The sequence below is a fragment of the Microcoleus sp. K1-B1 genome (assembly GCF_036704705.1).
GTDB lineage: Bacteria > Cyanobacteriota > Cyanobacteriia > Cyanobacteriales > Microcoleaceae > Microcoleus.
In genome coordinates this window covers 1-57,671 of the sequence record NZ_JAUBSH010000013.1, presented here as the reverse complement: position 1 = coordinate 57,671, position 57,671 = coordinate 1, and the positions used below count along the sequence as shown (strand labels likewise).

Annotated in this window: 54 protein-coding genes and 1 pseudogene (1 of these 55 running past the window's edge); 21 read left to right on the top strand and 34 right to left on the bottom strand. The window is 45.5% G+C overall.

Going from position 1 to position 57,671, the window contains the following annotated elements:
• Together QUA83_RS07240 and QUA83_RS07235 are read left to right on the top strand one after the other, a co-directional pair.
• On the top strand, positions 1 to 2,214 hold the 3' portion of the coding sequence (locus tag QUA83_RS07240) for a PAS domain S-box protein (RefSeq protein WP_333292324.1). 1,218 nt of this gene lie to the left of the window's left edge; the window shows 2,214 of its 3,432 coding nt (coding positions 1,219-3,432); its start codon lies off the left edge, out of view; the stop codon is at positions 2,212 to 2,214.
• Positions 2,215 to 2,421: 207 nt separating this feature from the next.
• Positions 2,422 to 3,720, top strand: coding sequence for a cytochrome P450 (locus QUA83_RS07235; protein WP_333292323.1), 1,299 nt, complete (start codon positions 2,422 to 2,424; stop codon positions 3,718 to 3,720).
• Positions 3,721 to 4,028: 308 nt separating this feature from the next.
• Here QUA83_RS07235 and QUA83_RS07230 read toward each other — a convergent pair whose 3' ends face one another.
• Positions 4,029 to 4,634, bottom strand: a complete 606-nt coding sequence (locus QUA83_RS07230) for a chorismate lyase (protein WP_333292322.1) — start codon at positions 4,632 to 4,634, stop codon at positions 4,029 to 4,031.
• A 213-nt stretch (positions 4,635 to 4,847) separates the two neighbouring features.
• Here QUA83_RS07230 and QUA83_RS07225 point away from each other — a divergent pair, with 213 nt between their 5' ends.
• Positions 4,848 to 6,467: an NAD(P)/FAD-dependent oxidoreductase gene (locus QUA83_RS07225; protein ID WP_333292321.1), complete on the top strand. Its 1,620-nt coding sequence runs from the start codon at positions 4,848 to 4,850 to the stop codon at positions 6,465 to 6,467.
• Positions 6,468 to 6,670: 203 nt separating this feature from the next.
• Here the strand turns inward: QUA83_RS07225 and QUA83_RS07220 are convergent, their stop codons facing one another.
• Positions 6,671 to 7,222: an acireductone dioxygenase gene (locus tag QUA83_RS07220; protein WP_333292363.1), complete on the bottom strand. Its 552-nt coding sequence runs from the start codon at positions 7,220 to 7,222 to the stop codon at positions 6,671 to 6,673.
• Between the two features lie 225 nt (positions 7,223 to 7,447).
• Between QUA83_RS07220 and QUA83_RS07215 the strand changes: the two genes are divergently transcribed.
• From QUA83_RS07215 to QUA83_RS07205, 3 genes are all read left to right on the top strand, one after another.
• Entirely contained in the window at positions 7,448 to 8,413 is a 966-nt protein-coding gene (locus QUA83_RS07215; protein WP_333292320.1) for a M48 family metallopeptidase, read from the top strand.
• Between the two features lie 311 nt (positions 8,414 to 8,724).
• Complete coding sequence (locus QUA83_RS07210; protein ID WP_333292319.1) at positions 8,725 to 9,150, top strand: DUF4359 domain-containing protein; 426 nt, start codon at positions 8,725 to 8,727, stop codon at positions 9,148 to 9,150.
• Between the two features lie 233 nt (positions 9,151 to 9,383).
• A complete protein-coding gene (locus QUA83_RS07205; RefSeq protein WP_333292318.1) occupies positions 9,384 to 9,944 on the top strand; it encodes a TerD family protein in 561 nt (186 codons plus the stop codon).
• A gap of 256 nt (positions 9,945 to 10,200) precedes the next feature.
• On the opposite strand, the gene QUA83_RS07200 is transcribed toward QUA83_RS07205, so the two are convergent.
• From QUA83_RS07200 to hisH, 19 genes and pseudogenes are all read right to left on the bottom strand, one after another.
• Complete coding sequence (locus QUA83_RS07200; protein WP_333292317.1) at positions 10,201 to 10,404, bottom strand: hypothetical protein; 204 nt, start codon at positions 10,402 to 10,404, stop codon at positions 10,201 to 10,203.
• A 356-nt stretch (positions 10,405 to 10,760) separates the two neighbouring features.
• Positions 10,761 to 12,038 carry a trypsin-like peptidase domain-containing protein gene (locus QUA83_RS07195; protein WP_333292316.1) on the bottom strand — a complete coding sequence of 426 codons (1,278 nt, stop codon included), beginning with the start codon at positions 12,036 to 12,038 and terminating at the stop codon, positions 10,761 to 10,763.
• A 78-nt stretch (positions 12,039 to 12,116) separates the two neighbouring features.
• A pseudogene (locus QUA83_RS07190) lies at positions 12,117 to 12,443 on the bottom strand (iron uptake porin); the annotation flags it as partial.
• A gap of 181 nt (positions 12,444 to 12,624) precedes the next feature.
• On the bottom strand, positions 12,625 to 13,086 hold the full coding sequence (locus tag QUA83_RS07185; RefSeq protein WP_333292314.1) for an S-layer homology domain-containing protein: 462 nt from the start codon (positions 13,084 to 13,086) through the stop codon (positions 12,625 to 12,627).
• Between the two features lie 47 nt (positions 13,087 to 13,133).
• Complete coding sequence (locus QUA83_RS07180) at positions 13,134 to 14,039, bottom strand: serine protease (protein ID WP_333292313.1); 906 nt, start codon at positions 14,037 to 14,039, stop codon at positions 13,134 to 13,136.
• Between the two features lie 104 nt (positions 14,040 to 14,143).
• Positions 14,144 to 14,731: a COP23 domain-containing protein gene (locus tag QUA83_RS07175; protein ID WP_333292312.1), complete on the bottom strand. Its 588-nt coding sequence runs from the start codon at positions 14,729 to 14,731 to the stop codon at positions 14,144 to 14,146.
• Between the two features lie 92 nt (positions 14,732 to 14,823).
• Positions 14,824 to 15,249: a hypothetical protein gene (locus tag QUA83_RS07170; protein ID WP_333292311.1), complete on the bottom strand. Its 426-nt coding sequence runs from the start codon at positions 15,247 to 15,249 to the stop codon at positions 14,824 to 14,826.
• Positions 15,250 to 15,282: 33 nt separating this feature from the next.
• Positions 15,283 to 15,519 (bottom strand): hypothetical protein, encoded by a 237-nt coding sequence (locus tag QUA83_RS07165; protein ID WP_333292310.1) that lies wholly within the window; start codon positions 15,517 to 15,519, stop codon positions 15,283 to 15,285.
• A 508-nt stretch (positions 15,520 to 16,027) separates the two neighbouring features.
• Entirely contained in the window at positions 16,028 to 16,936 is a 909-nt protein-coding gene (locus QUA83_RS07160) for an AraC family transcriptional regulator (protein WP_333292309.1), read from the bottom strand.
• 411 nt (positions 16,937 to 17,347) lie between these two features.
• Positions 17,348 to 17,590, bottom strand: coding sequence for a transposase (locus tag QUA83_RS07155; protein WP_333292362.1), 243 nt, complete (start codon positions 17,588 to 17,590; stop codon positions 17,348 to 17,350).
• 66 nt (positions 17,591 to 17,656) lie between these two features.
• Positions 17,657 to 18,892: a hormogonium polysaccharide biosynthesis glycosyltransferase HpsP gene (hpsP, locus tag QUA83_RS07150; protein ID WP_333292308.1), complete on the bottom strand. Its 1,236-nt coding sequence runs from the start codon at positions 18,890 to 18,892 to the stop codon at positions 17,657 to 17,659.
• A gap of 47 nt (positions 18,893 to 18,939) precedes the next feature.
• Positions 18,940 to 19,119 carry a hypothetical protein gene (locus QUA83_RS07145; RefSeq protein WP_333292307.1) on the bottom strand — a complete coding sequence of 60 codons (180 nt, stop codon included), beginning with the start codon at positions 19,117 to 19,119 and terminating at the stop codon, positions 18,940 to 18,942.
• Positions 19,116 to 19,463, bottom strand: coding sequence for a hypothetical protein (locus tag QUA83_RS07140; protein ID WP_333292306.1), 348 nt, complete (start codon positions 19,461 to 19,463; stop codon positions 19,116 to 19,118). Before QUA83_RS07140 ends, QUA83_RS07145 begins: the two co-directional genes overlap by 4 nt.
• 43 nt (positions 19,464 to 19,506) lie before the next feature.
• Entirely contained in the window at positions 19,507 to 20,676 is a 1,170-nt protein-coding gene (gene hpsO, locus QUA83_RS07135) for a hormogonium polysaccharide biosynthesis glycosyltransferase HpsO (RefSeq protein WP_333292305.1), read from the bottom strand.
• 31 nt (positions 20,677 to 20,707) lie between these two features.
• Positions 20,708 to 21,682, bottom strand: coding sequence for a hormogonium polysaccharide biosynthesis glycosyltransferase HpsN (hpsN, locus tag QUA83_RS07130; RefSeq protein ID WP_333292304.1), 975 nt, complete (start codon positions 21,680 to 21,682; stop codon positions 20,708 to 20,710).
• Between the two features lie 18 nt (positions 21,683 to 21,700).
• Positions 21,701 to 23,326 carry a glycosyltransferase family 39 protein gene (locus QUA83_RS07125; protein WP_333292303.1) on the bottom strand — a complete coding sequence of 542 codons (1,626 nt, stop codon included), beginning with the start codon at positions 23,324 to 23,326 and terminating at the stop codon, positions 21,701 to 21,703.
• Between the two features lie 205 nt (positions 23,327 to 23,531).
• Positions 23,532 to 24,992, bottom strand: a complete 1,461-nt coding sequence (glmM, locus tag QUA83_RS07120; RefSeq protein ID WP_333292302.1) for a phosphoglucosamine mutase — start codon at positions 24,990 to 24,992, stop codon at positions 23,532 to 23,534.
• A gap of 256 nt (positions 24,993 to 25,248) precedes the next feature.
• Positions 25,249 to 25,791 (bottom strand): 16S rRNA (guanine(966)-N(2))-methyltransferase RsmD, encoded by a 543-nt coding sequence (gene rsmD, locus QUA83_RS07115; protein ID WP_333292301.1) that lies wholly within the window; start codon positions 25,789 to 25,791, stop codon positions 25,249 to 25,251.
• 156 nt (positions 25,792 to 25,947) lie between these two features.
• On the bottom strand, positions 25,948 to 26,583 hold the full coding sequence (gene hisH, locus QUA83_RS07110) for an imidazole glycerol phosphate synthase subunit HisH (protein WP_333292300.1): 636 nt from the start codon (positions 26,581 to 26,583) through the stop codon (positions 25,948 to 25,950).
• Positions 26,584 to 26,737: 154 nt separating this feature from the next.
• Here hisH and QUA83_RS07105 point away from each other — a divergent pair, with 154 nt between their 5' ends.
• Positions 26,738 to 27,259, top strand: coding sequence for a pyroglutamyl-peptidase I family protein (locus QUA83_RS07105; RefSeq protein ID WP_333292299.1), 522 nt, complete (start codon positions 26,738 to 26,740; stop codon positions 27,257 to 27,259).
• A 250-nt stretch (positions 27,260 to 27,509) separates the two neighbouring features.
• Here the strand turns inward: QUA83_RS07105 and QUA83_RS07100 are convergent, their stop codons facing one another.
• The 4 genes from QUA83_RS07100 to lgt form a co-directional block, all read right to left on the bottom strand.
• Positions 27,510 to 27,992: a flavin reductase family protein gene (locus QUA83_RS07100; RefSeq protein ID WP_333056840.1), complete on the bottom strand. Its 483-nt coding sequence runs from the start codon at positions 27,990 to 27,992 to the stop codon at positions 27,510 to 27,512.
• A gap of 152 nt (positions 27,993 to 28,144) precedes the next feature.
• Positions 28,145 to 28,981 (bottom strand): dienelactone hydrolase family protein, encoded by an 837-nt coding sequence (locus tag QUA83_RS07095; protein WP_333292298.1) that lies wholly within the window; start codon positions 28,979 to 28,981, stop codon positions 28,145 to 28,147.
• A gap of 116 nt (positions 28,982 to 29,097) precedes the next feature.
• Positions 29,098 to 29,886, bottom strand: a complete 789-nt coding sequence (cobM, locus tag QUA83_RS07090) for a precorrin-4 C(11)-methyltransferase (RefSeq protein WP_333292297.1) — start codon at positions 29,884 to 29,886, stop codon at positions 29,098 to 29,100.
• A 120-nt stretch (positions 29,887 to 30,006) separates the two neighbouring features.
• Entirely contained in the window at positions 30,007 to 30,900 is an 894-nt protein-coding gene (lgt, locus tag QUA83_RS07085) for a prolipoprotein diacylglyceryl transferase (protein ID WP_333292296.1), read from the bottom strand.
• A 349-nt stretch (positions 30,901 to 31,249) separates the two neighbouring features.
• Here lgt and rlmN point away from each other — a divergent pair, with 349 nt between their 5' ends.
• Positions 31,250 to 32,359 carry a 23S rRNA (adenine(2503)-C(2))-methyltransferase RlmN gene (rlmN, locus tag QUA83_RS07080; protein WP_333156025.1) on the top strand — a complete coding sequence of 370 codons (1,110 nt, stop codon included), beginning with the start codon at positions 31,250 to 31,252 and terminating at the stop codon, positions 32,357 to 32,359.
• Positions 32,360 to 32,699: 340 nt separating this feature from the next.
• Here the strand turns inward: rlmN and QUA83_RS07075 are convergent, their stop codons facing one another.
• From QUA83_RS07075 to QUA83_RS07065, 3 genes are all read right to left on the bottom strand, one after another.
• Positions 32,700 to 33,809 carry a class I SAM-dependent methyltransferase gene (locus tag QUA83_RS07075; protein WP_333292295.1) on the bottom strand — a complete coding sequence of 370 codons (1,110 nt, stop codon included), beginning with the start codon at positions 33,807 to 33,809 and terminating at the stop codon, positions 32,700 to 32,702.
• Positions 33,802 to 34,473 (bottom strand): phosphoribosylglycinamide formyltransferase, encoded by a 672-nt coding sequence (purN, locus tag QUA83_RS07070; RefSeq protein ID WP_333292294.1) that lies wholly within the window; start codon positions 34,471 to 34,473, stop codon positions 33,802 to 33,804. The genes QUA83_RS07075 and purN overlap by 8 nt, the downstream gene beginning before the upstream one ends.
• A gap of 421 nt (positions 34,474 to 34,894) precedes the next feature.
• Positions 34,895 to 35,470, bottom strand: a complete 576-nt coding sequence (locus QUA83_RS07065; RefSeq protein ID WP_333292293.1) for a GNAT family protein — start codon at positions 35,468 to 35,470, stop codon at positions 34,895 to 34,897.
• 59 nt (positions 35,471 to 35,529) lie between these two features.
• Here QUA83_RS07065 and QUA83_RS07060 point away from each other — a divergent pair, with 59 nt between their 5' ends.
• On the top strand, positions 35,530 to 36,420 hold the full coding sequence (locus QUA83_RS07060; RefSeq protein ID WP_333292292.1) for a sugar ABC transporter permease: 891 nt from the start codon (positions 35,530 to 35,532) through the stop codon (positions 36,418 to 36,420).
• A gap of 272 nt (positions 36,421 to 36,692) precedes the next feature.
• Here QUA83_RS07060 and QUA83_RS07055 read toward each other — a convergent pair whose 3' ends face one another.
• Positions 36,693 to 37,286 carry a DJ-1/PfpI family protein gene (locus tag QUA83_RS07055; protein WP_333292291.1) on the bottom strand — a complete coding sequence of 198 codons (594 nt, stop codon included), beginning with the start codon at positions 37,284 to 37,286 and terminating at the stop codon, positions 36,693 to 36,695.
• 78 nt (positions 37,287 to 37,364) lie between these two features.
• Between QUA83_RS07055 and QUA83_RS07050 the strand changes: the two genes are divergently transcribed.
• On the top strand, positions 37,365 to 37,730 hold the full coding sequence (locus tag QUA83_RS07050) for a hypothetical protein (RefSeq protein WP_333292290.1): 366 nt from the start codon (positions 37,365 to 37,367) through the stop codon (positions 37,728 to 37,730).
• A gap of 232 nt (positions 37,731 to 37,962) precedes the next feature.
• Here the strand turns inward: QUA83_RS07050 and psaX are convergent, their stop codons facing one another.
• The gene (gene psaX / locus QUA83_RS07045) at positions 37,963 to 38,067 is read right to left on the bottom strand and encodes a photosystem I protein PsaX (protein WP_333039887.1); all 105 of its coding nucleotides are present in this window, start codon (positions 38,065 to 38,067) and stop codon (positions 37,963 to 37,965) included.
• A 168-nt stretch (positions 38,068 to 38,235) separates the two neighbouring features.
• Entirely contained in the window at positions 38,236 to 39,192 is a 957-nt protein-coding gene (gene lipA, locus QUA83_RS07040) for a lipoyl synthase (protein WP_333292289.1), read from the bottom strand.
• 198 nt (positions 39,193 to 39,390) lie between these two features.
• Between lipA and QUA83_RS07035 the strand changes: the two genes are divergently transcribed.
• Both QUA83_RS07035 and QUA83_RS07030 read left to right on the top strand, forming a co-directional pair.
• Positions 39,391 to 39,942, top strand: coding sequence for a response regulator (locus tag QUA83_RS07035; RefSeq protein ID WP_333292288.1), 552 nt, complete (start codon positions 39,391 to 39,393; stop codon positions 39,940 to 39,942).
• 286 nt (positions 39,943 to 40,228) lie between these two features.
• A complete protein-coding gene (locus QUA83_RS07030) occupies positions 40,229 to 41,320 on the top strand; it encodes a PfkB family carbohydrate kinase (protein ID WP_333292287.1) in 1,092 nt (363 codons plus the stop codon).
• Between the two features lie 166 nt (positions 41,321 to 41,486).
• On the opposite strand, the gene QUA83_RS07025 is transcribed toward QUA83_RS07030, so the two are convergent.
• Positions 41,487 to 43,241 carry a CapA family protein gene (locus QUA83_RS07025; protein ID WP_333292286.1) on the bottom strand — a complete coding sequence of 585 codons (1,755 nt, stop codon included), beginning with the start codon at positions 43,239 to 43,241 and terminating at the stop codon, positions 41,487 to 41,489.
• A gap of 906 nt (positions 43,242 to 44,147) precedes the next feature.
• Here QUA83_RS07025 and QUA83_RS07020 point away from each other — a divergent pair.
• The 4 genes from QUA83_RS07020 to QUA83_RS07005 all read left to right on the top strand — a co-directional run bounded on the left by QUA83_RS07020 (position 44,148) and on the right by QUA83_RS07005 (position 48,593).
• Positions 44,148 to 45,335: a HEAT repeat domain-containing protein gene (locus QUA83_RS07020; protein ID WP_333292285.1), complete on the top strand. Its 1,188-nt coding sequence runs from the start codon at positions 44,148 to 44,150 to the stop codon at positions 45,333 to 45,335.
• Between the two features lie 149 nt (positions 45,336 to 45,484).
• Complete coding sequence (locus QUA83_RS07015) at positions 45,485 to 46,561, top strand: glycosyltransferase family 4 protein (RefSeq protein WP_333292284.1); 1,077 nt, start codon at positions 45,485 to 45,487, stop codon at positions 46,559 to 46,561.
• A 44-nt stretch (positions 46,562 to 46,605) separates the two neighbouring features.
• Positions 46,606 to 47,367 (top strand): type I methionyl aminopeptidase, encoded by a 762-nt coding sequence (map, locus tag QUA83_RS07010; protein ID WP_333292283.1) that lies wholly within the window; start codon positions 46,606 to 46,608, stop codon positions 47,365 to 47,367.
• Positions 47,368 to 47,678: 311 nt separating this feature from the next.
• Positions 47,679 to 48,593, top strand: coding sequence for an LD-carboxypeptidase (locus QUA83_RS07005; protein WP_333292282.1), 915 nt, complete (start codon positions 47,679 to 47,681; stop codon positions 48,591 to 48,593).
• A 147-nt stretch (positions 48,594 to 48,740) separates the two neighbouring features.
• Here QUA83_RS07005 and QUA83_RS07000 read toward each other — a convergent pair whose 3' ends face one another.
• Complete coding sequence (locus tag QUA83_RS07000; RefSeq protein ID WP_333292281.1) at positions 48,741 to 49,268, bottom strand: hypothetical protein; 528 nt, start codon at positions 49,266 to 49,268, stop codon at positions 48,741 to 48,743.
• 417 nt (positions 49,269 to 49,685) lie between these two features.
• Positions 49,686 to 50,231, bottom strand: a complete 546-nt coding sequence (locus QUA83_RS06995) for a hypothetical protein (RefSeq protein ID WP_333292280.1) — start codon at positions 50,229 to 50,231, stop codon at positions 49,686 to 49,688.
• 319 nt (positions 50,232 to 50,550) lie between these two features.
• Here QUA83_RS06995 and QUA83_RS06990 point away from each other — a divergent pair, with 319 nt between their 5' ends.
• The 5 genes from QUA83_RS06990 (at position 50,551) to QUA83_RS06970 (ending at position 57,167) form a co-directional block, all read left to right on the top strand.
• Entirely contained in the window at positions 50,551 to 51,333 is a 783-nt protein-coding gene (locus tag QUA83_RS06990; RefSeq protein ID WP_333292279.1) for a hypothetical protein, read from the top strand.
• A gap of 238 nt (positions 51,334 to 51,571) precedes the next feature.
• Positions 51,572 to 52,636 carry a uroporphyrinogen decarboxylase gene (hemE, locus tag QUA83_RS06985; RefSeq protein WP_333144146.1) on the top strand — a complete coding sequence of 355 codons (1,065 nt, stop codon included), beginning with the start codon at positions 51,572 to 51,574 and terminating at the stop codon, positions 52,634 to 52,636.
• A gap of 296 nt (positions 52,637 to 52,932) precedes the next feature.
• Positions 52,933 to 53,898, top strand: a complete 966-nt coding sequence (locus QUA83_RS06980; protein WP_333292278.1) for an NAD(P)-dependent oxidoreductase — start codon at positions 52,933 to 52,935, stop codon at positions 53,896 to 53,898.
• Between the two features lie 469 nt (positions 53,899 to 54,367).
• Positions 54,368 to 55,960, top strand: a complete 1,593-nt coding sequence (locus tag QUA83_RS06975; RefSeq protein WP_333292277.1) for a B12-binding domain-containing radical SAM protein — start codon at positions 54,368 to 54,370, stop codon at positions 55,958 to 55,960.
• A 304-nt stretch (positions 55,961 to 56,264) separates the two neighbouring features.
• Positions 56,265 to 57,167 carry a M48 family metalloprotease gene (locus QUA83_RS06970; RefSeq protein WP_333292276.1) on the top strand — a complete coding sequence of 301 codons (903 nt, stop codon included), beginning with the start codon at positions 56,265 to 56,267 and terminating at the stop codon, positions 57,165 to 57,167.
• Positions 57,168 to 57,671 lie beyond the last annotated feature (504 nt).

Below are 57,671 nucleotides of genomic sequence, written 5' to 3'. Positions count from 1 at the left end.
CATTTGGATGTTGCCTTTGCTCGGATTTGGACGTTGAATGAAGACGGAAATGTATTGCAACTGCAAGCAAGCGCGGGGATATATACTCATATTGACGGCGCTCACAGCCGCATTGCTGTCGGCGAGTTCAAGATTGGTTTAATCGCCCTGGAGCGACAACCTCACATCACTAATTCTGTGCAAGAAGATCCCCGAATCCAGGACAAAAAATGGGCGGCGCGTGAAGGAATGGTGGCTTTTGCTGGATATCCGCTAATTGTTGACAATCAGTTGCTGGGAGTAATCGCGATGTTTGCTCGCCAGGAGTTGAACGAATCAACGCTGATTGCTTTGGCCTCAAGTGCCGATACGATCGCCCTGGGAATTAAACGCAAACAAACAGAAGAAGCTCTCGCCAGACAAAAGCAAACTTTGAGGGCAATTATTGACAACGCTCCGATCTGGGTATGGCTGACAAATGCTAGCGGGCGGATGTTATTAATTAACAAAACTTTCTGCGAAGATGTGGGTATTTCCGAATCAAGATTTTTAGCAGCCTCTCACTATTCCGAAGTTTTGGGATTAGAAGCATCTGCTAAGTGCATGGAATCTGACGCGCAAGCGTGGAGCCAAGATGTTCCCTGTTATGCTGAAGAAGTGATGCAGCTTGCTGATGGTAAAGAACATTATTTGGAGACAATTAAAACTAAGGTCAAAGATGATTCTGGTAACGCGATCGGCTTAATCGGTTTGGGTTTGGACGTTACAAAACAAAAAGAATCTCAAAGACAGTTGCAAAAGTCAGAAGCGAGATTCCGCAAATTAGCGGAGCAGGAAGCGCTGCTGAACCAGCTAGCTAGCAATATCCGCGAATCTCTAGATTTAGATACTATTTTGGCAACAACTGTGCAGCAGATTCGCGACTTGCTGCAAGTTGATCGCTGTGTGTTTATCTGGTATTTGCCCGACGCTTCGCCACCAGCTTGGAATGTCGTCCACGAAGCTAAGAATGATGACTTATTCTCGCTTTTGGGTTATTTTCCTGCTGACATAACGGGTATGCTGCCGCGAAAAATCGCTAATTTGGAAGTTTATCAAATAGATGATGTTGCAACTGTCAGCGATCCCGTAGAACAAAAATTCTTTTTGGAGGTTGGTTGCAAGTCTGTCTTGGATTTGCCGATTAAAAGTGCGGGGGGTCTAACTGGTGTTGTTGGCTGCATTTCTTGCAGCGAGGTGCGTAAGTGGACAAAAGAGGAAGTGGAGTTAATGGAGGCAATTGGCGATCAATTGGCGATCGCCATCAGTCAATCTGAACTTTACACTAAAAGCGTCGATTCAGCTCGGATAGCGCAAGAACAAGCTGCCAAACTCGAAGTAACTCTGTGCGAACTTAAGCTTGCTCAAACTCAGCTCGTGCAGGCAGAAAAAATGTCGAGTCTCGGTCAGATGGTAGCAGGAATCGCCCACGAAATCAATAACCCCGTCAGCTTTATCTTCGGCAATCTTACCTACACAGAAGAATACGCCAGAAACCTGATGAAACTGGTGCAAATGTATCGAGATGAATACCCGGAACCTTCTCCAGCGATTCAGGAGGAAATAGAAGTTTTAGAGCTGGATTTTGTGCTAGACGACTTGCCGAAAATGCTGTCTTCTATGCAGGTGGGAGCCACTCGCATCCGGGATATCGTGCGGAGTTTACGGAATTTCTCTCGCCTCGATGAATCTGACATGAAAAAAGTTAACATTCACGAAGGCATCGACAGCACATTGATGATTTTAGAACACCGTTTGAAAGTTCAGCCCGTTAAAGTAGCGGCTACGGAGTACCATCGCCCAGCTATTCAAATCATTAAAGAATACGGAAAATTGCCACGGGTGGAGTGCTACGCCGGACTATTGAATCAGGTGTTTATGAATATTATTGCTAACGCTATTGACGTGTTACAAGAACCGCTAGAAAATCCGGGAATTATCCGCATTCGTACAGAGGTAGAAGGTCCTCTCGCTGTGATTAGAATTGCTGATAACGGTGCAGGTATCACCGATCAAGTCAAGCAACGGATATTTGACCCCTTCTATACTACCAAACGGATTGGTTCAGGAACGGGGATGGGTTTAGCGATTTCCCATTCAATTATTGTAGAAAAACATAAAGGTGAAATCAAGTGCTTCTCGGTGGTGGGGAAAGGTACTGAATTTATAATCGAGATTCCAATTAAAAGGACATAAAATTAAATTGGTTTGTCGGGAAAACTACTAAGGTACGTCAGTTGGAAAAACCACAATTTTTTGTACCAACCTGAAGACTGACGCATCCTACAGGCTACAAACAGAGAAAAGTTAATTTACCAGAAATTTGTCTGCTGCGTATTGCCCACCCTTCAACTAAAATTGATATGATATTAAAAATCTAAAATCTAAACTCTAAAATCTAAAATGGCCTTACCTCCCGGCAGTTTCGGTTTACCCCTAATTGGCGATACCCTCAACTTTTTGCAAGATTCCCAATTCGCCAAAAAACGCCACCAGCAGTACGGGCCCCTTTTCAAAACCAGCATTTTCGGAAAGCCTACCGTGTTTATGTGTGGCCAAGAGGCTAATTTGTTTGTTTTAAGCAATGACAACCAATATTTTGTTGTGACTTGGCCTCCCAGCACGAGAGCGCTTTTAGGGCCGCTTTCCTTGGCGTTGCAAACGGGTACTAACCACCAAAATCGGCGCAAGTTGCTGTACCAAGCGTTTCAGCCACGAGCTTTGGTCGGCTACATCGGCGCGATGGAAAATATCACTCAGCGCTATTTGGAAAAATGGGCAAAAATGGAAACGCTGACTTGGTATCCTGAACTGAGAAATTATACTTTTGATGTTGCGGGTAAGTTGTTAGTTGGGATTGATAATGGTTCGGAAACGGCGCTTGGTCATTATTTTGAAACTTTTGCAGAGGGCTTATTTTCTATCCCTTGGGATTTGCCTTTTACTCAGTTTGGCAAAGCTAAAAATGGCAGGAAGTTACTGTTGGCAGAACTTGAAAAGATTATTCGCGATCGCCAACAAGGAACCCCTAGTGGCAATGATGCTTTGAGTTTGCTGATTTCGGCTCGCGATGACGAGGGAAATAGTTTGAGTTTGGAGGATTTGAAAGATCAAGTGCTGTTGCTGCTGTTTGCGGGACACGAAACTTTAACTTCGGCGCTCATCTCTTTTTGCCTTCTCCTAGCTCAAAATCCCGATGTGATAGCAAAAGTGCGGGCAGAACAGCAGCAGTTCCCCGCAACTGAACCCCTAACATTGGAACAACTCAAACAAATGACCTATTTAGAACAGGTGCTGCGAGAAGTGCTGCGTTTAATTCCACCGGTGAGAGGTGTTTTTCGGACAGTAATTAATGCTTGTGAGTTCGGCGGCTATGAAATTCCTAAAGGTTGGAACGTGGTTTCTGGGATTAATCAAACCCATCAGGATAGTCAACTTTATCCTGAACCCGATCGATTCGACCCCGATCGATTTAGCTCGGAGCGATCGGCTAAACCTTTCAGCTACGTGCCATTTGGCGGGGGTTTGCGAGAATGTTTGGGCAAAGAATTTGCCCGGTTAGAAATGAAGTTGTTTGCGGCAAAGATTGTTCGGGAGTTTGAATGGGAACTGTTACCGGATCAAGATTTGAATTTGATCGCACTACCGGCTCCGCATCCCCGCGACGGTTTGCGAGTAAAATTTCGTCGGAACTATTCTTAAGAACAGGCTTTCCGGCCTGTTCCACAGGGAGCATCTCAACTTTTGCAGCTAAGCTAGAAATTGGAGTTTTGAGGCAGGAGGCAGAAGGCAGGAGGCAGGAGGCAAGAGTCAGAAGAAAGCAGCCATAAGAAGTGTTTTTACAAATATGAGATGCTCCCGTTCCACAATAGTAAATGTTCTTGTGGGGTGGGCTTCTAGCCCGCCCAGAAAGCCACAAGATGCCTGTTCCACAATAGGTAAATGTTCTTGTGGGGTGGGCTTCTAGCCCGCCCAGAAAGCCTTATTTATAATGGTGCAAGATCTCAGTCTCAATCAACATCCAATTGCATCGGCCCCAGATACTTAGTTAAATAAGGAGAAAAAACCTCATAAATCAGCGTCAATGGCTTCCCGTGATGCCAAAACAAATAGTGTCGCCCCCAAAAAGGCCCCGACTGTTCAAAAGCTGACTCCAAAGCAGCCGAATTACCGCAATAAATGCCCTGCACATCGCGATACAATTCTGTCCGCAGCCTCGCTAAACTAGCCCAAATTGGCAAAGATTTATTTTGCAAATATTCGTCTACATGACTCGCTTCCCACCAAGAAGTCGCATAGGCCAAGCGCTGTCCCGAAGCAGTCCGCAGCCACACTTGGCGGCGCAGGCGCGGCCCTGGAACGGCGACAATTTGCTGGGGCGCCCCGTCTGCGTCTTCACCCACTAAAGACATATCGATGACATCAACTTCTGTGGGTTCCCCTGTCAGCAGTTGCAGATGACGGGTGGGGGAACCGTCACCCAGAAGCAGTATTTGCCACGCCGGCGCGAGCTTGGTGTGGGGCAAACCCTTCTGTACTGCGTCTTCGGCTCCTTGCCACAGGGGGTTGAGAGCGTGCCAGGTGCGGCTGTTTTTGGGTGTAAATGTTGCAGTCAAGGGTCTTTACAAAACTTAATTTTTTATTTATTATAACGCTTCTGCAATTATCCACTCAAAAATCAAAAATTGCTCGACCGAGGACGATCGCCCATAGGATGTCCAGTGAAATAGTTATAATACTTTTGTTCGGGATTTTTATTCTTCCTTCTTCCTTCTTCCTTCTTCCTTCTTCCTTCTTCCTTCTTCCTTCTTCCTTCTCCCTTCCACTATATGTTACGAATAACTGAAATAAAACTCCCCCTAGATCATCTTCAAGATGCGATCGCCAGTGCGATTCTCAAAAAGCTGCAAATTCCCCCCGAAGAATTGCTCGGCTATTCCATCTTCAAGCGCAGTTACGATGCTCGTAAAAAAGCAGAAATCCTCCTTGTCTATATTGTGGATGTAGAGACGACACAGGAAAAGCAACTTTTGGCGCGCTTCAAAAAAGACCCTCATGTGATGGTGACGCCAGACACGAGTTATCGCTTTGTAGCGCAAGCCCCCAGTAATTTGACGATTCGCCCCATTGTGATTGGTACAGGGCCGTGCGGGATGTTTGCAGGGCTGATGCTGGCACAAATGGGGTTTCGTCCCATCCTTTTAGAACGCGGAAAAGCAGTGCGCGATCGCACAGTTGACACGTTTGGATTTTGGAAGAAAAAAGCAGAATTCAACCCAGAATCTAACGCTCAGTTTGGCGAAGGTGGTGCGGGTACTTTTTCCGATGGCAAACTCTACAGCCAAGTTAAAGATCCTCAACATTATGGGCGGAAGGTGTTGACGGAACTTGTGAATGCAGGAGCTTCACCAGAAATTTTATATATTAATAAACCGCATATTGGCACGTTCAAACTGGTGGGAATTGTCCAAAGTCTTCGCGCCCAAATTGAAGCATTAGGCGGAGAAATTCGGTTTCAAAGTCGTGTAGAAGATATCCACATCGAAAAGGGAAAAGTGCAGGGACTTACCCTCGCCAGTGGAGAATATATTGCTAGTAATTATATAGTTCTGGCGGTGGGACACAGCGCCCGCGATACTTTTGAAATGTTGTTTTCGCGCGGGGTTTACATCGAGGCCAAACCTTTTTCTATTGGTTTTCGGGTGGAACATCCCCAAACTATCATCGATCGCTGTCGTTTTGGCGATCGGGCGGGCCATAAGCTTTTGGGCGCCGCCGATTACAAACTGGTTCACCATTGCCAAAACGGTCGTTCTGTCTATAGTTTCTGTATGTGTCCCGGTGGTTTGGTAGTGGCGGCTGCGTCCGAACCGGGGCGAGTTGTCACTAATGGAATGAGTCAATATTCTCGCAATGAACGCAATGCTAACAGCGGGATTGTGGTGGGTATCACGCCGGAGGATTATCCCGGTCATCCCTTAGCAGGAATTGAGTTTCAACGTCGCCTAGAAGAACGGGCATTTGAGTTAGGAGGTGGCACTTACAACGCCCCTGGGCAGCTTGTGGGGGATTTTTTGGCAAATCGCCCTTCCACGGCGCTAGGCAGTGTGCAGCCGTCTTATACGCCGGGAGTTGTGATGACTGATTTGAGCGAAAGTTTGCCCGATTATGCGATCGCAGCTATCCGCGAAGCACTTCCGGCTTTTGACAAACAGATTAAAGGATTTGCGATGGAGGATGCGGTTTTGACTGGGGTGGAAACGCGCACTTCTTCACCGATTCGGATTAAACGCAAGGAAGATTATCAGAGTTTGAATACAGAAGGTCTTTATCCTGCTGGGGAAGGTGCAGGATATGCGGGTGGAATTTTGTCGGCGGGTATTGATGGGATTAAGGTGGCGGAGGCGGTTGCTTTGAGTATTTTGCAATCTTCAAACCACAAAATTTGAGGCTGGATTTGAGGATTTTTAGATGATATCATTTCCGGTTACACCGGAATGATGTTGACGGTTGACGGTTGACGGTTGACAGTGAACAGTCAACCGTCAACAGTGAACTCGAATTTACTATTCCGATGCTAACGAATTTGATATAATTTGAAGATTGCCGTCAACAGTCAACTGTCAACAGTCAACCGTCAACCGTCAACTGTTCAAACAGCAGCTAAACGCGATCGAATTTCCGTATCGGTATACTCCGGCGTCCAGCCTTCTTGCGTGGTAAAATAGCGCACCGCTTTAATTTTCCGCGCTGCTGTCAAATAAAACCAGTGTTCTGTATTCGCCGGCACGTTGATAAATTCTTCCGGCTGCACTGTGAGTTCGACTTGGCTACCGTCGGGCCGCACGAAGCCAAAAATGCCTTCTCCTGCTACGATGTAGCGCACTTCATCATCGGCGTGGATGTGGCACTTGTTGAATTTGGACAGCAAGGTGTCGAGGTTGGGAATGTCTGGGTGCAGTACGATTAAGTCGCGCGATTGATAGCCTGCGGTTTCCTTGAGTTGTTGAAAGTAGCCGTCGAGGGCTTGCAGCACTTGCTCTTTTTGATTGTCGTCAAGAGCATCTTTAGCTAACAAATTTTGAATTTCAGCGCTGTCACCCACGGGCCAGCGGTTGAGTTGAATGTTTAAGGAAGCGAGTTCTCGGGTAATGTCGCTTTGTTGAGTGTAGGTTGTACCGTTTTCGAGTCGCAGGATAGCCATTTTTGCACGTTCCAATTTTTGGGTGAGGCGATACACAGGCACTGTGAAAGATGTTTGTCGATCGCGCCTGTACCAGAACCACAATTTTAACGCTAATTTGAACAAGCTTTTCGGCCTGTTCCACAACAGTTGAATATTTGTCGCGATAATATTATAAGTCAGGCGCCAGCTAGCACCAGCAGCGATGGCATTACTGATATCTTAAATGTAACTTTTGCAACAACTATGCCTACTTATACTGGAATTTCTAGCGAAGCATTTCAGCATCCCCTCGATCGCCAAGCTGAGGAAGCGTTACGCAGCGTGCCTGGATTTGACTTAATTGCCAGCAAATTTGTAGAATTTGTGTACGAACGACCGCAATTCGTTTACCTAATGGGAAATAGCATTCAAGTCGGGCCCCGCCAATATGCCAGCATTTATCATATATTTCGGGAGTGCGTGCAGGCTTTAGATGTTTTTCCAGAACCGGGTTTGTTTGTTTCTCAGAATCCCTCAGTTAACAGCTATGCCCTGGGGAAAAACCAGCCTTATGTAGTATTAAACACTGGTCTTTTAGACTTGTTGGAAGAGCCAGAAATTAGGGTAGTATTGGCTCACGAGTTGGGACACATTAAATGCGGTCATCCAACTTTAAATCAAATGGCGACGTGGGCGATGAGCGTTGCCTCGACAATTGGCGAGATGACTTTCGGGCTGGGAAATATGGTCGGCAGCGGTTTAATTTACGCTTTTTATGAGTGGCGTCGCAAGGCTGAATTATCGGCAGACCGGGCGGCTTTGTTGGTGACGGATGACTTGAATAGTGTGATGAAGACGATGATGAAACTTGCGGGAGTTAGCAGTAAATATGCTGACCAATGCAGTTTGCAAGAATTTATCCGCCAGTCTGACAACTATCAAGAGCTCGATCGAGACAACCTCAACCAAGTGTATAAGTTTTTACTTTACAACGGCGGCCAGGGCGTGATGCTGAGTCACCCTTTCCCGGTGGAACGCCTGCGGTATTTGCGAGACTGGGCAAGTTCGGAGGAATACCGCCAAATTAAGCTGGGGAACTACAAGCGGGCTGTAGCTGAGGGTGCGGTTGATGTGAAGTCCCAAGCGCCTAACAGTGAGACGGAGGCTTTGCGCCGTCAGATTGAAGAGTTGCAGCGGGAGATCGATCGGCAAAAATCAAAGCGAAACTAAGTTTAAATTCCTCGTCCCCAGGCTCTGCCTGGGGATGCAGATCCAGAGGCTCTGCCTCTTCCAAAGCGAGGATTAGCGAGGCAGAGCCTCTGGATCTCGTTTCCCAGGCACAGCCTAGGAACCAGCTAAATGTTTTGTTGAAGATTTACCGGATTTGAGGGAGGGGGAAACGTAAAATGAAGGTAAACCAGTGAGAGACTTACTCGCAACTGGCCTCCAATCTAAAAACTGTCCCCTCCTTTCGGAAATCTGTTTCTGAGGAGGTGTAGTTTAAATCAAGAGAAGCTTATAAATCAACGGGGCTAAAAAAAATGAATATTGATAACGCAATGAATACTAACAAGCCAACTTCTAATTTTTTCGGCAATGTGGGAAAAGTCGCGATCGTCCTGACTCTTCTGGCCGCCGGCATGGCATTTACAAATCCTGGGAGAGCTCAATACCTAACTTATGCTTCCGGCGTACTCCAAACCGAGTTAGAAAGCACTGTGTGCAAAGATTCTCGCGTTCCGAAAGCTTTGAGCGGCATTACAGATACTTTGATCGGCAGTTGCAAGAATTTGCTGACTTCGCAGCGGGACACGATCGAAAGCTTGCTCGACAATACAACGCAGCGTCAGAATTTAGGTGTGGTCAGTATTTACACAACTCAATTAGGCAAAAAAAGTTATCCAACCGTGGGAGCTTTTGGCAATTTCGTGACCTTGCCACCTAGTTCTGAAAATGCTCAAAAGTAATGTCAAATTAAGTTCCATTTTAGAAACCGGGTTTTGTAGAAAGCTCGGTTTTTTCTTATGCAATTCTCTGTAAGGAAATCTCAATAAATTTGGAGAGCTGCAGCATTGATTTTTAATCAAGCCTGCTATTAACAGCAAAATATTAAGTTTTATTAAAGAGAAAAAGTTATTGTCCCACTTAATATTAACATGAACGCTATAAAGTTTGAGGTTTAACAAATAAGCAGATGGTAATGCAATTAAGTAAGGGTGAGAGATTTAATCTTTCTAAAGAAGCGCCCGGTTTGAAAAAAATCGCGATCGCCCTCGGTTGGCAGGTGACAGAGGCTGGACAAAGCTACGAGATAGATGTCTCTGCTTTTATGCTAGGTGCTGACGGCAAAATACCTAACGATAAATATTTGATCTTTTACAATAATCTGCAATCCTTTGACAGTTCGGTATTGCAATCAATTCCTGAAAAAAACATCGGATATCAAGAAAATAAGACTCTTTACGGCGTTATCTTAGAAAGAGTTAATCCTGAAATTGAGGAAATAACTTTTGTTGTGACTATTCATGAAGCAGATAAAATCAATGCAAATTTTAGCAATATCAAAAATGCTTTTATCAAAATTACCAATTTGGATACGGGAAGCGAACTTGTTCGGTATGAATTAAAAGAGAATTTTTCGCTAGAGACTGCTGTAGAATTTGGTCGTTTGTATAGAAAGAATGGAGAGTGGAGATTTCAGGCGGTAGGAGCAGGATATCAGGCAGGATTGCAGAGTTTTGTTGACAAGTATTGCCGCTAAAATCGTAATAATATTGCTCCCATTACTCACGAGTTGGCAGCGGGAACGACCGATGATTTGCCGTTTCCGGCTGGGGAGTTGGAGGTGGAGTCAGAACCGGAAGCGGAACAGCCTCGTCTGGAGCTTTTGGTAAATTTGTTACCTTGTTACCCAGGGCGTGTTTTCAAACTACAACTCTGGGAGAAGTGAAGTTTTTTTTCGCCATCATAAAGGGGGTAAGTAACCCGAGTTTGGTATTAGCCAACGCTATTTATGCTCAAACCAAGGTAAATGCAGCATCCGTAATAGAACTAGCTGGCATATAAGACAGAATTGTCAGTAATTCTTGATTAGCAGCGATGCGGACGAAGGTATCTCGTGAAGAGATGCCAGTACCTCGAGCAATCGCTAACTGCTCGAACCTCCAACCACCGGATAATTCCATTGCAAAGGAATTAGCCACCCGGACTAAAGAGACCATCGCTATGATAATTTCTGTCTCAATCAAATTTTCCTATCTATATGATAAACAAACCCAAACATCTCATTAATTCTCATTCGCTGTCCTTTCGGTGGATAAAGAGGCTTGGTTAGTGTTTGAGAAGTGGCATAAGCATTAGCCGCTGGGATTAACTCTAGAGCCTGAGATTTAGAAAGTCCCGTATTACTAGCCTGAAAAATATCCGGGATACAACTGCTTTTTCTTCCGTGCTGTCTCACTCGACCCGGATTTTGGTAAAGCTGAATAATATCCTCCAGGCAATTACTATATTCCAAAACATCTAGGAATGTAAATCGAGGTGAAGCAACTGCTACTTGAGAATTCGGAGGAGTTTCTTACCGATCGGAATTTGAAGGGCTAGTGTTTTTAAGGGATTCAATTTCCTGTGCAAGGCCTTGAAGTGTCTTTTGAATAGACTCAAAATCTTTTCTAGAACTCCGACTAGCAGACGATTTTTCCACAAATTTATCCAAGCAGGTGTTTATATCGATCGCAAATTCACCTCTAGTTTGGCTATCAACAGGGCGGAAACTGCCATCCTCATACGCCCGCATACAACCGTATTTATCTACTATAGATAAAATGGCGCTGAAGGATGGGTCATCAGGAGAAACATCAAAAAATCTTAGATATTCCGCTGCGGTAAAAATATCAGCATTCCGATTTCTAACCATGCGGGAAAACTCTGATGGATTAGCAGGAGGACGCTTGAAGGCACTTGTCAATCTATAACGTTCTATCTTTTCTTGTTCTTTGATAAAGTCGTCAATTTTAATCCCTAGGCTACTATCAATACAGCCTTGTCGAGAATTTTTTCCCGCACCGTGAATGCCAATAACTTCTCCTTTGGAATTAAATACAGGTCCACCACTCATCCCCGGAGCCGTCTCAGCAGAATAACATAAACTATAGTTGCCATTGGGATCGGACGGATTAAGAACTTGTTTGAGTTCACCATTTTTTTGCACTCGTTTTCTGTCTTCAGAAGTAGCGTTTTTTGGTAATGGCCAGCCAGATACATAGATGCGTTCGCCTGGTTTACTCGTGCTAGAATCACCGATGACTGCAACTGGATACTCCTTAGAACTATCAAACTGAAGCACAGCTAAGTCGTAGCCATGGTAAACTTTTTTATTGCTATCAAAATTTCCAAACCGATAAATTAAGCCCTCAGTTGTATCGGGTTGCCGTGGATAATTAGGTTTTCTGTTGTTTACTAAATGAACTTCACCCTCGTGAGTGCGAATACCGTACTTGCCACGGGTGGGAACTACGTGAGTATTGGTCAAAACGTAATAAGTGGAATTCCGTCGTGCAATAATTACCCCAGAACCAGGAGCCGCAATAAACACTCTTCCTTCTACAGCTTTGCTATTCTCTATGTTTTGACCGATAAAAACTGTTGCAGCCCTAGCGATAGAGTTAACAGCATCAAACTCTTGCTGATTTGTTGCTTGAGCTACTAAGGTAGAAGTAGGAACTTGTTCTAGGTTAATACTCGCAATAGTTGAGTAGGCATTTGACTTAAAACCCATAGCAGTAATGGCTAAGACCAAGCCAGTAACTATAGCAATAAATTTTAATCCAAAACGCTTCCATTTACTTTGTAACATAGGTTTTCCTTTAAGGATAGTTTTGCAAGTGAAGATATCAACCGACTTCTAATTTTGACAGCAAATATTTAGTTTTTGCTAAATTATTGGTTTACCTGATGCTCTGGAACGCTGAATTAACTCAACTTCTTGTTGAAGTTCATTAATTAAATTTTTAAGGCTTGTCACCTCTGCTTTCGTTACGCCGTTCCTAGATGAAGCACCCAAAATTATATCAGTAACTTTGTCCATGCAGCCATTCATAGTGCTAACTACTTCGTATCGAGTCATATTTCTATTACCGCGAAAAGTCTCATCTGGAAACCCTACCGTACAACCGTATCTCTCTACCAGAGACTGTAACGCTTGGTAATAGTAGTCTGTAGGTTGAACATCTACAAATTGTGTTACAGATGTCATTTGAGCCAAGGTATTAACAGGAGTAATAGCGATAGATCCTAATGCTATTATCAAAGCCGTGAGGCTAGCAACTAAGGCGAGTTTAACTGTTTGCCATTGATTTTTCAGCATAATTTATTTTCCTGTTTGAAAGAGTGCAGTTTTATTTAGAAGAACCTGACCTTGTTAAAGAGATAGCCTACAAATTCTAAATTCTACGTATAGGAGAAGGACTAGACTGTCGAAGTGCTTGGACAGATTTTTGCAGAGATTTCAGCGATTGTTGCAGAGCAGCTAAATCTTCTTGAGTAGCCAAATCACCAGTTTGTCCTCCTCTGTGTGCTTCTAAAGTGTTTGTAAAGCCTTGGAACCATTGAGCGAGTTCACCTCTTGTCATATCTCGATTGCCGCGAAAAGTCTTATCAGGATACGCCATAGGCATTCCATATCTCTCTATGAAACTCTGTAAGGCCTGGAATGCCCAGTCAGTAGGTTGTACGTCTGTCAATTCGCTAGGCGTTCTCACTTTAATTTGCTTGCTGCTGACTTGCTCTGTATTAGTTTCCGCTGCGGTGGCAGGTGTTCTAAAAGTAGTAGCAGTAATTACCAGTATTAAGGTGATTACAGCTATTAATCCTAAGACTAACGCTTTCAATTTATTCTTAAACATTTGTCCTCCTTGAAGTATCTTTTTGGTAAATTTTATTAAACTTTGGGTCACTTAGTTGGTGTAATCCCTGGTCTTTCAACCTCATAAGTAGGCGGTACTCCTAAGTTATTTCTAATTGGTGAGACTGGTAGTTGACCCATTCTTTGCTGGAAGGAGTAAATTGGAATTGCCCAACTCAAACCAGACATTTGCTCGTACAGTTCTGGGGATGGCATTGTACCATCCGCCAATCTGAATGCACTAATGCCTTGTATTGTTTGCTTACCACGGCCGTGAATGCCAATCAATCGCCCCTGTCGATCTAATACAGCACCACCACTCATTCCGCCTTTAGTAGCGTTGGTGTAGCCTAGTTTATACCCCCTATGTAAAGAGCGGTCTAATAACAGCATTGATATGTTTCCAGTTGTTAACTGAAAGGCTTTTATCCCCCAGTCATAGGTAACTTCTAACGCATTGGCATCCCGTTCTTGATAATTAGGAAATCCTGAAATATAAACGGGTTCTCCTATAGAAATATCCTCGAAATTTCCCAAAATCGCAACTCGATAAGGAGTTTGACTTTCAAACCGGACTAAAGCTAAATCAATTCCTTGCAGTGCTGGTATTCGCTGGCGGAAGGCTAAATGAGTTTGACCGTCAGGCGTTAGAACTCTATAGCTTCCATTTCCACTCGCATTAGCCACATGAGCGCAAGTTAAAACCGTGTAAGTTTGTCCCTGACGGTCGAGAATCACCCCTGAGCCGGCTCCGGGGTTGGTGAAAATTCTCACTGTTACCTGTCTGGCAACAGAGGCAACAGAAGGCTCTACTTGGGGATAATTTTGAGATACATTATCGGAGCGATCTTTTGATAAAGGTGTGCTGGCAAAAGCTAGCAAATTGGTCAATATAATGACCCCACAAACCGCGCTGCCGATAGCAAGCACTTGAGTAGGAGGTTGAGGCTTCACGGTAAACGTTAACTCAGAGTCTATTTGGTGTACCAGAATTGGTAAACCAAAGAATTCAAATAGCTGTTCCCTGGTTTACCAAAAAGAAAGTGAAAAACCCCCCTCTAGATTCCACGACCGCCACCGGAAGGGCGTTTGTTGGAAGGGCGGTTCCTGGCGGCAGCTAGCTCTTTCTCAACGAACTGTCCAAACCTTACGACCGTCCGTGCTGTAGTCTCTGACCCTGCAACTCCGGCTTCAAAAGGATTGGCGCGACGGTTAACGAGGTTAGCGAGGAACTTACCTGGATCTTTCCCTGGTGAGATGGTGACTAATACGTTACTGTCATCGCAACCCGATTGCTCGTCGTTTACCCAACAAACTACACCCAAACCATTAACCGAGCCAGTAGTTAGCAAAACATCCGAAAAACTACCGCCTACATTAGCTACTACAGTATTCAAGCGCCCAGTGACTTCATTACAACGGCGCTGGGGCGTAAAACCGCTGCCTGCCATTGCCTGACTGTTCCATGTAATCAGAGGCTCTGTTTTTGCACCCTCCGGGGTGACAGCAATAGTGGCATAACCACTACCTGCCTTAATACACTCGAAGGTTGTCTCGGCAAAGGCTGGCTTACTGCTCAAGGCGATCGCACCAGAAAGCGTGATACCAGCAATAGATAAGTTTCGCAGAAAAGCTTTCTTAGACATGAGTTCTTACTCCTATGGATAGTTGTGTAATTTAACGATTAGTGGTGAAATGCACTCTTACTTCGATTAAATATCCCTTAAGAAAGGTTTTTTTAGCGTGCGTTTTGGCAAGCCTGAACGGCAGCAGCTTCACTGATTTGTGTTCTGACTGTGACGGTTTTACAGTTCACATCATTCTCAACACAAATCCAGCCGGAAAATGGTTTCTGTACCTCTGTTCGATACAGCAAATTCTCCATACACTGCTGAATCGCCTGTGGCGACCCTCCAACCGGATTAGTCAAGGTTGTACCTCCCCCTCCCGGAATGATGATCAGCGGTGTGTTCTGATTTGGATTACTGACAGGAGCCACTGGATTGCCACCCACCGCATTACGGCACTGGTTGACCGCTTCTTCTTCACTTAGTACCGAAACCCTGATCGAACTCGCCCAGCAGACATTCTTGGGATTAAAGAAGTTTCGATGATCAGTCCAGCATTGAGTTCCGGTGCTCCTCTCAGCAGAGAACGCATCCATCGGGTAAGTGTATTCTGTCTTACCATCCTTTCGCTATCGAGGTGCACCTTGGTAAGTGCTAAATCGCTTATTCTCTACACATCTTTCCATCGCCAAGCCACCACTGGAACACAGGTCAGCAGCTTTATCAGGCGAAACGCCTTGGCGGACAAACTCATTAAGACATTCTCGAATAGAACTCTGCGCGATCGTGCCTGGGCTTATTAGCAGTGGTGATAGCATCATAGCGAGCGCGCCTGCCATCGTCAATGCTTGATGATTTATAATCATGGCTCTACAAATAATGGAAAGTTGTCTTAGCGTGCCTTTTGACAAGCCTGAACGGCAGCAGCTTCACTGATTCGTGTTCTGACTCTGACGGTTCTACAGTTCACATCATTCTGAACACAAATCCACTCTGAAATCAGATGCACTGAATTGAGGTGAATTTATACGGAAGTTCCCCCCCATGCTCGCGATCGTTTCGGTTCAAAAAAATACGGGGTAAGACTTTCCTGTAGGAGAAAATCTTTTACATAACTACAAGTTTTGGAAACTTTTATGTAGTCGGCTTTTTACTTAATCTTACTATCTCACAAGAGGTAGTAGACAAAGATTAAATAAATCTTAAAGATATGACTGCAGATGTTTAACGATCAAATCGCCCCAACCTATATCCCAAAAGAGATATAACCAACGGACGCCCCCCTAATCGGGAAAGTTCCGTTTATACAAGACGACTTTAATCATCTTTGCCACTTCAAGTCGAACACTTCCTTGCGAATTGAACATATTCTTGCTACATCATGCGAAACTGCTTGGGTGAAATGCCTGTGTATCTGCGAAAATGCTTAGCAAAATGGCTGGGATTGGCAAAACCACACGCGATCGCAATGTCATTCACTGTGCCTTCTTCCTGTTTCAGTAATTGCTTAGATCGCTCTACTCGCTGCTGAATTAAGTACGCATGAGGAGTCGTTCCAGTTGATTGCTTAAATAATCGACAGAAATGGTACTGGCTAATCTGCAATTCATCTGCAAGGGTGGCTAATGATAGGTTCTCACTTAGATGAACGTTCATATACTCAAGAGCTTGCTTCAGTTTGTACTTAGGTAAGCCACCTTCATACTCTGGTAGAATGTGCTTGCGGATTGAGTAGTTTCTCAACAAATGTGCGGCCATAGCTGTTGCCATTGACTCCGCATAGAAGCAACTATTTGTTGCATCAGTTTCTAATACCGTTTTCAGAGCTAAGACAATTTGACAGACTAACGGATCGGGCGTTGATAGCGTCGGCTTCAGTTCAATTTGCTCTGGATTTGCAGACTCGTAAGCAGCATGAGCTAGAAATGTAGGATCGAGATAGCAGTGAGTCGCTTCCCCTGCCTGACTCGACCTCACTTTGAGCAGCACATGAGCAGGAAGGATTTCAATATGCCCCTTTTCCTGTTGGTCATGTTGAAATCGATAACGCTTTCCATCAACTACCATCTCTACTTCCGTTGGCTGCTTCCACGATGGTAGCGAAATGAGGTGCTGAAGACCTGTTGTTTCAGGGAAGTCAATTGCAGGCAGTTGATAATGTGCAAGATGGATATTTTTCCATCCCGCTTGTTGACTGGAGTGAATTACTGGACGCGGAGCAAACGTTAAGGTTGAATCTTGTTGAGAGTAATCCATCTCTAAAGGTCTCTCTGCTGACATCATAAATTTGCTCTCCAAATTTGTACGAATAATGGTTCTTTAAATAGCGACCAAAGTGGTCTAACTACTAACCCACTATTATCTCGAATGATTCACTTTTATCCCCTCAATCCGCCTACGCTGCCCCTTGGGGGTGCGGAATGTGGGCTTTAGAGGCGCCATCTCTCTTAAAAAGCCCCTCTATCTGTGATTACGCAAGTCCAAACTCACAGCCCAATTGCCCTACGCATCCACCTCCTCTAACCCATCCTCCAGCAGCATCCGCACTCTGGTCCACTTTCTTGCGCCCCGTCTTTGCTGCCAACATCGGCAGTTTACGATGCTCTCCCGACGGACATGTCCACAGTAAACCTGACCGTGGCTTCTTTGTCCGGTGCTTGCAGTTTGTTCATAAGACTAGGGCGTGTTTTCAAACTATAACCACAACAGAATGCAGGCGATCGTAATCATGGCTGTATAATTTGCAGCCAGCTTCTCATATCGGGTTGCGATCCGACGAAATTGCTTGAGTCGGTTGATCGCACGTTCAACAATGTTGCGTTGACGGTAAATTTCACGGCTAAAAGGGCCTCTACGGGGCTGATTTGACTGTCGTGGGATAGTAAAGCAGCAGCACAAGAACTCGGAGCAGGAGAAGAAGTAAAAGATAAACCCCAGTCACATTAGTCAATATAGCAACCGCCAAGACGGTTAGGACGTTGTTAATGGCTGAAACGATTGATTTTATTGCTTTTTCCTTCTTCCTTCTGCTATAGATGACAAAATCTGCTGGTAAGCATCGATGGTTTGCTGGGCGATCGCCTCCCAGTTATAATGCTTTTCGGAATACTCTTTGCCGTTCAATCCCCGCCGTTGGCGCTCCTGTGGATTCAGAAGTGCTGATTTGATTGAATTGGCGATCGCCCCTACTTCCAAAGGCCCCACCCAACCAGCCTCTGCTTGCTGTATGTCCTCCGCAATATGTATGCGATCGGAAATGGCGACAGGTACACCGGCGGCCATCGCTTCTGCTACAGCAATGCCAAAGTTTTCGTAATAAGAAGGCAATACAAATAAGTCGGCTTTTGTCAACAGTTCAACTTTTAAATCACCGCTCACAAAGCCAGTTATTGTTGTGTATTTTGCTAAGCTTGAATTCTGAATTTTTACTTTAATTTGTGTTTCATAATCAGCATCTTGGGGATTTGAACCAGCTAAAATAAAGTGAAACTCTATCCCGGATACCAAAAGACTTTCTAATGCTGGAATTAACAAATCAAGCCCTTTTTTAGGTTCAATTCGCGACATAAATAAGATGATTGGCACTTCAGATTCCCGCAATCTCTTAGGAAACAAACCTGCTGTCACCCCCAATGGAATCACCAAATCCCGTGGCACAGGCATCTTGCCTGTGAAGTCCAAATCCTGTGGCACAGGCATCTTGCCTGTGCTACCCAAACCAAATCTTTCTGAGATTTTAGCCTCTTCTTTACTTGTGAAATGAATTGCCGCAGCACCTGCTAAATTAGGGCGTTCTAAAACTGCTGCATAAATCTGTTTCAAGCGCTTTTTTTTCTGCAAATCGGCGGGGTCAAGCATACCGCAGGGACGCATAATATATGGCAACTTGTGATATCTAGCAATTGTGGCGGCAAAGGTAGTTACTGGTGAGAAAAGAGCGTGAATGTGAGCCAGGTCAAATTGTTGTGCATTTTTATTCAACCACTGCAATAACGAGAGAGAAAACTTATATCTACGAAACGGAGAACACCGAAAATAAATAATTTGATAACCGTTTTGTTGTATTGGTTGATTTAAGGGGACATCTAAGGGAAGTTGACCGATATCTCCGTTAGAATCTGTGGTGATAATTGTGACATCAATACATCGGGAAGCGAGGGCCGCAGAAAGTCCGAGTACCATTTGACTTGGCCCGCCGTATACCAAGGAAATTGAGGGGATAATTTGGAGAATCCGCATCGGGGATAGTTATTTAAATCTACATACCAACATCTCCCATTACAAATTTAATTATCTGCAAAAGTCTGCCCGTCTAGCTGTTCCGCTTCCTCTCTCTTTGTTGCTGTCATTTGGGTATTGTGAGCCATTGTCTTAGAAAATTCATACATTTCACTGGCTTTTGCTTCCGCAGCTTTCACAATTTCAAGTATTTCCAGGAGTTGGCTTTCATCTGGTAATTGTTTCATGGCAATGCTTCTAATCTCTCAACTACTTTGTCTATCATGATTTTCGATTCGGGAGCCATCTTTAGCAAGGCTGCTAAATAATCTCCTGCTTTTTGAACATCTTCATCGGGCACACCAGCCATCAATACATTGCCCACAATATGCTCTGCTTGTAAGCGAACACCTGCTACGCAGAATTGAAAATTGCTGATCGAAGAAAAGTATTGCATCAGTATTTCATTTTGCGGAAAAAGAGACATGGCTCTTCTAAGTGCAAAAAGTCCCAACGTTGCTTGGCGCTCGCTATCGTCTAGTACCTGGTAGAGCTCGTCAACCAAAGAGCGTATGTCGGAAGGAATAGACATTTACCAAAGTTTTTATTTAACACTTGCATTATACTGCCAAAAGTTACAACAATTCTTTGTAGAATTCCAACAACTGCTCAGCTAAGGCTTTATTGGTATAATTGCTCATCGCTCTATGATAACCCCGATCGCCCAAATCGGCCGCCAACTCCTGCCGCTCCATTAATTTCTGCAAACACTCTCGCAAAACCCCTGCATTTCCTTCTGGGAATAATAACCCCGCATCGCCGATGACGTGGGGAATTTCGCCGCAGTCGGAACCGATAACCGGAATGTGACAGGCCATCGCTTCGATTAAAACGTGACCGAATTGTTCTTTCCAGCCCACAGTGGTCAAAGTTTTGAATTTATAGCTGGTTTGCGAAGGCAATACCAAACAGTTCATTAAGTTAATGTAAGGGGGAATCTCTTCGTGAGAAACGCTTTCTACCCAGATAATGCGGTCGCTTATTCCCCATTCAATACATTTTTCGGCGAGGTGAGATCGCAATTTTCCTTGTCCTACTAACAGCCACTTCCAAGAGCTTTTTTTCAACCCTGCCAAAGCTTCAGCTAAAGTCAACAAACCTTTTTCTTCAACAAATCGCCCTACAAATCCTACCACAAAATCGGTCTGTTTAATGCCGAACTTGCGCGATAAATCAGCGTCTTTACCCGTGCGACGAAATAAAGTTTCATCTACTCCGAGTTGTGGCATTACTTTTACCGCACCTTGATAGCCCCGCTGCCGCAAAATTTTAGCTCCATCTAGGTTTCCTGCAATAATTCCGTCAGTGTGCTGAAGATTGTAATTTTCTAAGAGTGAAACCGGCCAATTCAATTGATAAGGCAGATTCCACCAAGTAAATAATATATTTTTTGCTTGCAGTTTTAGCAGTTTATTTAGTAATATTAACTGAGCGCAAGCAATAGATTTTGAACCTTGTTCAACTTGGATTATCTGGGGTCTAAACTTTTGCAAAACTTTAATTAAATCTATACCAAAAGTTAGCAATCCTTGATTGTTTTGACTAAAGTTGGAGACAGGAATTACTTGAAATGAACCCTCTTGATCAAATTGCGTTTCTATAATTTTATTTTGTACGCCTCCGGGTTTCCAACGCTGCGGTACTACAACTGTTACTTCTATATCGGGTTCTAGGTTGGCTAATATCTTGAATTTTTCCCGATTAATGTCCACAATATAGGTGTGGCTGGCAACGAGAATTCTCATTTAGGGGGAAGGGAGAATAGGGAATAGGTAATTATTGAGCGTTAATCTTGTCTTGATGGCTATAACTTTGTCCATCATTCCACAGAGATTGAATTAGTGTATTTATAGCACTGAGAAAACCCAGGATATAAAAAGCAAATCTAGTTAGTATTTTAATGGGCGAGGCGCTTTTATAGCAAGGCGGATTTCCCAAAACGTGGCAGTCAAATAGTTTGGCAAAAAATCGTAGGCATTGAAAGGCTGTTAAATTTTTCAATCCCATGAGGAAATGGTTATGATAAAATGTGACTTGATACTTGATCGATCGCGTGCTGACATCGTGACATCCGCCGCTCTCTTCCCCCAAGTGAACTAAACACGCATTAGGATCGTACCAAATTTTCAGGCCAGTCGATCGCAATCTCAAACAAAAATCCGACTCCTCCCGCACCGCACTTCCTGCAAACCGCTCGTCAAACCTCAGCCCGCATTCGGCAAAAACCTGTCGGCGAAATGACATATTACAGCCTCTAGCCGAGAGTACCTGCTGCGGTTTGACTGTATGTACCAAATCGATAAAATACCAGGCAATGCCCGCATCCATCGCTTCTGAGGGCAAATATTCGATCGCCAAATCGCCTCCAGAATTATCCAGTTTCATTCTGTCAAAAACCCTGCCCGCCACACATCCCACATCGGGTTTTTCTAAATAGTTGTCAGCGTGAGCAGCCAAAAAACCATCTGGCAATTGTACATCATCATCAATAAACAAAATAATCTCTCCCACTGCGCGCCGCACTGCATAATTTCGAGCAGCCGGCAAACTCGCCCAATTTACCCGAAACCACCGAATTTGGCCAGCATTTGCCAATTGCTCTAAATAAACTTGAGTTTCCGATTCATGGGTGCGAGTTTGATCAATTACCAGCACTTCAAAATTCGGGTAATTTTGCCGAATCGCATCAGCCAATGTCTCTCGCAGAGGTTGCTCGCGGTTGTAGGTGGGTATCACAACAGAAATCATCATTTGCACTTGCCACTTTGCTTATTTCTCTACACGCCAAAGCCAGCCATCACCCGGTTTGTAAATGGGTGTGATTTTATATTTTTGCACTTTTTCTAATTCAAATTGCAATGCTTCTGTAGCTCGGTATAGAAATACATCGCTAAAACCATCAGGAATTTTAACTTGATCTGGTTTAACTGCCAGCAAAAGCTGTACTTGCGGCTTCAGCAGATAGCTGACAGACAGTATTTTCCCTGTGATGTTGTTGCCTCCGTGAGTTATTACTAAAGATTTTTTCGCTTGATTGACAATCGCGGCTACTTGCGGGTTATATTTAGTGCTAGAAGGATACTTGTTCCACCAAAGTTGCGACTGTGAGCTGACGGCACAAGAAACTATTCCACTCGATATTAGCGCTATTAAACCGAGCTGCCACAGCTTTTGTTGTCGGGGATTGGTGGCGGATTCAATTTTAGCAGTGAATAGATAGGCAACAGCTAGCTGGATTCCTAAAATATAGGGAACCATATAGCGATCGGCAACGCCTCGCACTGCTATCAATACTATCGCTGTAATTCCTATCCCTGTCAAGACAAACAGCCAAACTCGTTTGGGGGTTGAGCGGCAGAGCGAGTATAGTGAATGTGCGATCGCTAACAGCAATACGCCTACTACAATCACTCTGATTAAATCTGTAGTCATATTGCTAGAACCAACTTTGATAATTCCGCCGGCCCAATGCGTGTCAAGAAACATTCGGCAGGTGATGAGAATCAAAGGTTGAATTGAAGACATCCACGGCATGGAAAAGCGGGGAAAGCCTACTGTTGACTCAATTTTTTCCGAATTATAAAGTAATATCCAAATCCAAGGCGCAAAAATAATTATTGCTGCCGCTGAAGCTAGTAAATAAGCAATTAATGTTTTGCTAAAACGCCAATTTTCTGTGATAATTACATAGATGCCGTGGGCGAATACTACTAAAAAAAATAATAAACTAGAATAGAGTCCGAAAGTAAGGGCGATCGCATAAATAGACCAAACAGCCTTACTCAATTTAGATGTGGCGGGATAATTTTGTAGGGCAATCGCCCGCAGCAGAATTGCATTCGACAGCAACACGAGGACTGCAAACATCATGTAGGGTCTTGCTTCTTGCGCGTACAAGACGTGAAAGGGTGAAACAGCGACGATTGTAACAGCCACCCATCCCACAGACGCAGAGCGAAATAATTCCCCGCACAACCAATAAATGCTGGGAAAAACTAACAAACTAATCAAAGCTGAAAGACTTCTGACAGTCGCCACTTGCGGGCCGAACAACTGCACCCAAAACCGGGCTAAAATAAAATACAACGGCGATAGTTGGGGTTCTTCTGTAGCTAAACCTTTAACAGTATCCCACCAAGTTTTTTCGGAATTTATCTGTTGGTATTTCCGCTGCAAATCTGCGACGCTAATTGTTTTGCCTTGAAAATCTTGCTGCACTATTTCCGTCCAAGTGTAGCCAGAAATTCGCAGCGAGGTGATAGATTCGTCGAACGAGTAGACTTTGCGATCCAGATTAGTAAAGCGAAACCATATCCCCGTTATTAATATGACGACTATTAAAAAATTTAACGAAATTCGATGCAGCCGCCCATTTTGAATTGAGTTGGTGTTCATACAATCAGAAATGGGGAAATGAAGAAAGAAGGATTTAGTTATTGAGGACAGACCAAGGAAATAAGAAAGAGGGAATAAAGAATGAGAAATTGGTTTCAATAGCCCCTATATTTATCTAGAGGCTTCTTCCTTCTTCTTCCTTCTTCCTTCTTCCTTCTTCCTTCTCCCTTCTTCCTCCTTCCTTCAGATTAATTCCCCATTTCCATCAGATAGCTATGTGTTGCTGAACGGCTAAAACTAAATTTTCAGTCCAGAAATTAGCCAATTCGGCGCTGGCAGCTTCCACCATAACTCGAATTAGCGGTTCAGTGCCAGAAGCGCGAACCAAAACTCGTCCCTGTTCGCCCATTGCTGTTGTAGCACGATCGATCGCACTTTGCATTGCCTCGCACTCCTGCCATTTCAGGCGTTTTTCGCGATCGTCCACCCGAATATTTCGCAACAACTGCGGATAAGTTTGGAAACTGCCACTTACCAATTGTGCCAAAGATTCCCCGGACTGGCGCACCAGCGAAGCCAAATGCAAAGCTGTCAGCAAACCGTCGCCACTGACACCGTAATGCGGACAAAGAATGTGTCCCGATTGTTCGCCGCCCAACATCGCACCAGTGCGCTGCATTTCAGCGTGAACGTACTGATCTCCCACGTTCGTTCTAGTTAGTTTGCCCCCCAATTCTTCCCAAGCTCGCTCGAAGCCGAGGTTAGCCATTACAGTAGAAATAATTAAATTGGATGGTAACTGTTCCGAGTCGCGCAACTGCCGGCCCCACAGATAAAGAATGTAATCGCCGTCAATCGTTCGACCTTGGTTGTCAACACACAAAACTCGATCGGCATCGCCGTCAAAAGCAAATCCCAAATCAGCATTGTGTTCCAAAACAGCCGCTTGCAAACTGTCGAGATGAGTAGAACCGCAGTTAACATTAATGCGAGATCCATCAGGAGAGTCGTGCAAACAGATCACATCCGCCCCCATTTGCGCGAACACCGCCGGCGCCAAACCCGCAGCGGCCCCCCAAGCCAAATCCAAAACTATCCGCATTCCCTCCAAATTCATCTGTTGCAGCGAATCACAGAGCGAAGTGGCATAATCTTTAACCAACTCAGAGCGATGGTAGTGGTGTCCCCAACCTAAGCTAGCAATTGGAACCTTTGCCCCCCGGATTCCCGCTTCGATTTGTTCCTGCAACTGCTGCGACAGCTTGAAGCCGTTTGAACCGAAAAATTTAATGCCGTTGTCTTCTGGGGGATTGTGAGAAGCCGAAATCATCACTCCGCCGACCGACTCCGAAACGCTTGCCAGATAAGCAACGCAGGGAGTGGGACACAATCCCAAATTCCACACTTCCAAACCGGCGGCCGTCAAACCCGCTGACAGTGCCATTGCCAGCATATCGCTGGAATTCCTGCTGTCTTGCCCCAAAATCACAGGCCCCTGGTTGGGGGAATGTTGCCGTAGAACTTGTCCAGCCCAGAAGCCCACTTGCAAGGCTAGGGGTGCATTCAGCAATTCTCCTACTTTCCCGCGAATGCCGTCTGTGCCGAAGAGTTTGGTATTGGGCAGGGGGAGGCTATCTCCCAACAAAATCGTATCGCGTTTGACTGGCTGTACCGAGTTAGCAGCCGGAAACTCGCTGCCACGAGGGCGCGAAGGTGTCTGAACCATATTCACTCCTTTAGGAATATTCACACTCACACTTTGGGTTCATGTTACAACTGAAAGTCTTTATTTTCAGCCTAAACTTCATTTATTTCGTCAATTGCTGAGGCAACTTGCTCTGACAACCTACGCACAAAGCTTAACTTCATCGGAAAAATTTGTATTGTATCCAAGGGAAAAACTTTTAGTCCCGGGCGCGCCAACGCCATGAAACCCGGTTTCTTTCTGCGTCGAGGAGTGAGGCTGCTGCTGTTTGAGCCTCTCAGCCACTGCGGGTATAGAAGGTTAATGCTGTATTGCCGTATATTTTATGGCGGCAAATTTCTAGGCCGGAAATCGGTTGTGTCGATCGCTCCGGGCTATGTTCGATCGCGATTTCGCCGTTTGGTGCTAGCATTTCTTGGCTGGCGATCGTGTTTAACACAGGTTCGTACAAGTCGCTGGCGTAGGGCGGATCGAAGTAAATGCGATCGAACTGCTGCCCCGCTAGTGCCACCAATTTCGCCGTCGCGTTTCCCCGCAGTATTTGGAATGTTTGGGACGAGTCTGCTACTTGCTCCCAGTTTTCGCGGATAATCGCACAAGCTTTCGCCGACTGTTCGATGCCAGTGACACTCGCGGCTTGCCTACACAAAGCTTCTGCACCCATCGAACCGCTGCCGGTACAAATGTCAAGCCATCTGCAATCTGCGATCGTCCCTTGCCAAATATTAAATAAAGCTTCTCTGACTCGCGAAGGTGTAGGGCGAGTTGCGAGTCCCGGCAGGGTTTTGATTTGGCGATTGCCACAGATTCTCAGACTCATACAATTTTAGATTTTAGATTTTAGATTTTAGATTGGGGATGACTGACTAAATATAAATTTGGTGCAGACTTACAGTTGCATTCTTTATTGAAAATGGTATCATTTAAAACTATAAACACCCGGTTTTTACCATAAACCGGGTTTGGCACAAATCGCCTAAGCGGGTACTTTTTCCCTCACCAGACTGACAAAATTTGACAGCATTTGCAATCCCGTACTCGAAGACTTTTCCGGGTGAAATTGCACGGCCATCAAATTGTCTTTAGCTATAGCCGCCGTCACGTTTTGACTGCCGTGAGTCACAATTGCCGATCGCACTTCCAACTCCACCGGATCGACATAATAAGAATGCACGAAATAAACCCAAGGATCGGACGGTAAATTTTGCCACAGCGGCAAATCCGGCTGAGTAAATTGCAATTGATTCCATCCCATGTGGGGAATTGTCAACCCCGGTTCCGAGCGAAATCGGCGCACTTTTCCGGCAATAACGCCCAATCCCGGTTCTACGCCTTCTTCGGAACTTTCAAACAGAATTTGCAAACCCAAACAAATGCCTAAAAAAGGTTTTCCAGAGGCGATCGCCCTTTTTATCGGTTCTATCAAATTGCGCGATCGTAAATTCTGCATTGCCGGGTCAAACGAACCTACTCCCGGCAAAACCACCGCATCAGCCTGCTCGATTATAGCAGGAGAATCTGTAATTTTTGGCACTGCACCCACATTTTCCAAGCCTTTACAGACTGAGTGCAGATTGCCCATGTCATAGTCCACTACTGCAATGACAGACATTGACTTACTTGCCTTATATTATCAATATCAGTATTATTGCATACAATTAGTCATTAGTCATTAGTCATTAGTCAACAGTTAACAGTTAACAGTCAACAGTCAACAGTCAACAGTTAACAGTCAACAGTCAACCGTTAACAATCCCCCATCATTTATGACACCCAAAATCCTGCTAACCTCATTTGATACTTGGCTTCCCCATCAGAAATCCAACTCTTCGGACGACTTATTAGCCAAGATTTCCCAAATCAAATCTTTGCCTGATTCCCTGACTTTTTTGAGGAAACTGCCAGTAGATTTCCAGCTAGCACCTAATTTAGCGATCGCCCAAATCAACCAGCTCCAACCCGACACTATTATCTGCTGCGGCATGGCCGAAAGTAGGCAAAAATTAACCGTAGAATCTTGCGCTTGCTGCGGTAGCGACATTCGGAAAACAGCAGTTAATCTCGAACCGCTAGTCGCTGATTTAGCTGCAACAGAAATCAGTCACGAAGCCGGAAAATTTGTTTGCGAAGCCCTGTATTATGCGGTTTTAAAACATATTTGTGATTCTCAAATAGCCGCTAAATGTATTTTCGTCCACGTACCAATTTTAACTCCAGACAACGCTGACAAAATTGTCGCCGATTTTTTATTTGTTATGCGTCGCCTAACTCTCGCAGCTAATAAATAAGTCGTTTTAATCTGAGATATTTCACCATTTTTATGAACAGGCAAGATGCCTGTTCCACAAAGTGAATTTTCTTGTGGGGAGTAGGTGTTGGGCATGAGATCCCGCCCATAAAAAACTTATTGACAATGGTGCAACATCTCAGTCTAATTCAACGTAAAAATTTGTTTAGTATTCAGAAACCCGGACTTTTAAAGAAACCGGGTTTCTCAGTGTTAGTTTTTTTTACTAACAACTGCCACCTGCCAAGTGTTTAGCCGCCGTAATTCCAACCCGTGCTTTCTAGCAGCAACGGATTGCCTTCTCGGTGGACGCCGGCTGCCAAAACTTCTCCCACATAAACCGTGTGATCCCCGTGTTCCACGGCACCGACAACTTTGCACTCGATGTAACCCAGAGAATCCGAGATAATCGGACAACCAGTTTCCGCGCCGGGATAAAATTCTACATCCTCAAATTTATTGCCAACGCGGCGCTGCTGCTTGAAGAATTTCTGGGCTAACTCTTTTTGCCCTGCTTCTAGGAAACTCAAAGCAAAGACACCGCTGGCTTTGATCATGGCGTGGGATTTGGAGTCTTGCTTGACGCAGTTGACAACTAAGGGAGGGGTAAAGGAAGATTGCATCACCCAGCTAGCGGTGAAACCGTTGACTTCCTCCCCGTCTTTGACACCGCAGATGTACAATCCGTGAGGGATTTTCCGCAAGATGGTCTTTTTAGCTTGTTCGTCTAGCACGGGCTTACCTGTTCGATCGATAATTCTACACCGCTCAGTTTACCAATGTCGGGCCCACAAACCCACCTGTCTTAAGGGCTATTCGCTAATATTGCCTTTTTCGAGCCCAAACTTGACACCAGTTTTAAGTCAAAATTAAAAACTCACAACTATTATGAAACTCCATACTTTTTAAACCAATCTTGCATCCGTTTCCAACCATCCTTAGCTTCTTTTTCCCGGTAACTGGGGCGATAGTCAGCGTTAAAAGCGTGCGGCGCATCTGGATAAAGCACAATTTCGGAACCGCTGCTACCAGTTTTGAGAACTTCCCGCATTTTCTCGACTGTATCGTTGGGAATTCCCTCGTCTTTGCCGCCGTAAAGCCCCAATACAGGCACTTTCAAAGTTGCTGCAATGTCGATCGGCTGTTTGGGAGTTAAAGTCGTAGAATCGCCAACCAAACGCCCGTACCAAGCCACTCCAGCTTTGACTTTCGGGTTGTGGGAAGAGTACAGCCAAACAATTCTGCCACCCCAGCAAAATCCTGTAATTCCCAACTTATTAATATTGCCTTTTCCTGACTTTTGTGCCCAATCTACGGTTGCATCTAAATCTGACATAACTTGCTCGTCAGGAACTTTCGAGACAACTTTACTCCTAATTTCTTGAATCTCGGTCATTTTAGAAACATCACCTTGACGGGCAAACATTTCTGGGGCGATCGCTAAATAACCTAATTTTGCCAAACGGCGGCAAATATCTTGAAGGTGCGCGTGAACTCCGAAGATTTCTTGAATTACTAAAATTACTGGAAAATTGCTGCCGCTGGCTGGCATTGCTCTGTAGGCTGGAATTGAGCCGTCTTTTACGGGAATTTTTACCTCACCTGCAACTAAACCAGCAGCATCCGTATTGATAACGGCAGCCGCCAGAGGATGAACTGCTAAGGTAAATCCGGCGCTTAATGCGGTGACAATGATAAATTGTCTGCGAGTTAAGTCTTTCATGGGTTATTGGTTATTGGTTATTGGTTATTGGTTATTGGGATGTTGAAGTCAGAAGTCAGAAGGAAAAAAACAGCTATCCGTGTATCCGTGTCAAAATCCGTGTCGTGCCTTCTTGCTTATTCCTTAGAGGGTCGGAAAAGCCTATCGTGCTCTGGATGGTACAAGCGCGATCGTCCTTCTGCTGATTTTCCCAACGCCGGACTAATAACATACATTGTCGTTCTGATCAAATTATTTTCGCGCGTAGCAACGGCCATTTGGTCAAGGGGAACTAGCACAATTTTTTCATCGGGCCAGCCCAAGCGATAACAAATCGCTACAGGCAAATCCGATGGGTAATGTTCCATCAATTTAGCTTGAGCCTGTTCGACATGGCGGGCACTCAAATACAGGCACAAACTCGCTTGATGAGCCGCTAAACTCGCCAATTCTTCGCGTTCCGGTACTTCTGTTCGGCCGCTAATTCTGGTCAAAATAATTGTCTGCACAACTCCCGGAACAGTCAACTCAATTTTAAGTTTAGCCGCCGCAAGTTGGAAAGCGCTAATTCCGGGGATTACCTCAAAAGCAATTCCCTCCGAGGCCAAAGCTTGCATTTGTTCGCCGACGGCCCCGTAGAGACAGGGATCGCCGGAATGCAGGCGGACGACGCTTTTTCCGGCGCGCACTCGTTGCACCATCAAAGGTACAATCTCTTCCAGGGTCTTATCCGCAGTTTGGATAATTTCAGCATCTGCGCGCACCCCCTGCAAAATTTGGTCTGGGACTAGCGAGTCAGCAAATAATATGACATCGGCTGCAGCCAGTAATTTTTGAGCCTTAACAGTCAACAAATCCGGGTCTCCTGGGCCTGCACCTACAATGTATACCCCTGGAATTAGGGATTCAATCTCTGTCAAACTCATGGCTGCTAAAAAATTTGCTAAATTTACGGACGCTTCCGGATGTACCTATTTTGGTTGGAAGTAATAGATGGTAGATGCACCCTGGTTTTGAACCCTAGAGACTAACCTCTCTGGGGTTTTTTATTGATCCTCTGGGGATTTCTGAGCGATCTTTGACCGATCGCTATTGGGGGAGACAACATCGGGTAAAGGTCGATCGAGCAAATAAAGCCAAGCCAATCCGCCCAACCCTAAAACAATCCCAGTCAAGCTTACCATCTGTGCCGTCCGCAACGGCCCGAACATCAAACTATCAGTCCGCAACCCTTCAATCCAGACTCTACCGGAACTGTAAGCTGCGATATAAACCAAAAATAAAGCACCAGTTTTCAAGCGAATTTTGCCCTGCAAATCGCGGAAAAACCAAGTCAGAAGCAACCCAAATACTGTCAAATTCCACAGGGATTCGTAGAGAAATGTGGGGTGGAAATATTCAAAATTAGCGTAGGCGGGCGGGCGGCTGTTTGGCGGAATATAGAGTTTCCAAGGCAAATCCGTAGGACTGCCAAAAGCTTCCGAGTTAAAGAAATTTCCCCAGCGTCCGATCGCCTGACCGAGAATTGCCGAAGGCGCGATTAAATCTGCCAATTGCCAAAAAGAAACTCGCTGAATTTTCGCAAAAATTAAAGCTGCGATCGTGCCACCCAAAATCGCCCCGTGAATGGCAATTCCGCCTTTCCAAATTGCAATAATATCTTCAGGCCTCTGGGCGTATTGCGGCCACTCAAAAGCCACGTAATAAATTCGAGCGCAGGGAATCGCGCCGATAACCAGCCAAATTGCCAAATCACCCAGCAATTCCGGGTTAACACGGCGTTTTTGAGCTAAGTATTGGGACAGACTGACCCCAATCAAGACGGCAGAAGCTATCAACAGCCCGTACCAGCGAATGGCTACGGGGCCAAGTTGAAAGATAATCGGGCCCGGCGATGTAAATTGAAACGCTAAGGGCAGCGCAAGAATATTTAGCACCATAAAAGTTGCATTAATTGTGTTGGAAAGCTGTCAAATTTGCATACCCTTTAACAAACTCCAGAGTTTATTTTAGGTGGCGGCGGTCATTTACACGCAATTTTTGTGAAAATTTGCCAAATATTAACTTTGTTGCGGACATTGATGTCTGGAGTTTTCTTTGTGAGTCCACAATAAGATGCCCCCTAACCCCCCTTTTTTAGGGGGGAACCGGATTATTCTCAAAGTCAACCCCTACTCCCCTTCTTAAGGGGGATTTAGGGGGATCGAGAGTTCACCTTTTTGAGGATTAACGGCCGCTTTGGTCGATAAGTTTTAATATAGAGGGTAGCTTTAAATTTTCTAATGACCTATGTCTCCTACTTCCGTTTCTCAGGTGTACTCTTCTGGTAATTCCAGGGGTGCGAATCAGTCTCGCAAGACTGCTGCTTTGGCTGTTGAGTCGGGTAAAATTCCGCCCTTGCTGGGGGCGAGTTTAGCTGAGTTAACGGAGTGGGTGCAGCAGCAGGGACAACCAGCTTATCGCGGAAAGCAGTTGTACCAGTGGATTTATGAGAAAGGTGCGCGATCGATCTCTGACATTTCTGTATTCTCGAAACAGTGGCGCGAGACTGTTGCTAAAATCCCGATCGGGCGATCGACCATTCACTATCGATCGGTCGCACCAGACGCCACGGTAAAGTATCTCTTAAAATTGGCAGACGGTCAAATCATTGAAACAGTCGGCATTCCCACCGATAAACGGCTGACTGTGTGCGTCTCAGCCCAAGTTGGCTGCGCGATGGGCTGCGACTTTTGCGCTACCGGGAAAGGCGGTTTCAAGCGCAATTTAGAAGTAAACGAAATCGTCGATCAAGTTTTGACTGTACAGCAAGATTTTGGCCGCCGAGTCAGCCACATCGTATTTATGGGTATGGGCGAACCCCTGCTGAATTTCGATAATGTTGTAGCTGCTGTCAAGTGTTTGAATCAAGATGTAGGAATTGGACAGCGAAATATCACCATTTCCACAGTAGGAATTCGCAATCGCATCAGCCAACTAGCCGAACATCAACTGCAAGTTACCCTCGCCGTCAGCCTCCACGCTTCTAATCAAAGATTGCGCGAAGAGTTAATTCCTAGCGCCCGCCCTTATCCTTTGGGTGAGTTAATCGCAGAATGTCGGGAATATGTGCGATCGACTGGGCGCAGATTGAGTTTTGAATACGTACTTTTAGCAGGTGTGAATGACTTGCCAGAACACGCAGCCGAGTTAGCAACTCATTTGCGCGGCTTTCAGTGTCACGTCAATTTGATTCCTTACAATCCGATTCAGGAAGCTGAATATAAGCGACCGACTCCCAATCGAATTAACAGTTTCGTTGCGACTTTGAAGGAAAAGAAAATTGCAGTTAGCGTGCGGTATTCTCGCGGCTTAGAAGCAGATGCCGCCTGCGGACAATTGCGGGCATCCGAGGTTTAGGATTAGATTTTTAACCGCTAAAATTTGTTGTAGGGTGCGTTAGATATGAGATGTTGCACCATTCTCAATTAGCCTTTTGCGGGCGGGCAGGATGCCCCACCCCTACTCCCCACAAGAAGAAAACTCCATCTTTGTGGAACAGGCATCTTGCCTGTTCTTAAGAATGGTGCAAGATGTGAGTTAGACAGCGTTATTTTATCAATTATCGATAAACTACATTGTGACGCACCATAAGCTGTTGTGAACCTAATTTGACAGTCAATTTTTCTACAATTATTGTGGAACGGGCATCCTGCCCGTCTCTCGATTCAATTTAAATGTGTAGCAGCTTACTAACTCTTTACAGGCGTTTAACAAGTATCCACCGCAACTCTAACGGCGGTGTTTGTTGCACCGAAAATAAATCGCGCCCGCTAGCCCAACTGACAAACCAAGGTGTCGGCGGCCACGCCGAATCAGGCAAATGTTTTTGTTCGTATTCAATCACCGATTCATCAGAAATAATTTCTAACGGCAAACCCTCTATTGCTGCTTGCAATTCTTCTCTGGTAATCAGATAAGACCAACACAATTCAGACATTTGTTTTGCCATCTCATCGGGTTCGTACCCATCTACTGCTAAGAAAGCACTGAATAAAATAAACCCGCCGCTTAAAACAGCATCGGACATTTTGCCTAGGAACAAACGAATTTGTTCGGGGTAGCGGAAATGAGAGAGAACTTCGGTAGCAATGGCTAATTTGTAGCGATAAGTTTTCATCCTCAATAAGGGGTCTAAAACGTCGCCTTGGGTGACATTTATCGGCAAGTTTTCGGCGGTGGCTGCTGCTGATAGTTTCTCGGCAAATATCGGTGTTAGTTCGATCGCATCCACGGAATGACCTAACCTTGCTAAAGGCAAACTATTGCGCCCTGGGCCCGCACCGACATCTAAAATAGGTGCTTTTCCCGGTTCGCCTAATTCGGCGGCAATGGCGATGACTTTGGCATCGGGATGGCTGCCGAATAAAGGTTCGGGGCGAATATCCGGCCAGCTATGATATTTCTGGGTCATTGATTCGATTTGAATCTTGGTATTCAGAGTAATGCCGCCGGCTAAACCGGTTTGGGAATTGGCGGGAAAGTATGAGACTATTAGATTAGCGTGGGGGGAATTTTTGAATCCTTCTGCTAAGGCGTTGGCGATTAATGTTCGCAAGTTTTCGGCTTGGGCAGCGTCGATGTTTTGTCCGAGAATGTTTAAGAAGTCTGACAGTAATTTAAGATAGTCGTCTAGCATCGATGGCAAGCAAGGCAGATAGAATTCTCCCTTGATGCCGATGTTCTTTTTGAGCCTTTCTTTGAGAATTAATTTCAGGCGATTGGAGTCTATCAGCGGCGGGCCTGTTTCGGGTGATTCGCTGACGGGCAATTCCGGGGAAGATGCAGCACTGGTAAGGTTTTTAGTCACAATCTTTTTGATTAGATTCAGCAATAAGTGCGATCGCACCGAGCATAATCTTGTGCTCTTGCACCTGAATTCGAGCGTGCAGCGTTTCTGCGGTATCATCAGGCAATACAGGCACAGCAGCCTGCATTAAAATCGGCCCGCTGTCTACTTCTAAACGGGCGATATGCACCGTACATCCGGTTATTTTAACCTTAGCGGCCAGTGCTTGCTCGACAGCGCGAATTCCTGGGAAACTCGGCAGTAAGCTGGGGTGAATGTTAATAACGCGATCGGGAAAAGCATCAAGCAAAACTTTGGTAACAATTCGCATCCAACCCGCCATCACTACCCATTCTATATCATACTCTTGAAAAGTTTTGACAATTTTTGTATCTAATTCTTCGCGGCTTTTGCAGTCGCGGTGATTGAGCAGAATTGAGGGAATGCCGTATTTTTCGGCTCTGGCTGCGGCTTTGGCTTCGGGGTTGTTGTAAATTAATACGGGGATTTGAGCGTTGAGTTGTTGGTTTTGAATGGCTTGGGCAATTACCTCGAAGTTGCTGCCGCTTCCTGATGCTAAAACTCCTAATTTTAATGGAGGATGAGCCGCAGCGAGCACACTTTTGCCAATCTCAGGAGAAATCAGGCAGGCATTGGAATTAACAGATACTGGAGTAGCGGTCATTCGATTTTAGATTTTAGATTTTAGATTTTGGATTGACCCCACGGATAAATTCGGGGGCGTGAGGATTTTAGATTTTAGATTTTGGATTGATTCCACGGATAAATCCGGGGGCTTGTACCATCAAGAAATTCTTGGTCATAAAGATAAAAACTATTCACTCGTCTTCTACAATACAGGTAAAGGGTAAGGTGTGCTTCGGCGCACTCTACATGGAGATATTGCCTAAGTCCTAAGTATATTATTTTTTTGCGCTGACCGAAAACATCCAGCATACAAGCCCCCGGATTCATCCGTGGAGAAATAAAAAACCTGTATCCGATGAAACTTGCCCCCCGAATTTATCCGTGGGGTCAATGCTTCAATTCTAAAATCTAAAATCTAAAATCTAAAATCTAAAATCGATTGACCTACTGATTCAACCCTATTCTACAATATTCTCAAAAAACTCTTCCCTGAGAATCGAATAAAGTTTTAGATCCCAATATCTGTCTTTCACAAATAGGTGCTGTCGCAATACCCCTTCCAATTGCATCCCCACTTTTTCCATCACCCGAGCCGAAGCAATATTGTTAACTTCACATCGAGCCATAATTCGATTCAGCAACATCTCCCGAAAGCCGAATTCAATAACTGCATTAACAGCCTCGCTCATGTATCCTTCTCCCCAATACCTCCTAGAAAGTGCGTAGCCAATTTCCGCGCGGCTGTGCGTCATGCTCCATTCCACAAATCCGCAAGTTCCGATAAACTTTTTCTCGGCTTTATGGACAATTCCCCAATCTACCAGCTCTCGTCTTTTGTACATTTTAGTAAGTGACCTGAGAAAGTATTTAGTATCTTCGAGCGAGGTGTGAGTTGACCACATTGTGTATTGTGATACTTCGGGATTTGAGGCATACTCATACATATCGCTGGCATCGTTTAAAGTAATTTTTCGGAGCAGGAGCCTTTCAGTTTCTATAGTGGGTAAATGAGCTAATATATCGAGAAGGTTCATTTTGACATTGACCTATATTGTGATACCATTTAAAACTAAAAGCTAAAATTTACAAGCCAATGGTTCGGATTAAATTTGGGCGTTTTAACTGGTTGGATAATGATTCGATCGCAGCTTGGACTTTCCTGGCCCCAGCTTTGCTGTTTCTGGGTACTTTTTTGATTTGGCCGATCGCCTATTTATTTTACCTCAGCTTTACCAGCGGCAGCTTTACCCAGTCGGGAGTGCGTTGGATTGGCTTCAACAACTACTGGCGTCTAGTCACAAACCCGGATTTCTGGCAAATTCTCCAAAATACCCTCTATTTTACTATTGCAACAGTCATTCCCAGTTTAGTAATTCCTTTGGGTTTGGCAGTTTTGCTAAATCGTTCGTTTGCTTGGCGAGGGGCTCTCCGCACGGCTTATTTTATTCCTTCGATTACCTCTTTAGTTGCAGTGGGCTTGGGTTGGCGGTGGTTGTTTCAAACCGAAGGCCCGGTGAATAATGCCCTAAGTGCGATCGGCTTAAATCCAATTCCTTGGCTGAGTAGCACAGTTTGGGCAATGCCTGTGATAATTCTGCTCAGTGTTTGGAAACAATTAGGCTTTAATATGGTAGTATTTTTAGCAGGATTGCAAGCAATTCCGGTAAATCGTTACGAAGCCGCAGAATTGGATGGAGCTAATGCTTGGCAGCAATTTTTGTACATCACTTTACCCGGTTTGCGACCGACTTTAGTATTTGCTACCGTGACTACTGCTATTTTTACTCTGCGGAGTTTCGAGCAAGTTTACGTCATCACCGGCGGCGGCCCTTTGAACTCTACTAATTTGCTAGTTTATTATATTTACGAGCAAGCTTTTTCGCAATTTGATTTTGGCTATGCAGCCGCGGCGGCAACTTTCCTGATGGCTGTAGCTTTGCTATTAGTCTATTTACAACTAAAAGTTTGGGGCGAAGATGCTTGATTAGCTAGGGGTATGGACAGGGAAATGCCCATTGGTGTTAAGTTAACGTCCAAATTTACCAGTCTTTTGTCCATATAATAAGTCTCTCGCTCCCCCCTAACCCCATTAAGAAAGGGGGAACAAGAGCGTCAAAGTCCCCCTTCTTAAGGGGGATTTAGGGGGATCAAATTTCGGCAATAAACGAGAAATACAAAGGATTTGAAACTTAAATTGACACTAAGGGTTCATGCCGTGTTCGTACAAATAAAATGTGCAATTAACTAGATTTTTAATTACCAATTACCAATTTTATATTCCATGTACTCTGCTGTTTGTTCGGCTTGTGCTGTTCCCAAAAGTTTGCCGACAACGTGCAAAGACATATCAATTCCCGCAGCAATTCCCCCTGAAGTGATGATTTTGCCGTTATCTACAAATCGCTGATTTTCGATAATAGTTGTGTTGGGCGCTAATTTTTTCAATAAACCCAATGCCTGATGGTGGGTAGTTGCTTCCAAACCTTCCAACAAACCAGCTTTTGCCAAAAGCAGCGAACCCGTACAGACAGAAAGCACTAATTCTGCTGTTGGCGCAGAATTTTTTATCCAATTAATAACTGCTGAATTATCGATTAACTTTCTCGTACCTTGTCCTCCCGGTACAATTAAAATATCCGGTGGCGGACAATCGGAAATGGTGCAGTTGGGATTTACACTCAAACCATTACGGGCGTTGACAGCACCGGGATGTTCGGCTACGGTAGAGACTGCAAAAGGTCGCTCGCCCTTACTTAATTCTGATGTCACCGAAAACACTTCAAAAGGGCCTGCAAAGTCCAGTACCTCGACATCATCGAACATTAAAATAGCTACGTTCCTAGTTGTCATAAGACCTACTTCTGATAGAGACCAAAAATATCGGCGATTTGTTATCGTAGAACAGGTATAATTTAAATTATTAAAGCTATGCCGAAAAAAAATCGCCATCGCGCCCTAAAAATCTGTTTTTTGTGTCTGGCTTGTGCCTTAGCAATTGCTGTAGCACCAATTTTTACGCCCGCTCAATCCACAAGTCAATTAGAGTTTCGCATTACTCAATTAGAAAGGCAAATTTCTGAACTTAGGGGACAAATCTACAGTTTGCAGAACCAAGGTTCTAGAATTAACCGGCCTCAGTCTCCTTCCCCTTCAGGTTCTGGTCGCACCAATCCTAGAACGCTGTCGGGAGACCCGATGTTTGACAATTTAGCAACTTTGGCAATTGAAACTAAGCAAGATGTTATTAAAATTCAAGAACGCTTGTCAAAGCTAGAAGCGTCGAGAAATCGATAGAGAAGTCATTAGTCATCAGTCATTAGTCATTGGTCATTGGTCATTGGTCATTAGTCATTAGTCAGAAGGAAGAGGTTCAAGGGAAGAGGGAAGAAGTCAGTAGTCATTAGTTAGAAGGATGAAGTCATATTCTCGCCAACTCAAAACTCAAAACTCTCCCCCTCTCCTTCTCTCCCACTCTCCGACGTTGAGGTCGAGAAAAGCAGGGTCTGCTAAAAGTTAACTTGCAGAACTATTCAATGATATGGAAATAAAAGGCTGCAACCACAAAATTGATTGCTAACAGCAACAGAAACCAGCCTGCGCGAAATGGGTAAGGGAATTTGCCCGTTTTCATCACGGAGTCGGATTTTAATTGGTTCTTCGCTATCTCTGGCATAGGTAAAGCTCCTAATTGATAATGTCACTCTATTTACAAATAGCAGAGAGCGTCGCACTTATGCACAATCCTCTAGAGTTATTTTTTGTAACAAGGAGTTTATGCCGAGTTGAATTCAAATTAGTTTCAATCGCTCTCTCCGGCGTGGTAGGAACTTCGGACGAGGGGCCCCGATCGCACGCGCTCAAACCCCATCTCCCGCGCGATCGACCCGAAACGGTCAAATTCGGCCGGCGTCCAGTATTTACGCACTGGGAGGTGCTCTAGAGATGGTCTCATGTATTGACCGAGAGTGAGCCGATCGCACTTGGCGTCCCGCAAATCAATCATCGCTTCGACTATCTCGGCTTCGGTTTCCCCGTGCCCCAACATCAAACCCGATTTGGTGGGAATAGTTGGGTCATATTGCTTAACAATACGCAGAACGTCGATCGAGCGATCGTACTTGGCCCCCCTCCGTACCGGCCCTTGCAACCGACGCACCGTCTCAATATTGTGGTTGTAACAAGCGGGTTTAGCCTCCACCACCGTGCGAATCCGCTGGCGCTGCAACTCATCGAGGCCGGAATTCTCCCCCTCTGAACTCCTCCCCATTCCCCCCCAAAAATCCGGCGTCAGTACCTCAACTTCAGTATGCGGGTTCAGAAGGCGAATTTGGGCGATCGTCCTGGCAAACCAACCCGCACCCCCATCCGGCAAATCATCCCTCGCCACCGAAGTCAGCACCGCATAGCGCAAACCCAACAACTGCACAGCCTCGGCCACCTTTTGCGGTTCCTCCGGGTCGAGGGGCATCGGAGAATGACCTTTATCTACTTGACAAAAAGCACAAGCGCGGGTGCAAGTCGGCCCCATCAACAAAAAAGTCGCCGTTTTTTGCGCGTAGCACTCGCCCCGGTTGGGACATCTCCCCTCCTCACAAATCGTGTGAATTTGCCGCTGTTTGATAATTTTCTGCACTTCGGAAAGTTCGCTAGCTTTGCCAACGGGCCTACGCAACCACTCCGGCATCGCCTCGATTTCACCCCGCATTTGGGCGGCAACTGCTTTGACAGTAGGAGTTTTAGGAGTTTGGGGCGACATAAAATTAAGTGGCGATTGAGTTAATTCCTTCGATCGTATCCGAAATCAAAGCCCCTGAACTTGTAGGAGTATCACCCTAAATCAGAATCGCGCCGACGTGCAACAAAACTAAACTCGCCCAGAATTATGGGTAGAATTCTGTTAGGGATATACTGAAGGTTGCAAATCATCACTCATTCATTACTGAAGGAGTCAGTCGTGGCTGGTCAAAAAATCTTGGTAATCGATGACAGTAAAGTCATCCGCGTCCGAGTCCGAGAGATGTTGCCGCAGGGTAACTTTGAAGTTCTAGAAGCAAAAGACGGCGAAGAGGGACTCAAACTGATCCGTCAAGCCCGGCCAAATCTAATTATGTTAGATTTCCTACTGCCCAAAGTCAGCGGTTGGGAAGTGTATCAAAAAGTGCAAGCCCATCCTGAGCTTTCTAAGATACCTTTGGTGATCATGTCGGGCCGCGAAGAAGAGGTGATGGAAAAAATTCCGAAACCCTTTGAGAAGCATTTTTTTGCATTCATCGCTAAACCGTTTGAGAAGAAGCAGCTAACCGAGGCAATCAAATCGGCGATGGTACTGGCCAAAAAGAAACCAGTGCCGGAAGCCCCAGCCGCCGCCGCTGCACCCAGCTCTGGAGCGGGCGCCGCCGAAATTCAGGCGATGACTGTGAAAATGGCGAAAATGCAAGCGGAAATTGATGCACTCAAAAAACAAATGACTCAGGTGATTACGATCATCAAGCAGAAATTGAAATAATTCTGCTGTTTTTTGAAGGCACTTATGTAGAAGGAAACTTCCACACCGTGAAACTTTCAGTTGAGTCTCAAGGGCGGCGATTTTATCCGCATTTTTTTGCCAAATTGTTTGAGCGAGTGCGATCGCCAATAGCCTGCAACTGGTTTATCAAAATCCCAGTGAGAAAATCAATTAAAAGTTAAAAATAAAACAAGGGAGGAAATTAATTATTAATTTATATTAGGATTTTTAATTCCCGCTCGTTCCACACTCAATTATCAACTCCTCAGTCTCATTTTTTTGGTTAATGACTAACGACTATTCCGATTTTTTGCCTCAACTGCGTGCCTCAACAGAGCAATTATTGAAAAGATTAGACTGCTTCGATCAAGCGCAGGTATTAGCGATCGGAGATTTGACCTTGGACGAGTTTCTTACCGGACAAGTAGAGCGAATTTCCCGCGAAGCACCTGTGTTGATTTTGCGCTACGAAAATACTCAGCAAGTACCAGGAGGTGGCGCAAATGCTGTCTATAATTTAGCCAAACTGGGAGGCAAAGTAAAAGTTGCTGGTTTGGTGGGAAAAGACGACCAGGGAAAGGCTTTGTGCGGTATTTTTGAGGCGGCGGGAATTGATACGGGTGGGATTTTAATCGATTCGCAGCGTCCAACTGTCACCAAAACTCGAATTTCCGGGCACGCGCGGCAGTCGGTGACTCAGCAAATTGTCCGAGTCGATCGCAAATCGGACGAGTTGCCGGATTTAGATTTGCAGTTGCAATTGGCAGACTACATCCGGCAGCAAATACCGACAGTAGATGCAGTGGTTTGTTCCGACTACGGCGACGGAGTTTTGACAAATTTGGCGATCGAATCGGCAGTGGTTCCCGGCAAAACAATTGTAGACTGTCAAACAAATTTGCAGCGATATTCTGGAGCAATGTTATTTACCCCGAACTTGCCAGAAGCCGAGCAAGCAGTGGGATATGCAATCAAAAACCCTCAAACTTTAATGCAAGCAGGACGCGATTTGTTGAACTTAACTCAAGCTCAAAAAATCCTGATTACTCGCGGCGAAGAAGGGATGACTTTGTTTCAAAGGGCGAACGGCGAAGAAATCAAAAATTCACCCCCTCCAACATCCATTTGTGAAAAGGGGGAATTTGCCATTCAAAGTTGGGACATTCCCCCTTTTAACAAGACTGATGTATTCGACGTAACCGGTGCTGGAGATACAGTTGTAGCAGCAATGACTTTAGCTTTGTGCGTCGGTGCATCGGGTTGGGAAGCGGCAGTTTTGGGCAATTTGGCTGCTAGTATTGTCGTGCGTCAATTCGGTACGGCAACGACGACTGCAGACGAAATGAAAGAAGCTTTGAAAACGATGATCGATCGCTAATCAGTTGTAATGGGTGATTGATTATTACTTGTTCCCAGGCTCTGCCTGGTAACGCAGATCCGGAGGCTCAGCCTCCAATTTTCCCATCGCTTTTCGAGGCAGAGCCTCTGGATATCGGTTCCCAGGCTCTGCCTGGGAACCAGTGAAAATTCCCAATTCCCAATAACTACTTACTCTTTTTCAAAATTTGCCCCTTGTCATCAATTATCAAACCGCTATTGGGAAAATCGCTCTTTGTCAAACGGTTAATCAACCCCACAGTTCTAAATTTGTTATCAACAGCCGGAACACCTCGCCCGTCAAGTTGGACGGGGATAATCTTACCAGAAACAAAATCCCCTTGCGGAGTCATTTTCACATCCAAAATTAGAGATTGACCGAGTGCTCCTGCTGTGGACAAAGTGCGATAACCCAAAAAATTGCCCAGGGAATAAGCAATCAATTTCCCTTTATAAAGTTCCATCGCTCGCGGGACGTGCGGGCCATGTCCCAAAATCAAATCCGCTCCCGCATCAATCATCGTCCGCGAAAACAAAACCATATTTCCCCGGTTTTCTCCGTAAAAGAACTCAGTTTTATTTCTCACATTCAGAGCGCCCGTTCCTTCAGATCCAGCATGAACTGATATCACTACAATATCAGCGTTTTGCTTGGCTTTTTTGACAACTTCTGCTCCCGCTTTCAGTTCCAACAAGGAATTGTGAACGTCGCCGTAGTTGCTGAAACCGATAAAGGCAAAATTCACACCCTTGACATTTTGATAAACTATTTGATCTCTTTTACCAACAGCCTTCATGCCGTTGCTGTCGATGTTTTTAATCGTGTCCTTAAATCCTTGCTCGTTAAAATCGTAAGAGTGATTGTTGGCAATATTCAAAATATCAAAACCAACATCTTTGAAAATTTTGGCATAACTCGGAGGCGTCCGAAAGGCAAACAGCATTCGTCCGCCACCGGCTTTGGAACTGTAAGGATAATCGGTCATCGTGCTTTCAAAATTGCCAAACAGAATATCAGCTCCTTTGAGGTACGGTTTTACCGACTCTAATAACATCTCTTTTTTTGCCGGCAGTTTGTTGTAGGGATAATTTGTGCCGGGGATCATGTCGCCAACTGCTTTAATGCTGACAGTGGCAGGCACAATGGCAGGTTTTTTGGCAGCAGGGGAGGGCTGTTTTGGAGCTGGAAGGGGTTTGGCTGCGGCTGCTGGCGCTGGTGTCGAACTCACTTCTTGTACCGCAGGCTTTGAGGTTGGAGGGTTATTAGTAGCGGTGGGTGAGGATTTGTAAAGTTGAGAAGCCAGTACAAGGCCGGATATCGGTACGAGAATTAGACTCAAAGCACCGACTGACAGCCCTGATTTTTTAGTTTTAGTGCCTGCTAATTCTGGCTGCGGTGATGGCTTTTGCTGCCTTTGGTTTGGGGGTTTTGGAGTTGGGATTTTAGGGGGTTGGGGCGGAGATTTTTCTGGTGTTTGAGGGGGCGCCGTTGTGACATTTTGAGTTTTTTCTAGCTTGGGCAAAGTCACAGGAATGGGAGAAGCAGCTACACTCGCAGCTACTGCTGCACTCGCAGCTACTGCTGCATTCACGGCAACTAACGGACTCACGGGTGCGGAAGTCAAGCGTTTTTTTAATTCTACCGTCTGAGTCCAAGCGGGCAATTGCTCGCCGCCGCGCCGCCCGTAAACTGTCACTGAGTAAAGGTTATTTGGTTGCAGCCGCTGCAACCCTTTGACTGCGACTCGGAGACAGGCTTCTTCTGCGGGTAAATGTTCTGCTTCCAGCAGCAGGTGCAGGGTGTCATTTTCCCGGCTGGCTTTAGCCGTGACGCCGAAGCTTTGGAGTGCTTGGCCGATCAGAAATGCGATCGCCCTGGCATCGCCTTCTTTTGCTAAATTTAAAATATCTTGTTGGCTCACAAACGCCTCTACTCTCACACTAGAAATTTAGCTCGATCTTATATCAAATTTGGCGGCACAGCATTAAATACCGATTGATTTAACTTAACTAAGTGGGTACAAATAAATAGAACGTGGGGAGAGGGCGGGTGCGTGAAAGGGTCTACTCGCTCTCACTATAGATCCTAACTAAATCCGACCCTACTTTTACAAGATAGTATGATTTTTGGCGCTTGCTAGCTGACTACAATATTTCCTAACGGTTATCTTAGCCGATCGCCCAAACACTTCTATCCGGGATAATTGCCCCCTTCAACTTAACATCGGTCAAATCAGCGCTCTCTTTCTTACAGCATTTTTGGTAAATAAAACTGGTTTGTGAGCGTCGAGAGTGCGTACTGGAATGTACGGAAAATATGCGGTTTAGCAGGGAAGAATTAACGAAAAAACCGGGTTTCTCGTTACCAGTGCCAATGCGCCTGTCGCACTTCCCCCCAAATGCACACAAAAACGATCGACCTGCAGGCTCGGAAGCTTGTTAAACTTTTGGTCATGCCACGCTATTAGTAAGAAATCGACAGCTAGCCCCAATCGTCTGCTAGCGCCCCCCCAGTGCTGCGCTGCGGGGCCTGCACTGCACATTGCACGTAGGTGAGATTAGCTGCAATCAACTTTCGGGATGCCCCTGCTAAAGTCGTGGCCGCCGATGTAGTTGTTCGTTTTAAACTAATTATTTAAAGGAGTTGCACGTCAATGACACAATTGTGCTTATAAGATCTGGCTCGGTGCCCTCTCAAACCAGGGTTTTTCGCTAGTCTGGTGCTATTTGTGAGTTAGTTAAGCCCATAGCAGCTAGGATCGAGCTAACTCAAGGTTAAACTAAAGCTCGTCATGCGGCGTTGCCTCTCAAAACCCGGATTGAGTCTTATGGCGCATTACCGCTCCTCTGTATGTTTGTTCACCTGCATTGCCTGTCTGGGCGTTGCGTTCAGTCCAAGTGCCGACGGAGGGCAACAGGTACTCAATGCCTCTGCGCGTGCTGTTTCCCAAGAAATTGCTCAGGCGAACTCTCCCCCGGACGATCGCCAGGATTCCAAGCGTCCAAAACCGTCTCCAGCGCCCGATAAAAACAAATCTCAGCCGTCCAAAACGTCCAAATCTAATTCTAAGATCCCGAAATCGGTATCCAATTTGATCGTCATTTTGTCTCGTCAGCGGGGGTTCTTAATGTTGGGTTTGGCAGCAGTTGTCGTCACGGCAGCGGCAGTATTTATCATGCTCAAATTAGTTAGCAGTGACGAGTCAAATTATTCTAAGCGAAGACGGGGAAGATTTGAGCGCCACAACCAAAGAAACTCTCCATTTACTAATACCGATTATCCTACAAACTCGCACCAAAGTAGACCGCAAGAGACTTCTTCTGGGGGACAATCGCTGTCAGCCTTGCCCTACCCTTTTGGTTTGCCAAAAGGCTACAGTATCGAGAGCAACGATCAACCTTTTACCAGGGAATCAGGGGAACCAGAATCCGATAATGCTGCAGTCGAGGGCGATCGAATTAATTCCGACACCTCGCCCTTGGAAACTCACAGCAACGGATACAGCAACACAGGTTTCAACATTCCCGAAACAACTAATCAAACCGATGCCCTAGCGAAGAAGAAAGGTATTGCCCTTCCCGAAACGGATGGTAGACCTAAAGTTGATATTATTGAAGCACTGATTGAAGATTTGCAGCACCTAAATCCGGCTAAGAGGGGTAAAGCAATTTGGGAACTAGGCCAGCGGGGAGATTCCAGAGCAGTTGAGCCGTTGCTCGATTTGCTAGCAAATTCCGACTCCAAGCAGTACAGTTTAATTTTGGCAAGTCTCTCGGAAATTGGCATTCGCACGCTCAAACCCATGAATAATGCGTGGTCAATTTCGCTGCAAAATGAAAATCCCGAAGTGCGTAAAAATGCAATTCGCGACTTGACGCGGATTTACGAATTGGTGAATCAAATCAGTTACTTGTTGCACCGTGCGACGGACGATCCAGATCCAGAAGTTCAAGAAACTGCTCGCTGGGCAATCAATCAGTTGAACCGCCTCCGTCCGCGTTCTGGGATGGATTAATAAATGTAGCAATTTTCAAGTTATTTTAAAATTGAGATTTGAGATCGGAGAATTTATACTTTAGATTATGTTAAAATTAGTGAAGGCTGATTAATGACTAATGACTAATGACTAATGACTAATGACTAATGACTAATGACTAATGACTAATGACTAATAACCCTTTAAAACTATTGTTTCTGTCAACTTCGGTCGGTCAACTCGGTTCGGGGTTGGGCGGCGGAGTCGAACTTACAGTCCTTAACATCGCTAAAGAATTACAGAGTCGCGGTCATAAAATAGCAGTTGTAGCGCCGATAGGTTCAGTCTTAGAATCAATTTCTGTAATCGAAATAACTGGTGATTTGCAAGTAACCGCCCAAACACAAAATTACAATGATCCTATTGTGATGCCCGCAGATTCTGTGCTGGCGAATATGTGGGAATATGCTCGCCAAGTTCAGGATGAATGGGATGTCATTGTTAATTTTGCCTACGATTGGCTGCCGTTTTATTTGACACCATTTTTTAGGACTCCGATCGCACATTTGATCAGCATGGGCTCCCTTTCCGCCGCCCTCGATCGCATTGCCGGACAAACCGCCGTCCAGTTTCCTGGTACGATCGGAGTTCACACCGCTTCTCAAGCCAAAACATTCGCCTTTGCCGATGAATGTCAGTTGTTGGGAAATGGCATAGATTTATCCCTGTACGAATTTTGCGACCAACCGCAGTCTAAATTAGCTTGGCTAGGCCGCATCGCCCCGGAAAAAGGCTTAGAAGATGCAGTAGCAGCAGCGAAAATTACAGGCATTTCCCTGAAAATTATGGGCAAAATGCAAGATGAGGATTATTGGCAAAAAATTTGTGCAGATTACCCGGATGCTCCGGTAGAATACTTAGGGTTTTTGACAACAACCCAAATGCAAGAGCAAGTCCGTCAGTGCCAAGCATTGTTGATGACACCACGTTGGGTGGAAGCTTTCGGAAATGTCGCGATCGAGGCTTTAGCGTGCGGTGTGCCCGTGATTGCTTACGAGCGCGGGGGGCCGGCGGAAATTGTTAGAGACGGACTGACGGGCTTTTTAGTGGAGCCTGATAGTGTAAATGGCTTGGTAGGTGCGATCGCCCGCTTAGACCAAATTGACCGCAGCGCTTGCCGGCGACAAGCAGAGGTAGAATATTCTTTAGCAGCTTTGGGCGATCGTTGTGAACACTGGTTCAAATCTATTCTCAAATTGAGTTAAATAAACTCTTAAGCGACCAGAAAAAAAGAAAACAGAAAAAAACTATGGCAACCGAACGTTTAGTGCTTTTATCCAGTAGAGAAATCGCAAAAATGCGTCAAGCAGGCCGTTTAGCTGCCGAACTTCTGCTGCATCTCGAACCAATGGTTAAACCTGGTGTAAGCACTCTCGAAATTAACGACGAAGCCGAACGCTGGACTTTGGCACATGGAGCAAAAAGCGCTCCGCTAGGCTATAAAGGATTTCCAAAATCTCTGTGTGCAAGCGTCAATGAAGTAGTCTGTCACGGCATCCCCAATGCGAAACAAATTCTTAAAGAAGGTGACATTATTAATATTGATGTAACGCCTTTAGTTGACGGCTATCACGGCGATACTTCCAAGACTTTTTTTGTCGGGAAACCTTCACCGGTAGCGAAAAAGTTAGTTGAAGTAACCGAGGAATGTTTAAGAAGAGGAATTGCGGAAGTCAAACCTGGTGCTCGTACCGGTGACATCGGTGCAGCGATTCAAGAATATGCGGAAGCACAGGGTTTTTCGGTAGTGCGAAATTTTGCGGGACACGGCGTTCACCGCGTCTTTCACACTGAACCAGAAATTTTGCATTACGGCAAGCGGGGCACAGGAAAAAAGATCAGACAAGGCATGGTTTTTACGATCGAGCCGATGATTAATGAGGGTACTTGGGAAGTGGAAATTTTGGGAGACGGTTGGACTGCGATCACGAAAGATGGAAAGCTTTCGGCTCAATTCGAGCACACGCTAGCTGTGACTGATTCTGGGGTGGAAATTCTGACTTTGCCGTAGCAATCATTAACACACAATCTGAAAAACTCACTCCTAAATCAATAATTAACCATATCCCGTAGGGGCGGGTTTCACAGAAAATTTCCGCATGAAACAGACAATCTAGAAAACCCGCCCCCACGCAAATAAATATGTAAATGTGGGTAATGTTGATGTCGATAGTCGCTGGGTTTGAGGCGGGTTTTTGAGATGGTTTGTTTGAATAGTTGATGGTTGGTAAAACCCGCCCGTACCGAATTACGATCGATTCACCAAACACGCTCAAACAAATAACAAATAACAAATAACAAATAACAAATAACAAATAACAAATGACTGACCTAAAATTTCTACAACCAGGAGATTTGCTCAAAGTAATTGCCCCTAGTGGCACTTTGCGAGAATCAACCAACTTTGAAAAGGGTGTAGAAATTTGGAAATCTCGCGGCTATCGACTGGAATTAACACCGGGTTTTGACGATCGCTGGGGCTATTTGGCCGGTTCCGATGAAAACCGCGTTCGACAGCTCGCAGATGCCCTCAATGACTCGGATTGTCGCGGTATTCTCTGTGTTCGAGGCGGTTTCGGCAGCACTCGACTTTTGGAAAAAGGAAATGTGGGAAAGGCGGAAAATTCCCAATTTCCAACTCCTGATTCCCATTCACCGAAATGGTTAATCGGCTTTTCCGACATTACTGCTTTGCTGTGGAATCACGACAAATTGGGGATTTGGGGTGTTCACGGGCCGATGCTGACTACTTTGGCGGATGAACCGGATTGGTCTGTCGATCGACTTTTTGACTGCATAGAAGGTCGTCCCTTACAATCTTTGCAAGGTAAAGGATGGGGCAGCGGAAAAGCCACCGGGCGGCTGTTTCCTGCGAATCTGACGGTGGCTTCTCACTTGCTCGGAACCCCGTATCAACCGGATTTGACCGGGGTTATTCTCGCATTTGAGGATGTTTCGGAGGCTCCTTACAGGGTCGATCGAATGTTGACTTTGTGGCGGATGGCGGGGGCTTTCGCTGGGGTGCGGGGCATTGCTTTGGGGCGCTTCAGCCGCTGCGAGATTGAGCCGAGTATTCCCAGTTTTAGCATTGAAGAAGTCTTGCGCGATCGGCTGGGCGACTTGAATATTCCGATTGTCTCGGATTTGCCCTTCGGGCACGAGGGAGTTAACGCTGCTTTACCTATGGGAATTATGGCGAGTCTCGACGCTGATTCGGGATTGCTCAGTTGCGGGTAAAAAGCACTTTTTAGATAGCCTCAATAATCCTACACCCATAGATACCAAATAAACCGGGTTTTTTGCCCTTTTGTGCGGGCTGTAACACGTCTTCTCAGGAAAAAACCCGGTTTCTGACTGCCCGTGCGTAATTTATCATAAAAATCATTAACCAGATTTTTGTGAAACAATTGCTGCTTTGAGAACCTCTAATGTGCGTTCTGCTTCGTATCGGAAAACATACACAAGGACTGTATACATAAATAGGGTTTGGATTAGGATAATTGGAAGTGTTTCTAAGGGGATTTTTTTGATAAAATAAATCCCCCCCCAGAACCATCCCAAAGACAGGAATGAGACAAATACAACTACAATGTTGAAAGTGGAAAGACGCATCTTCAGTTGCAACACCGAACCGCCTGGAATGTCTTGAATTTTTCCTGCCGTCACCAAACACCATCTCCGATTTCCGTAAGGGCCAGTCGCGCGCAGGGAATAACCATCAAGCTTGATTTTGTAGCGATAAGGAACTCGCCCTCCCAAAATAGTAGGTGTTTCCCCAACTAAACCTGTAGAAATGTTGGCAGCAAGCCGTTGGCGGACTACTTCTTTGGGAAATGGTAGATCAATGGTTGCTTGCCGGTAGGGCAAGACCGAGTACAATAGTTTGAAGAACGGGTTTAAATTAAATGGCATCGCAAAAAACACGCTCGTGAATTGCAATTATGAATGGCCTCAATTGCCACTACCTAGTTCTAAGCAGGGCTGTTTCATTTTATCTGATATCTTGCATCATTGTCAGCAACAGGCAAGATGCCTGTTCCACAAGAAAATTTATATTTTGTGGAACAGGCATCTTGCCTGTTCATAAAAGGCTAATTGAGGATGGTGCAACATCTCAGTTTTATCAAATTTTTCAAACTCCAACCACGATCAGTCGATTTACGAAGGTTTGGCGCGGCTGGAGGAGTTGAATATTCCCATTGTCTCGGATTTGCCCTTCGGCTACGAGGGAGTTAACGCTGCTTTACCTATGGGAGTTATGCCGAGTCTAGACGCTGATTCAGGATTTCTCAGTTGCGGGTAAAAACTACTTTTTAGATAGCATGAAAATCATTCAGCAGAGTTCTGTAAAAGAATTGTCGATTTCAGAATATTTAAGGTGCGTTCTGCATTGTAGCGAAAAACATACACAAATAAAGCATAGGATAATAGTAAAATTATCAAGAAAAATGGGAGTATTTCTAAGGGGGGTGTTTCTGTGACAAAAAATGCAACCCAACCCAATCCCAAAAGCAGTAAAAAGACAATAGATATAGTGGGAAGACGGATTTTCAATGGCAACGCCGAACCGCCTGGAATGTCTTCAATTTGTCCTGTCGCCACCAAAAGCCCTCTCCACTCTCCGCCAGTAAGTGTCGCGCGGAGGAAATAACCATCAAGGTCGATTTGGTAGAAGTAAAGAATTCGCCTCCCCCAAATTATAGGTTTGTAAACAATTAAACCTGTAGGAACTTTGGCAGCAAGCCGTTGGCGGACTACTTCTTTGGAAAATGGTAGATGCAGGGTTGCTTCCCGGTAGGGCAAGAGCGAGTACAATAGTTTGAAGAACGGATTTAAATTTAATGGCATCGCAAAAAACACGATCGTGAATTGCATCAATTGCCACTACCTAATTCTAAGCAGGGATGTTTCATTCTATCAAAGTTTTCAAGCTCCAACCACTATAAGTAAATCTACGGAGGTTTTGGGCGATCGACATTATGCGATCGCGAATCGCGGGAGGTTTGCCCCTAGGTTCACGCTATATGCAGAGGGGTGGCGTAAATCCTGCCCGATCAGAGTTTACAGCGACAAAATAGTCCCGTCGGGTGAGGGTAACACTAGATAGCCAAAATTACATTTAAAATGGATTAGATGTGGAAATGTCGCTGCCAACACAGCAAAAAGATTTTAAAACTTTCCCAAAGAGGTTGATATGAGAACTCACAACTTGTTAAACAGTATTGCTGCCGCTGTGCTAGTTGCAGGATTGGCACTCACTGGCATTTCGTCTAGTGCAGTTGGCGAACAGATACAGAATAACGATCGCATCGACGGAGTAATTCGCCGCACTTCCCCCATCTACCGTTTTCGGAATATGTGGGTTCCGGGTTCTCCGACGGAAGAATTACGCGGCCAAGAATACACATTCAGCGCAAGGGAAGGCGACAACATTGAAGTGTTTTTAGATACAGATAGAAGTCGCGGTTTTACTCCCGTCATGGTGCTGTTTTACGGGAACAACAAACAAGTCGCTTTTACGCAAGACCGTTCTTTTAATTATCAACTTCCCCGTAGTGGCGATTACAAACTGTTAGTGTTAGCAAAAGATGCTGCCAGGGGCGGTAACTACACGCTGGAAGTTTCGGGAATTGATGGGGGCGACAGACGATCTCGCAATTCGCGGGACGATTGGTACACGAGGCGAGATGACGATCGATATGACGGTCAATATGACAGATCACAGATTCTGCAAGATGATTTTGGCTTGCGGTCTGTTGATTGTCGCGAGAGACGTTCTATGGTGAGAGTAAGATTTGACGATGGTAATCAAGACTCGACTTACTGCGCTGTCCCGACTAGAAACTTTCCGGCGGGAGATTATTATTACAATTCGCGGACTAGAAATTTAGATTCGGCGAGGCGGAATGATAGTAGATTCGATGCGGGCCGCGATCAATGTCGGGTAGTGGTGGGCGGAGTTTGTGTGACGAGGTAAGTAGGTCAAAGTGTAGCGCGGAATCAGAAACCCGGTTTCTTCATAGAAACCCGGTTTCTTTGCGTATACACAGGATTTATACAGTCCTTTATATACAGTCGATCTCTGGCTATCGCCTCACTTTCTTTGGCCATGAGAAAATACACATTTGTACACACAACGATTTTGTCAAAAAGGACGATCGCACAGTGGTAAGCTACCAAAGGCATTGAAATATCTAAGGTAGAGAAAAGTTAAAATGTCGGCATTAAATGAAGTTCCCTTGTTGTTGCGGGCAGCCCGCGGCGAAACCCTAGACCGCCCGCCCGTGTGGATGATGCGCCAAGCCGGTCGCTACATGAAAGCCTATCGAGATTTGCGAGAAAAGTATCCCTCGTTTCGCGAACGTTCAGAAATTCCCGAAGTGGCGATCGAAGTTTCCCTTCAGCCGTGGCGCGCGTTTCAACCCGACGGCGTAATTCTGTTTTCCGATATTGTCACACCCATGCCCGGTTTGGGTATTGACATGGACATCGCCGAAGGCAAAGGCCCGATTATCCACTCACCCATCCGTACTCAGCAGCAAATCGACAACCTGCAACCGCTGAACCCGGAAGAAAGCTTGCCGTTTATCAAAACAATCCTGAAATCCCTGCGCGAAGAAGTCGGTAACAAATCCACCGTGCTCGGTTTTGTGGGCGCGCCGTGGACGCTGGCGGCCTATGCCGTTGAGGGCAAAGGTTCTAAGGATTATGCCATCATCAAAAACATGGCATTTTCCGATCCAACTTTACTGCATCAGTTGCTGTCGAAATTCGCAGATGCGATCGCCGTTTACGTGCGCTACCAAATCGACTGCGGCGCGCAAGTAGTGCAAATGTTCGACTCTTGGGCCGGCCAACTGTCCCCGCAGGACTACGACACCTTCGCTTTACCTTACCAAAAGCAAGTATTCGAGCAAGTCAAAAAAACCCATCCCGACACCCCGCTAATTCTGTTAGTCACCGGTAGCGCCGGCCTCCTCGAACGCATGACAACATCCGGCGCCGATATCATCAGCGTCGATTGGACAGTGGATATGGCCGACGCGCGCCGACGTTTGGGCCCCAATATGAACGTTCAGGGAAATCTCGATCCGGGCGTATTGTTTGGTTCTCAACCGTTTATTCGCGATCGAATTCTTGATACAATTCGCAAAGCGGGCCCGCGCGGACACATCCTCAATTTGGGACACGGCGTGTTACCGGGTACTCCCGAAGATAACGTGCGTTTCTTCTTTGAAACCGCAAAACAAGCCGACAAATTGCTTGCAGTTGCTGCTTGAAATTGATTGCGAACTGGTTTTAACTGGTTCCCAGGCTCTGCCTGGTGAACCCATATCCAGAGGCTCTGCCTCGCGTAAAATGGAGGCAGAGCCTCCGGATCTGCGTTACCAGGTCAGAGCCTGGTAACGAGTAACAACCCCTGACAAATCTCGCTTATAAGCGAGTAGAGATCCCCCTAAATCCCCCTTAAGAAGGGGGACTTTGACAATAATCTTGTCCCCCCCTTAAGAAGGGGGGCGAGGGGGGATCTTAGCCTCAGCATCAAGTCAAATCCTCCCTCTTCCCCTGCGGCAAAATGAACTCAAAAAAAATTTTTGTGACGGGTGCAAGTGGCTGTATCGGTCACTACATGGCCGAAACTTTGATTCAAGAAACAAACCACGAACTTTACTTATTAGTTCGCAACCCAGAAAAATTAAAATTTGACTGGAAAGCCCGCCCCGGCATCCATATATTACAAGGCGATATGCGAGATATCGAGCAACACGCCGAACTTTTGCAAACAATTAATGTCGCAATTTTAGCTGCCACTGCTTGGGGAGGAACTCAAGAAGTTTTTGACGTTAACGTAACTAAAACTCTCCAGCTAATTCAACTACTTTCGCCACAGACTTGCCAACAAGTAATTTATTTTTCAACGGCCAGTATTCTCGGTCGAGACAACAATTTGCTCAAAGAAGCCGGGGAACTGGGGACAGATTATATTAGCTCAAAATACAACTGCATGGTGCATTTGTCAGCTTTGACCAATGTGCCTCCAATTACGGCACTTTACCCGACATTAGTATTGGGAGGAGACGCAGAAAAACCCGTCTCTCACTTGTCATCTGGCCTGCCACTTGTCGCAAAATGGATTGGTTTGATTCGCTGGTTTAAGGCAGATGGCAGTTTTCACTTCATCCACGGCGCAGATATTGCTAAAGTAGTTAATTATTTAGTTGAACATCCGCCTGCTTCCGAGGAACCGCGACATTTTGTGCTAGGAAATCCGGCGATTACAGCTAACGAAGTGGTAGAACAAGCTTGCCAGTATTTGAATAAAAAGATATTTTTTCGGATTACTCTGTCACCTTGGCTGGCTGATTTCTTTATTTGGCTGTTCCGAATTCAGGTGGCTGCTTGGGATAGATTTTGCATCAGCTATCGCCATTTTACCTATCAAAATCTTGTGAATCCCGAAAGCATAGGAATGCCGAGTTACTGCGGCACAGTTGCTGATATGTTAAGAACTAGCGGGATTCCCGGCAAAGATTCAAATTAGAGGGAAGAGGGAAGTTCGGCAGCGGATTTTGTAACGGATTTAACGGAGGTAACGGATTTAACGGATAAATGTTGAGGAAAAAGGAAGAGGAAATGTACATAAAACTACTAATGTAGGCCGCACCATAAGCACTTTACGAGATATATGTAGGGTGCGCCGCGGCGCATTTTACGAATAAAGTAAGTTTTCCAAATTCTTTTTTGCCTTAGTCCCATGCTTTTTAAATGCGATTATCGTCAATTAAGGGTCAAATACGATAAGATATCAGCATTTGCAAACTTTAACAGGGAACTGCAAGCTAAAAATTGCGCTCAATTTGTGGCTTTTAGGGGGTGTCACCCCTCGCCAGATATTCGATCGAGTGCAAGATCGTAATTTTAGCCTTAACATGAAGTCTTGAGAGTCGATCGAACTTTCAAACACGCCAGCCCGATCGCAAGTTGTTTACTGATGTGAGGTTTAACATATAATGCGAGTTCTTCTAGTTTACCCGCTGTTTCCGAAAACATTTTGGTCTTACGAGAAAATCCTAGAATTAGTCGATCGTAAAGTGCTGCTGCCACCGCTGGGTTTGGTAACAGTAGCAGCTATTTTACCCCAAGAATGGGAATTTAAGTTAGTCGATCGCAATATCAGACAAATCACCGAAGCAGAATGGGAATGGGCAGAGCTCGTTATTCTCTCGGCAATGATTGTCCAAAAAGAAGATTTGCTAGACATTATTCGCGAAGCAAAACGGCGCGGTAAATCCGTAGCTTGCGGCGGCCCCTACCCCACTTCGGTACCAGAAGAACCTCAAGCAGCGGGCATAGATTACCTGATTCTCGACGAAGGCGAAATCACCTTGCCGATGTTTGTCGAAGCAATAGGGCGCGGCGAAAAAAGCGGAATTTATCGATCGGACGGCGTAAAACCCGATGTTACCACAACCCCAGTCCCCCGCTTCGACTTGCTGGAATTAGACGCCTACGACTCGATGTCAATTCAATTTTCCCGAGGTTGTCCCTTCCAGTGCGAATTCTGCGACATCATCGTCCTCTACGGCCGCAAACCACGCACCAAAAACCCCCAACAATTGATCGCAGAATTAGACTATCTCTACAACTTGGGCTGGCGGCGTGGCGTGTTCATGGTAGACGACAACTTTATCGGCAACAAACGCAGCGTCAAACTATTGCTAAAAGACTTAAAAGTTTGGCAAGAAGAACACAAATTCCCCTTTACTTTCAACACCGAAGCATCCATCGATTTAGCCCAAGACCAAGAATTGATGGAGATGATGGTAGCTTGCAATTTCAATGCAGTATTTTTAGGGATTGAAACCCCTGATGAAGAAAGCCTGCAAATGACCAAGAAATTCCAAAATACCCGCAATTCCTTGATCGAATCAGTAGAGTTAATTGCGAAAACTGGTTTGCGAGTAATGGCCGGATTCATCATCGGATTCGACGGCGAAAAACCCGGTGCCGGTCAGCGGATTGTCCAGTTTGCCGAAGCAGCAGCTATTCCGAGTACAACGTTTGGAATGCTGCAAGCTTTGCCGCACACTGCATTGTCCCACAGACTAGCAAAAGAAGGGCGGTTGCGCGACAAATCTGGCAACCTCAACCAGACTACCTTGATGAACTTTATCCCGACGCGGCCTCTCGAAGATATTGCCCGCGAATATGTCGAGGCCTTCTGCGAAGTGTACGATGCTGAGAAATATTTAGACCGAACTTATCGCCATTTCTTAATGTTGGGTGCGCCCACAGCAAATATACCTGCAAGAATTCCCAGTTGGATCGACTTGCGAGCACTGCTAACGGTGGTTTGGCGGCAGGGAGTCAAGCGCAAAACTCGGTGGAAGTTCTGGCATCATTTGTTCAGCATTCTCAAGCGCAATCCTGCGGTTTGGGATCATTATTTAACAGTGTGCGCTCACAACGAGCATTTCCTGGAATACCGCCAGATTGTGCGGGATGAAATTGAAGCTCAATTGGCTGAGTTTTTGGCTAATGAGTCTCAAACTGTATATCAAGAACCTGTTTCTGTTGAGGAAAAGCAAGTGCAAGCGGTTTAGGGTTGGAGAATTCAACCCCAGATAAACGCAGACAAACGCAGATGAATGTAAGATTGTCTGCGTTTATTTTGTTTTTAATCTCGTTTCCCGGTTCTGGCTGGAAATGTCATATTCTGCGACTCTAGCGACTCTTGAGAGCAGGCGAGAGAGGCTCCCGAGGCATTCCCAGTTTCTGACTGAAAACTTGAAATACTACTATTGGCGGCAGCAGTTATTTCGGCAGATAGAGGCGCGATCGCCCGCAAATATGAAAATCTAATTACAAGATAAAAAATCTCAAAATAGGGATCGCCCTCAACCCGCCATGCTAGGAACAAATCAACTCAGAACAGCCGCTCTGTTAGGACTTCTAAGCGGCCTTCTCGTTTTAGGAAGTTATTATTTAATCGGCAACGAGCAAGGACTTTACATCGGTTTAGCGCTAGCCGCCTTCTCAAGTTTTAGCTCGTGGTACTATTCCGACACGGCCGCGTTAATGGCTTACCGCGCTCAGCCGATCGCCCGCAGCGAAGCACCAGAAATCTACGATATGGTAGCATCGCTGAGCGAAAAAGCCCAAATTCCGGTGCCGAAAATATTTCTAGTTCCCACTCAATCTCCCAACGCATTCGCCACAGGAAGAGACCCGGAACACGCGACAATAGCAGTTACTGAAGGCATCATCAAGCTGCTTTCCCGCGAAGAATTGGAAGGCGTTTTAGCGCACGAACTCACGCACATCCGCAACCGCGACACCCTCACTCAAGCAGTTGCAGGAACAATTGCCGGTGCAATTACATTTGTCGGGCGAATTCTGACTTTTGGAGCGCTTTACGGCCCGGTAACGCGGGATAGCAGACAAGGCGCGAATCCGTTTGGTTTGCTGTTTTTAATCATTTTAGCACCGCTATCAGCAACCGTAATTCAATTGGCGATTTCTCGAACCAGGGAATTTGCAGCCGATAGCGGTGCGGTAGAAATTACCAATAACCCGATCGGTTTAGCAAACGCGCTGCAAAAATTAGAGAAAATGGGTCATGAAATTCCGATGCACGGCAATCCTGCGATGTCGCCGCTGCTGATTGTGAATCCTTTTTCGACTAAAGGTTTGCAGTCACTTTTCCGCACTCACCCGCCGACAGAGGATCGCATTCAACGCCTTTTGGAAATCGCGCAGCAGCAGCAGCAGCAAGGTACTCCAGTTATGGCCTACGTGCCCGGAATTTAATCGATCGAAAATGCAGCAACAATATTTAGAAACCCGGTGTTTTGAAGCAGCCGGGTTTTTGTATGTTTATAATGCTCGCTGTGGTACGAGGGAAAAACGAATAAGAAGAAATTTGAGTATCAGGGAGAGCGCCCAGTAGTTGCTCTCCCTCAATACGATTATTGGCGATCGCACAAACGCGGGTTTTTCGCTTGGCTCTTGTCTGTTTCAGTCGGCTCATCTTTCTGCAAGGCTCTCAGGATTTGAAAGCAAAGCTTGAACAGAAACAGTAACCCGCCTCCTGTTGGATAACACCAAGCGGCAACGCCAAGCACCGCAAATTCAATTACTTTCAGCTATTACGAATAAGTTAACGCGAGAATTAGAAAAGGCGTGTTATCAAAGCACAAAAAATTAAGTTCTCACTACAAAAAGAATGCTACGGGACCTGGCGGGGTGACAACTCCGCCGCAACCGAGATAGAGTGAGGTGTTGACCAACTTGTGGTAAAAAAAGATAGGTCAG

Coding starts and splice junctions, on each gene's coding strand:
- QUA83_RS07235 (WP_333292323.1), top strand. CDS start 2,422: ATGGCCTTACCTCCCGGCAGTTTCGGTTTACCCCTAATTGGCGATACC.
- QUA83_RS07225 (WP_333292321.1), top strand. CDS start 4,848: ATGTTACGAATAACTGAAATAAAACTCCCCCTAGATCATCTTCAAGAT.
- QUA83_RS07220 (WP_333292363.1), bottom strand. CDS start 7,222: ATGGCTATCCTGCGACTCGAAAACGGTACAACCTACACTCAACAAAGC.
- QUA83_RS07215 (WP_333292320.1), top strand. CDS start 7,448: ATGCCTACTTATACTGGAATTTCTAGCGAAGCATTTCAGCATCCCCTC.
- QUA83_RS07210 (WP_333292319.1), top strand. CDS start 8,725: ATGAATATTGATAACGCAATGAATACTAACAAGCCAACTTCTAATTTT.
- QUA83_RS07205 (WP_333292318.1), top strand. CDS start 9,384: ATGCAATTAAGTAAGGGTGAGAGATTTAATCTTTCTAAAGAAGCGCCC.
- QUA83_RS07200 (WP_333292317.1), bottom strand. CDS start 10,404: ATGGTCTCTTTAGTCCGGGTGGCTAATTCCTTTGCAATGGAATTATCC.
- QUA83_RS07195 (WP_333292316.1), bottom strand. CDS start 12,038: ATGTTACAAAGTAAATGGAAGCGTTTTGGATTAAAATTTATTGCTATA.
- QUA83_RS07185 (WP_333292314.1), bottom strand. CDS start 13,086: ATGTTTAAGAATAAATTGAAAGCGTTAGTCTTAGGATTAATAGCTGTA.
- QUA83_RS07175 (WP_333292312.1), bottom strand. CDS start 14,731: ATGTCTAAGAAAGCTTTTCTGCGAAACTTATCTATTGCTGGTATCACG.
- QUA83_RS07170 (WP_333292311.1), bottom strand. CDS start 15,249: ATGGATGCGTTCTCTGCTGAGAGGAGCACCGGAACTCAATGCTGGACT.
- QUA83_RS07165 (WP_333292310.1), bottom strand. CDS start 15,519: ATGATTATAAATCATCAAGCATTGACGATGGCAGGCGCGCTCGCTATG.
- QUA83_RS07160 (WP_333292309.1), bottom strand. CDS start 16,936: ATGATGTCAGCAGAGAGACCTTTAGAGATGGATTACTCTCAACAAGAT.
- hpsP (WP_333292308.1), bottom strand. CDS start 18,892: ATGCGGATTCTCCAAATTATCCCCTCAATTTCCTTGGTATACGGCGGG.
- QUA83_RS07145 (WP_333292307.1), bottom strand. CDS start 19,119: ATGAAACAATTACCAGATGAAAGCCAACTCCTGGAAATACTTGAAATT.
- QUA83_RS07140 (WP_333292306.1), bottom strand. CDS start 19,463: ATGTCTATTCCTTCCGACATACGCTCTTTGGTTGACGAGCTCTACCAG.
- hpsO (WP_333292305.1), bottom strand. CDS start 20,676: ATGAGAATTCTCGTTGCCAGCCACACCTATATTGTGGACATTAATCGG.
- hpsN (WP_333292304.1), bottom strand. CDS start 21,682: ATGATGATTTCTGTTGTGATACCCACCTACAACCGCGAGCAACCTCTG.
- QUA83_RS07125 (WP_333292303.1), bottom strand. CDS start 23,326: ATGAACACCAACTCAATTCAAAATGGGCGGCTGCATCGAATTTCGTTA.
- glmM (WP_333292302.1), bottom strand. CDS start 24,992: ATGGTTCAGACACCTTCGCGCCCTCGTGGCAGCGAGTTTCCGGCTGCT.
- rsmD (WP_333292301.1), bottom strand. CDS start 25,791: ATGAGTCTGAGAATCTGTGGCAATCGCCAAATCAAAACCCTGCCGGGA.
- hisH (WP_333292300.1), bottom strand. CDS start 26,583: ATGTCTGTCATTGCAGTAGTGGACTATGACATGGGCAATCTGCACTCA.
- QUA83_RS07105 (WP_333292299.1), top strand. CDS start 26,738: ATGACACCCAAAATCCTGCTAACCTCATTTGATACTTGGCTTCCCCAT.
- QUA83_RS07095 (WP_333292298.1), bottom strand. CDS start 28,981: ATGAAAGACTTAACTCGCAGACAATTTATCATTGTCACCGCATTAAGC.
- cobM (WP_333292297.1), bottom strand. CDS start 29,886: ATGAGTTTGACAGAGATTGAATCCCTAATTCCAGGGGTATACATTGTA.
- lgt (WP_333292296.1), bottom strand. CDS start 30,900: ATGGTGCTAAATATTCTTGCGCTGCCCTTAGCGTTTCAATTTACATCG.
- rlmN (WP_333156025.1), top strand. CDS start 31,250: ATGTCTCCTACTTCCGTTTCTCAGGTGTACTCTTCTGGTAATTCCAGG.
- purN (WP_333292294.1), bottom strand. CDS start 34,473: ATGACCGCTACTCCAGTATCTGTTAATTCCAATGCCTGCCTGATTTCT.
- QUA83_RS07065 (WP_333292293.1), bottom strand. CDS start 35,470: ATGAACCTTCTCGATATATTAGCTCATTTACCCACTATAGAAACTGAA.
- QUA83_RS07060 (WP_333292292.1), top strand. CDS start 35,530: ATGGTTCGGATTAAATTTGGGCGTTTTAACTGGTTGGATAATGATTCG.
- QUA83_RS07055 (WP_333292291.1), bottom strand. CDS start 37,286: ATGACAACTAGGAACGTAGCTATTTTAATGTTCGATGATGTCGAGGTA.
- QUA83_RS07050 (WP_333292290.1), top strand. CDS start 37,365: ATGCCGAAAAAAAATCGCCATCGCGCCCTAAAAATCTGTTTTTTGTGT.
- psaX (WP_333039887.1), bottom strand. CDS start 38,067: ATGAAAACGGGCAAATTCCCTTACCCATTTCGCGCAGGCTGGTTTCTG.
- lipA (WP_333292289.1), bottom strand. CDS start 39,192: ATGTCGCCCCAAACTCCTAAAACTCCTACTGTCAAAGCAGTTGCCGCC.
- QUA83_RS07030 (WP_333292287.1), top strand. CDS start 40,229: ATGACTAACGACTATTCCGATTTTTTGCCTCAACTGCGTGCCTCAACA.
- QUA83_RS07020 (WP_333292285.1), top strand. CDS start 44,148: ATGGCGCATTACCGCTCCTCTGTATGTTTGTTCACCTGCATTGCCTGT.
- QUA83_RS07015 (WP_333292284.1), top strand. CDS start 45,485: ATGACTAATAACCCTTTAAAACTATTGTTTCTGTCAACTTCGGTCGGT.
- map (WP_333292283.1), top strand. CDS start 46,606: ATGGCAACCGAACGTTTAGTGCTTTTATCCAGTAGAGAAATCGCAAAA.
- QUA83_RS07005 (WP_333292282.1), top strand. CDS start 47,679: ATGACTGACCTAAAATTTCTACAACCAGGAGATTTGCTCAAAGTAATT.
- QUA83_RS07000 (WP_333292281.1), bottom strand. CDS start 49,268: ATGCCATTTAATTTAAACCCGTTCTTCAAACTATTGTACTCGGTCTTG.
- QUA83_RS06995 (WP_333292280.1), bottom strand. CDS start 50,231: ATGCAATTCACGATCGTGTTTTTTGCGATGCCATTAAATTTAAATCCG.
- QUA83_RS06990 (WP_333292279.1), top strand. CDS start 50,551: ATGAGAACTCACAACTTGTTAAACAGTATTGCTGCCGCTGTGCTAGTT.
- hemE (WP_333144146.1), top strand. CDS start 51,572: ATGTCGGCATTAAATGAAGTTCCCTTGTTGTTGCGGGCAGCCCGCGGC.
- QUA83_RS06980 (WP_333292278.1), top strand. CDS start 52,933: ATGAACTCAAAAAAAATTTTTGTGACGGGTGCAAGTGGCTGTATCGGT.
- QUA83_RS06975 (WP_333292277.1), top strand. CDS start 54,368: ATGCGAGTTCTTCTAGTTTACCCGCTGTTTCCGAAAACATTTTGGTCT.
- QUA83_RS06970 (WP_333292276.1), top strand. CDS start 56,265: ATGCTAGGAACAAATCAACTCAGAACAGCCGCTCTGTTAGGACTTCTA.